Genomic DNA, 52168 nt, shown 5'->3' with positions numbered 1-52168 from the left:
TATAATTTAATATTTCTTTTACTTCTGTTCTGATTTGCATTTTCTGATAGATTTATAAATACAGAAAATAAAAATAATAGTTTTTTACAAAAGTTCCTTACACTCTTGGTTCAAAAACTTTGACAAAGGTCCTTAGCTCAAAAAATTCGCAAAGTATTTTACCTCTTGAGAATCTCTGTGTAATTCTTTGTGTGTTTTGTGAATTTTGTGTGTGTTGTGAAATCCCAAATTTAATCTAACTCATCGAGAAGCTTCTCAACATCGTCATAGTTTTCATAATCCTGCGAAATGGTTTCCAGGATTTCTCTACATTCTTTGTACTTCTTTTGTTTCAATTTAGACAAGGCAAGACTCCATGTTGCTTTTTCTTTATAAACAGATGTTCCTGATCTTAACTCATTAAAAACAGCTTCGGCTTTTGGATATTTACTTTCTTCTAATAAAGAAATCCCATAAAAATATTGAATTTCGGGTGTTTTATTTTCTTTTAAAATTGCTTCAAAATGCGGAATTGCTGTTGCGTATTTCCCATCATTAAATGCTGCCTGAGCTTCTTTTAAGTTTTCATTTGTATCGCCTCTTTCTACAAATTCGGCCGTTTCAGGATTATCATAATCAGCAAAAGTTGGGTTGTTATAATCAAAAAAGAACAATCCAAATAAAATAATTACAGATGCCGCCGCTGCATAATACCAAGGACGCATTAAAACAACTTTTGGTTTACTATTATTAAAATGTTTTTCTGAAATTGTTGTTAGATTCGTTTTAAACGCTTCTCTTTCTTCGTCGTGTTCAAATTTAGTTGTAAGTCGGAGCTGCACTTCTTTAAACGTTTCAAATTCTGAGGACAATTCATGATCTTCAGACAATTGTTTTTCAAAATTATTTTTTTCCTCCTCAGTCATTTCTCCCTGAAGATATTGATCGAATAATATATAGCGTTCTTCGTTCATGGCTAATTATTTTTTAGCGATTTAATTTTTTTGGCTTCGTGAATCCATTGCGTTAATTGCCCCACACATAACAGTTCTTTTTTTCGGGCACTATCATAAGTACCACTAGCCTTTTTAACCACTTCTTCAGTCTTTTTAGTGGTAAAATTCAGCCTCAATAACTCCTGACACTTATCTCCTAATTTCTGGAACATAGTGTCAAAAAGCTGCTGATTTTCATCAAATTCTTCTGTGTTTGTAATCAGTTGAAGTGCAGATTCATTCATAGATAAAATATCTTCATTGATTGCGACTTCTTTGTTCGATGTTTTTTTGAGCTCGTTCAACCATTTTCTTTTACACAATAAAAAAAAGTAGGCATCAAACGGGCAAGTCAGTTGCAGTGCATTTGCTTTGGCCTGATTAAAAAGTAAAATCATGATTTCCTGAACCACCTCCTGCGCATGTTCTTTATCTCCTGAATTATTCATAATGAACATTACCACTTTTGGAACGTACTTTTTGTAAATTGTCTGAATGATTGCTGAGTCATTTGCAGCAAGTCCTTCAATGTACATTTGATCAGGATGAATCTTATTTTGGCCCATAAAAAAACTTTTTGTAGCTAATTTAGAAAACAATTGTAAATAAACTTCACATTCATAGGTAACAATTAACATATCAAGCCAATATAATGCAACAGAAGTCTTTTAGCATTCAAAAATATGATTTAGGTTATCATAAAAAATAGCCACAGATGAAACGAATTAAAACAGATCGTTACCAATTTTGTCATTCATAGAATTTGCAATTCGTTCTCATTTATATATTATAATTCAACTTTTCTCTAATAAAAATCGACGAATTATATCTTTTACAGGAATTAGTTTATTGACTGTAATTGGTTTATTTTTGGTTTTCAATCACTATCGAAAATGGAAAATCTTCACGAAATTCTCAAGAAAGAGAAATACAGGAAAATAAAATTCAAAGTTACCAAAACACAACATCTTCTGATAAAAGCCAAAATCAACGGCGTTTCTGGTAATTTTATTTTAGATACAGGAGCATCTAATTCCTGTGTAGGATTTGAAAGCATCGAACGTTTTGAATTAAACGCAAAAAAATCAAAAACCAAAGCTTCCGGAGCCGGAGGAACTGGTATGAAAACACAAATTTCGACACACAATAATCTACAACTTGGCAGTTGGAAAAACATTGATTTTGGTTTGGTTATTTTTGATCTTTCACATGTAAATGAAGCTTTACAAGCTTACAAGGCAAAACCTGTTCACGGTATTATTGGGGCAGATGTTTTACTTGAAGGGAAAGCAATTATAGATTATTACAATCATTATTTGTACCTGAAATAATACTTATAAATTCCAACTTTTAAAATTCCAAATTCCAAATCTTAAAGTGGTTTCTGGTTCAATAAAAAATCCCAAATTTCAATTAAGAAATTTGGGATTTTTATTTTTACCAATTCCAACATTGGAATTTGGAATTTTAATATTAAGATTTAAAATTTTAGTGCGTATGTTTAGGATTAAAACCATCTTCACTAACTTCTGTTGGCGTATAATCAGCAAACATTTCAGCTTCGTAATCGATTTTTTCTCCTTTAGATAATCTGGCAATTATTTTTTCCATAATAAGATAAATAACGGGAACCACAACTAAGGTTAGGAATAAAGATGAAATCAATCCACCTATAATTACCCAAGCCAAACCATTTTTCCATTCAGCTCCTGCACCAGATGCTAAAGCAATTGGGAACATACCAAATACCATCGCAATTGTAGTCATCAAAATTGGACGTAAACGAGCGTGATTCGCCTGGATTAGTGCATTTCTAATGCTCTCCCCCGCTGCTCTTCGCTGATTGGTATAATCGACAAGCATGATCGCGTTCTTACACACCAGACCAATCAACATAATAATACCCAAAATGGTAAAGATGTTCAGTGTGTTATTAGTTAAAGCCAGGGCTAATAAAGCTCCAATAAATGAAAGCGGAATAGCAAATAATACTACAAACGGGTGAACGAAACTGTCATAAAGACCTACCATTACCAGGTAAACTAATATAATAGCAGCTAATAAAGCGATTCCTAAAGTACCAAAACCTTCACTTTGGTTTTCCTGATCTCCACCCCAGATATAGTTTACTCCTACTGGTTTTTTAAGTTTATCTAATCTCGCTTGCCATTGTGTTACAATTGTTCCTGAAGGAACCCCAACGTTTTGTCCTTGAACAGTTACAGAAGCAGATTTATCTCTACGCTCTAATTGGCTAGGACCAGAACCTTCAGTAATTGAAGCAAATTGAGACAATTTAATTTGTTGCCCCGCATTATTAATAAATATTAAATTACTAACATCAGTAATGTTTTTTCTATCAAAAGCATTATACTTGATATTGATATCGTATTCGTATTCGCCAGCTCTGAACTTTCCATCCGTATTTCCACTAAAAGCAGTTTGCATGGTCATACCCACTGTTTGAAGTGTTAATCCTAATGCAGCCATTTTATCACGGTCTACTTGTACGTTAACTTCAGGATTTCCATCTTCAACAGTCAATTTAATCTCTGTTGTTCCAGGTATTTTGCGTAATTCAGCTTCTGCTAATTTGGCAAATTTCATAGCGCTTTCTACAGATGGACCAGTTACAACTAATCCCAAAGTAGCATTTTCGGCTGTTCCTAAAATACCAACCGGAACCGTTTTTACTTTGGCTCCAACCAATACTTTTTCTAATTTACGTTTTATTTTCGCAGCATAAACCGAAGCATCATCTGTTCGTTCTGATTGATCAATCATTTTTACGTTAATCTCTGCCTTATAAGCTGTCGCTTGTGCCGCACCCATTCCTTCTGAAGTTTGTCCTACAGTTGTAATTTGGCTAAACACATATTTTTCACCTTTCAAATACGCTTCTGCTTTTTGTGTCATAAAGTTGGTTTGTTCCAACGAGGCGTCTTTCGGCATCTCTATTTGAACTAAAAACTCCCCACTATCTGATTTGGCAAAAAATTCTCCTCCAATAAATCCTCCTCCAAACAACGGAATTATAGTACCGAAAAACAATAGTAAAACAATTATAATAGTTTTGAAGTAATGATCTAAACACCAGTTTAACAATGTAGTAACCCAATCAGTAAAACGAGTTAATAATTTTTCGAAACCAAGAATTACTCTCCCAAATGCATTCTTTCCTTCAATGTGTTCTAATTTTCCAAAACGAGAAGACAACCAGGGAATAATTGTAAACGATGCTAAAAGTGAGAATAAAGTAGAAATAATTACCGTTACACAAAACTGTGTGATAATGTTCGAAACCAAACCAGAACTCATTGCAATAGGCAAGAACACTACGACAATTACCAAAGTAATCGAAGTTACTGTTCCACCAATTTCGGCTGTACCGTCATAAGAGGCACGAATTCGGCTTTTACCCATTTCCATGTGTCTGTAAATATTCTCCAATACTACAATGGCATCATCGACCAGAATACCAACCACAAGAGATAATCCTAATAAACTCATTAAGTTTAAGGTATATCCTAAAAGATAAATCCCAATAAATGTAGCAATTAACGAAGCAGGAATCGAAACCATTACAATCAATGAGTTACGAATACTATGAAGGAAAAACAACATTACAAAAGCAACTAAAACTACCGCAATCAATAAATCGTGAATTACAGAATCTGCAGCTTCTAAGGTATAAACGGTACTATCCTTGGCTATTTCTAACTTTAAATCATTAGTTTTATAATCTTTTTCCAGATTTTTAATACTTTGAATCAACTGCTCACTTACAGCAACCGCATTAGCGTCAGATTGTTTAATTACTTGTAAAATAATCGCGCTTTTTTGATTTACTCTCGAAATTTTTTCAGCAATTTTTTGATCATCTTGTACATCTGCAATATCTCGTAAACGGATTTGAATTCCGCCTTTAGATGAAACTACTAAGTTTCTTAATTCTTCAACATTTTTATATTTACCCGCTAAACGAATTAATATTTTCTGATCACGAGTCTGAATATTTCCCGTTGGGAAATCTAAGTTCGAAGTCAAAATATTTTGTTGTACTTCTGGAATAGAAAGCCCGTAACCCTGCATTTTTAATGCATCCAGGTTTACTTGAATTTCACGTTCCTGACCACCAATAATATCTACTTGTGCCACACCGGGAACACGAGATAAAACGGGAGCAATCTTTTTATCAATTAAGTCATAAAAAGCAGCCTCATCCATTTTTCCATTGGCTCCAATAGTCATAATTGGCAAATCACTCAAAGAAAATTTACTTAGCGATGGCGTTTTGGCATCGTCCGGTAAATCACTAATAATGGCATTAATTTTTCGCTGAGCATCATTCATCGAGACATCAACATTAGCTGTTGAAGTCAAAGAGATAGATACAACAGACAAACTTTCATAGGATTTGGAATCAATTTTCTTAATGTTTTCCAATGATGCAATCGCATCTTCCATTTTTTTGGTAATTGTATTTTCTACCTCACTTGGAGAAGCTCCGGGATAAACAGTAGAAATCGTAATAACGTTTTGTTCAAATTTCGGGATCAGCTCATAGCCTAACTGGCTGTAGCTAAACAATCCACCAAGTGTTAGAATTGTAAACAATACAATTACTAACGACGGACGTTTTATGGATATTTCGGCTAATTTCATATTTTTTGCTTTAGGCTGTAGGCTTTAGGCAATAAGCTTAATGCTTATGGCGTATAGCTTAATGCTTTAAATTATTTAATAATTTCTACTGTATTACCGTCTTGTAAATTAATTTGACCAGTAGTAACTACAGTTTCTCCGTCAGATAATCCATTGATAACTTCAACTCTATCTCCTAAAATTCTTCCGGCAGTTACTTTTCTTAATTTTGCAATACCTTTTTCAACTACAAAAATTTCGTTGCTGCTCACACTTCCTACAAAAGCATTACGTGGTACAACCATCATCTGCTGTTTTTGTTGTTTAGAACCAAAGTTTGCCGTTCCGTACATACCCGCTTTAAGGTCGTTATTGATGTTATTTGTAATTTCAATTTCAACCGGGAAGTTTAAAGATTCATCCGCTTTTGCAGCAATAAAAGTAATTTTTCCAGAGAAAGTTTTATCAGGATAAACACTTGCAGTTACATTAACATGGTCTCCTACTTTTAAACTTGCTACCTGATTTTCGTTTACTGTAACTACTAATTTTAATTTAGAAACATTTACGATATCAAACAATGCAGTTGCAGGCGTTGCTGCTAAAATAGATCCCGGCTCAATGTATTTTTTATTGATAAATCCGTTTATTGGCGCTTTTACTTTAGTATCGCCAACATTAATATTTGCTTGTTTTAGGTTAGACTCAGCATTTGTTAATGCTAATTTTGCCTGATCTAATTGTTGCTTAGTCACACCACCGGTTTTAAAAGCATTTTCGTAACGGCTGTAATCTGATTTTGCATTTTGATATACTGCTTGTGCTTGTTGTGCACTTACATTAATCACATCACCTCTCACTGTTAATAAAGTCTGACCTACTCTTACATAATCACCTTCTTTTGCCAAAACACTAATTACTTTTCCTGATTTTTCAGCAGAGAAAGTCAATTGTTGAATTGGTTCAAAATTTCCGTTTGCAACGAAATCCAGCGAAACTTCTTCTGTTTTTACAGAAGCTACTTTTACTGATACTGCAGCATTTTTCTCTGCTACGATATCTGTTTTTTCTTTATTCTCTTTCTTATTCTTATTTAAGACATATCCAATCACACCCAGCGCTGCAATTATGATTACGATTGTTATAATAGTTTTCTTCATTTTTTTTAGTTATTTAATAAGAGTTTTAAGTTCGCCTTTTGATTTGATTAATGCTACTTCGGCAATTTTGTAATTTAAGACTGCTCTGGTAAAGTTATTTTGAGCTTCAAGTGATGCATTTTCAGCATCCAGTAAATCTGTTAATGATGCTAATCCCTGAAGATAATTGTTTTTTGTGTCGCTTAGGATTTCTGTAGCTAAGCGCATGTTTTCTTTTTGATTATTAATAGTGATAAGATTATTATCTATATCAGCCATTGCATTTCTATAATCTAAATCAAGAGAAAGTTTAGTGTCTTTCATGTCTTCCTGAAGGGATCTGATTTCTACATCAGCTTGTCTTACTTTTGCACGAGTTCCGAATCCTGTAAAAATTGGTACGTGTAGATTTAATCCAATTGCTGAGTAATCTGACCAATATACTCCATCTGAAGGCTTTGCAAACCAAGGCATTTGTGGACCCTGACCAATATAATTGTAACCAGCAGTCAATGAAAGTGTTGGATAATATCCTGCTTCAACTGCTTTTTTATTGTATACTAAAAGCTCTTCCTGTTTTTTCAATAACAAATATTCTGTTCTGTTTTCTGTATTAGGAACTTCTGTCAAGGCAGCAGGCACAACTTCAAATTCTTCTTTAGGAATCTCAATTACAGTTTCAATAGGCATTCCCATATAAAACTTCAAAGCATTTTCCTGTAATGTAATTTGATTTTTAATTTGCTGACGTTCTGTATCAATGTTTGACATTTTTACAACAATACGGTCTAAATCAATTTTTTTAGCCAGACCATTATCAAATTGTCCCTTTACGATGTCACGAACTTTAGTAGTATTTACATAATTACTATCTAATAAAACTAATCTTTCGCGCTGCACATAAACTGAATAATAGTTATTTGCAACTCTCTCAATTACTTGCTCTTCTGTCAACTGATCGTTTATTTGATAAAATTCACGAGTAGATCTCGCTGCTCTTAATCCTGTAAACACAGATTGATCAAATATAGTCTGCGTTAATGAAACTCCTGCGTTTGAAGTCCATTTTTGACCAAATGCCGCCTGAATCGTAGTTCCCGGCTGACCAAATCCTGCTCCATCAATAACTGTTGTCTGAATGATTGGGTTGTGAGTTAAGTTTCCGTTTGCAGAAATTTGTGGTAATGCTCTGGAACGTACTTCCTGAATTTTGTACTCACTATTTTCAACCTGTAATCTTGCCTTTTTTGCATCGGCTTTGTTTTCAAGCGCGTATATAAGAGCATCTTTCAGGGTTAGTCTTTTGACTTGTGCGTTGGCAGACAAGCCAATTGAACACAAAAATATAAGAATTATTCGTTTCATAGATTAATGATTAAATGGTAATTTTTTAAGTTGTTTTTCTAATTCCAGTATTCCTTTTTCAGTTGCCATAGCTCTGGTGTGGTATTCCAACGCTTCTAATTCTATTTTTTGCGCTTCTCTTTCTGAGACTGTAGTTGCATTTATATGAAAAATCAATGTATAATAGAATTTCACATATAAATCTATATTCAAATCCGGTCTGTACAAACCTTCGGTGATCCCTTTTAGGATATTATCTTTAAAATAATGGTTACACTGATCTATTTCATGTGTCATTAAATTTTGATAAATTTCAGGATAATGCTTTTTGAGCTGATAAAGAGGTGAAGTATCTGCTGCATTTTTAAACATATCGCGAAACATTTCTCTAATTTCAAAATTCTCATGAATTGCATTATAGTTTTTAGCAACCACAGAATCAATAACTTCATGTACTTGCTTATGAACTGTCGAGGTACTTTCTTCGATCAAAACTTCTTTATTACAGAAGTATTTATAAATCGTTTTTTTAGAAATACACATTTCGCCTGCGATATCATCCATCGTAACACTCTTAAAACCAAGTTTTAAAAATAATTCACTTGCTTTTGATATAATTTTCTCTTTCATTTTAACTTTCAAATTATATTGCAAATATACTCAGGAAACTAAAATCAGAAAAATAGTTTCCATGATATTTGTAATAATTTTACATTAATTTACTCATTATAATTAGATTATATACTGAATTCTAAATTGGCAATCAGCTTAATATCTTTTCCTAATGCCAAACCTCCGTTATGATTGAACGAATTATAATCTAATCCAAAATCCTGACGTTTAATATCGCCTTTGATCTCAAAAGCAACTTTTCTCTCGCCATTGTAGTTATTAACGCCAATAAATTCAGCATCAAGTTCTACTACCCGAGTCACATCTTTTATCGTTAAATCTCCTTTGAAGAAATTGATATTGTTATTTACTTTTTGAAAAGAAGTCGATTTAAAACTAATAATCGGATGTTCATTTACATCAAAAAAGTCCTGAAGCTGTAAATATGTGTCGATTTGTTGAAAACTATCTTTTTTATTATTGATGTCTAATGAGAACTCAACCGAAGCATCTTCAATTTCATTGTTTTCAATATTCACATAACCATCAAATTTATTGGTAGTTCCTCCCATATAGGCAATTATCGAATGTCTCATTTTAATTAAAACATCTGATTGGCTAGAATCTAAGGTCCATGTTGTTTTCATAAATATTTGATTTTACTGAGTTAATAAATTACCCAAAACCTATTACGGAAACTCTCACAGTGTTTCAAGTTTCCAATTAAAGGTGCAAATATAGAAAGGAAACTCTAAACACCAAGAAAGTTTCCAAGTTTTTTTTAAATAATTTTAAGAACCTGATAATTAATAGATTTTAAGCGGATTTTAAGGAGAAACCCGCATTTAAAATTTTAAGAAAGAAATAATTCATAATGAATCGTATCTTTGAGCCTCGCAATTCAGATTATATTTTATGCACGATATCAGCCAATACCAGGATTTTTTTATTAATTATTTAGAAACCCAAAGCATCAGCAAAGAGCCTAAAAACCTCTACGACCCTATTAAATACATTTTAAGTCTTGGCGGAAAACGCATGCGTCCGGTACTTACTTTAATGGCTTCAGAAGTTTTTGATACTGATTATAAAGTAGCACTTCCTGCCGCAATGGCTGTGGAAGTTTTTCATAATTTCTCATTGGTTCACGATGATATTATGGATGATGCGCCTTTGCGAAGAGGACAGGAAACTGTGCATGAAAAATGGGATCTCAATACTGGGATTCTTTCCGGAGATGCGATGCTGATTCTGGCTTATCAGTATTTTGAACAATACGAACCAACCGTTTTTAGGGATTTAGCAAAATTGTTCAGCAAAACCGCACTTGAAGTTTGCGAAGGACAACAATGGGATGTTGATTTCGAAAAAAGAAACGACGTTACGATTCCTGAATATCTTAAAATGATCGAATATAAAACAGCCGTATTAGTTGCCGCAGCCATGAAAATGGGTGCAATTGTAGCGAAAACTACTGAAAAAGAAGCTGATTTTATTTATGATTTCGGATTAAACTTAGGATTGGCTTTCCAGCTTCAGGATGATTATCTGGATGCTTTTGGAGATCCGGAAACCTTCGGAAAACAAGTTGGCGGTGATATTATGGTCAATAAAAAAACTTATTTATACCTAAAAGCACGCGAATTTTCATCAGCTGAAAAAGCTTTAGAATTAGAAAAATTATTCAGTTTACAATTAGAAGACAATACCGCTAAAATAGAAACGGCAAAAGCAATTTTTAATGAATCAGGAGCTTCAAAAGCTACTCAGGATGCTATAGAAATGTATACTTTTAAAGCTTTTGAAACCTTAGAAAAAATGGATATTAATTCAGAAAAGAAAGATATTTTAAGGACTTTTGGTGAGAACTTGATGGGAAGAAAGGTTTAGTTTTCAAAAGGGTTTCGACTCCGCTCAGCCAGACATCACCAGTGTCATCCTGAGCGAAGTCGAAGGCTTATAAAAAAATAAACCCGACAGGTTTTTAAAACCTGTTAGGTTTGACACAGAACTTAAATACAACTAAAATTTAAGCCACAGATTAAAAGATTTTCACAGATTAAATCCTTGAAATCCTTTAATCTGTGGCTGTTTTTTTGCGCATAGTAAACCTATTAGGTTTGGCACAGAACTTAAATACAAATAAAATCTAAACCACAGATTAAAAGATTTCCACTGATTTAATCCTTGAAATCCTTTAATCTGTGGCTGTTTTTTTTGCGCATAGTAAACCTAACAGGTTTTAAAAACCTGTTAGGTTTGTCATTTTCGACACTCAAAAAAGGGCTTCGACTCCGCTCAGCCAGACATCACTAGTGTCATCCTGAACGGAGTCGAAGGCTAATTAAAACAAATCATCAGGATCAACTAAATCTGATAATTTTTGTTTTAGATTATCTTCTATAATCGTTAATCCGTATTGATAAGAAGCGTTCATCCAGCCAAAACCTTCTTCGGTGATATAATCAAACTCAGTTCCTACGTTTCCGTATTCTGCCAGAATTTTGTGTGAACTTATCGATAGATCAAACTTCTCCGGAATGGTTCCGTTATAATCAACCGCATTTCTGGTAATCAGCCAAAGCCAGCGATAGACCATTTCCTGTGCTTCTTCATTAAAATTATAATTGAGTAAACCTTCCCATAAAAGCATTTGATGCGGTGCCCAGCCAAACGGATAATCCCATTGTCTGATTGGTGCATTTTCGTCAACATCAGCAATTGATTCTTTGGTACAGCCTGCAATTCCTCCTTTCATTTTAAATCTTGGCAGTGTTTTTTTGACCAGAATTTCTGCTTGTTCCTGCGTACTTATTTTTGCCCAAAGCGGATAAAATGTTGGAGCTGCCTCAAATAAATGCTGTTTTTCGTTTACAAAATCGTAGTCGAGATAACAGCCGGATTCCTCATTCCAACACAGTTTGTTGATTTTTTCTTTTCTCGAAGCCGCTTTCGAAAGCCAATATTCACTGGAGAAAGATTTATCCTCAAAATATTGAAATTCATTTTTAAAGTATTTTTCAATCAGAAACGCAATATCAGTTTCATATTTATAAAGCAAACTATTGATGGCAACAGTATTTAAATTGGCACAAATACCTACTAATCGATTCGTAGTGTCGTGACCACTTTCGCGCATGCTGCGATCGTGTATAAAGTACTTATCAAGCTCCTCATCAACCACTTCTCTTTCGAGATATTTCTTTTCAAATTCGCGAGTAGACAAATTATACTTTGGTGCATATTGCTCCAGAATATCATCAAAATGCCCTTCTTCAACCTCAAACGGAAGTCCAATTCCTTCAGCTTTATAACGATTTAATCCATTTGCTGTAAGACGTTTCCCTTCTTCCATCCAAACGGTGTGGTATTCTTTTATAGCCGTTTTTAAATGTCTTTCGATCCAGAAAATATCAGGATTCGACTTTTCTAAAACATCTCTAATTAGTGATGTATAAAGCGGTGGTTGTGTACGGGTCAAATAATAACTACGGTTCGCATTTAGTATTTTTCCGTAATGATCAATCTGGTATTTAAAATTTTCAGCAATACCTAAAGCAAGTTCTGTTTTATCATCTATCAAAAGTCCTTTGGCAATAAAATAACTGTCCCAACCGTACATTTCGTTGAATCTTCCGCCTGGAACTACAAACGGAACGCCTGAAATTTCATTGTTTTTAATTTGAAGTGCCAATGCCAAAATCCCCGGTTTTTTATTGAGAGATAAAACATATTCCGGCGAAATATTTTTAGGCATCTGCACCACTTTCAACTTTGGAGTTACGGCTTCTAATTTCTTGAAATAATCGAAAACTATTTCATCTCCAAAAGGCACGTATAAATAAGCCAATTCATTTTCGATCTTATTATCTTCCAGAATTTTCTTCACCCCATCGGCATCAATAGTTCGGGTCAAACCTTTCCAATACAGATTTTTTATTTTTCCTGAGATTCTTTTTACCGGATCTTCTGTAATTTGATCCAGTGCAATTTCAGCAAATTCTGTCTTGTTTTTTTTAGCCAAAGCCAATTCCTGCAATAAATTAGAAAGCTGATAAGTACCTTCAATCAGCGCCGAATTTCCGTTTTCATCATTCAGTAAAAACTTTTTTGGACCATTGTCATCAATGGTTATTTTTTTATCGCCATCAGTATCTTCCTGAGCTAATAATTTTTCGATCGTTTGGGTTATATGTAATTTAAATTTCATCTTTTGCAGTTATTTTTTTGAGAATAAAAAAGGATATTAATAATAAAGACATTGGAATTAAAGTAAAGTAAAAGGCTTTTTCCGGCCCTTCATTTTTAAACAGCCAGCCTGTTATCCTGGAGCCTAATGTGCCACCAAGCGCAGAGAAAATTACAATTAATCCGGTCATTGAACTTTGTAGATTCTTTGGTAAAGCACTTAGTACAATCGAATTCAATAAAGGATAAATGGGCGCAATAAACAATCCGATTAATGGGAATGCAAAACCAATTAATGGGATATCTGAAAGTGTATTGATAGTCTTAACTTCTAACCCGACTGTTTTTGGAAGTACAAAAACGACAATCAGCATGGCAGAAAAGATACAGAAACTTAATACCCAGATCCAATTTATTTTTTTTGTCACAATTCCTGCAATCATTCTTCCGATAGCCAATGAAATAGCCAAAATACTGGCCATCATAATACTGATATTCTCCGGTAAATGAAGCACTTTTGTATTGAATGTTGGCAGCCAGGAAAGGATTCCCTGTTCGATCATGACAAACAAGAAGACACTAATAACAAAAATAACGGTAAGCAATTTTGCCATTAATCTGAACATTTGCATGAAATCATCTTTGAGATTTGCTCCTGCTGAAACCTCGGGTTCTTTGAATTTTACAAAAAATAAAAACAGAAATGACAGGAATGATAATGCTGCCAAGAACCAATATACGTTCAACCATGAATTAGGATCGTTTTCGTTATTAAAAGCCGGAAATAAAAAATAAGCCAATGCAATCCCCACCATAAAAAAACCTTCGATACTGCTCATTAAAGCATTGTGATCTTTCTTGGTTTCGGTCACGGTTCCTATCAGTGAATAAACAGAAACTTTGATTAAGGCAAATGAAACTCCAACGGTTGCAAAAAGAACCTTGGCATTGTCAAAAGAGTTTCCAAAATACATAGAAATACAAGCCAAAGTAACCAATGCCAAACCTATAAGCATCGATTTTCTATAGCCTATTCTTGGTAAAAAAGAGGCTATAAAAAAAGATACAATAGCAATAGGCATGTCTTTAAAAGCTTCCAGAATACTGGCCTGAACTTCATCTACCCCGTAATTTTTCTGCGATTTTAAAATCACAATGCCTACACTATTCAATAAAATAGCAAAGACAAAATAATTGAGATAAAGAGAGATTTTGATTCCTAGGTTTTTCATTTTTCCGGATTTGTTTTTAATGCATATTATGCACGCTGCTGTAAATGGATATTATGCAATGACTAAAATTTATTTAACACATAGAAACATAGATTATATAGTTTAAAAAAGAATGCAAAAAGAAATACATTTCTTTCACATAGTTCTGAAACCGCAGGATGAATTTTAAATAAATGAAATGCCTTTTTTGAGTTTGTAAAATCTATGTTTCTATGTGTTTAAAAAATAATTACTTTGTGGTTACGGTGCGGAGACGCACTGCTGTGCGCCTCTACAATAACTGTATATATATTATTTTAACCTGTTGGCGTAATGGATAAAAATTTAATTAAACACATAGAAACATAGATTTTATGTATTTTAAAAAAAGTAAACCAAAAAGAAACTCGTTTCTCACACATAGTCCCGATAGCTATCGGGATGTATTAATGCAAGTGAAACGCCTTTTTCAGTTCAATAATTCTATATTTCTAAGTATTTAAAAATAATTCCTGCATGTCTTTACGGTGCGGAGACGCACTGCTGTGCGCCTCTACGTTACCGTATATATAAATTTAGAAATTAATCGCTACCGAAAATCTAAAAGCACGTCCTAAAATAGGTCTCGCCATAAACACATCACTTGCTGCAGATGTGGTTTGTCTTGGATCTCCTTCTGTCAAACCAATTTCGTTGAATAAGTTCGAAGCATCTACTGCAAAACGAAGATTATTATAGGTATAATTTAAACCTGCTCCTACTTCTTTGTAAGCTGGCAAAACTTGTTTGTTATCCTGATTCGTAAATTTTTTATCATAATAAGAGAACTGAACATATGCCGTAAGATCTTTTGTAATATCTACTTCCGGTCTTAGGTTACAGAAAAACTTAGGGATTCTACGAGCTGTGTTTCCGTTGAAATTAAAAGCAGAACCATCGGCATTTGTACCTGTAAAATTATCGTATTCCGGTTTTTGAACGGTAAATGTAAAGTTCAGTTTTACAATACTATATCTCACATTAGTTTCTACTTCAAGTCCAATATTATTTACATCAGCAAATTTATTTTCAGAACTTCCGTCAGATAGAATATCAGTAAAAGCTACGTTTTTCAATCCCATGTGAAATAAATTCGCGTTTACAGAGAAAAATGAACTGGCATATTTATATCCTAATTCGATTTGATTTACTTCAGTATTTTGAAGTTTGCTCAAATCAGCTGCATTATCATAAAAAGACTCTTCGATTGGTGATCTAAAACCGTGGCTGTAACGGGCATATGAAGCCATTTTGTCATTAAATTTATAATTCGCCGCCGCAGTATACGACCATTCGCTCACATCATATCTCCAATATGTATACGGATTTCCTTTTACTGTTGTCACCGCATCATCAGCCGTATTGTTGTCTAAAATTCCTAAATTTTCAGCAAAAAATCTTGCGTTGTCTCTATAACCAGAATATTTGTCTTTGTTGTATCTTAAACCTGCGTTGAAAATCAAATTATCTGTCGCTTTAATTTCTGCATCAGCATAAATATCATTCAAAAGACCTTTGGTTTCCGCATCTCTTTCTAACCAAGTAATTCTTTCCACACCGTTCCAGGTATGATCTACTCCGGTCGTATTGTCTTTTACGTTTAATAATCTTGGATTGTCTGAAACTCCAACTAAATAAGAATTCCAATTCCAGTATTGGCTTGATTTCCAATTAGAATAATAATAACCGGCAGTTAATTTTACAGGATCTAAATCAAAATTGAAAGAGAAATTATTCGCAAAATTGTTCATCTTTTTCTCGATATGCCAAAGATCAGCTCTCATGATCAAAGCGTTTGGATCCAGCTTTTGTCCGTTATCTACATAAGAATAAGTCAGATTACTTACCGTTGTATTTTGAACGCTTGTTGCATAAGCATCTTGTGTCCACGGACCTCCATTTGGAAAAATAGCATTATAATCCAAATCGATATTGGTGTTTTTGAAAGAATTTTTGAAAGTTACTTTCTCTGATATTTTCTTTTTGAATTCCGCTCCAATTGAATTAATAACGGGATGAGAACCATTTTCTAAATCAGCACTAAAAGTTCCGCCACCATATTGAGGCACATTCAAACGACTTAAATTTACTGAAGTCAATGTTCCATAATTGGGATTAAATCCAGGGATTCCTTCAATTTTCCCGTTATTACTTTTTAGCGGAATTGGTAAATAAAAGGCATTTCTGTCGTCCAGATGTTTAAAGTTAATTCTTAAATAATCGTCATCATCAAATTTATAGGTAATATTTCCTTTTATCTGACCTCCTTTATTTGCTGTAAAACCAGTATTTCTTACCCCATTATCAGCTCTGTAAAAACCTCCAACATTAAAGAATAATTTATCCTGAATCAAAGCTCCTGACAAATTAAGATCAGTTCTGAACATTCCGTAATCTGAAGTAGTGAATTTTGCTCTTCCCTTAAATTCATTCTGACCTGTTTTAGAAATAAAATTGATGATTCCTCCAGGCGCGTTATTAGCAAAAATAGATGCAGAACCTCCACGAACGGCTTCCATTTTACTTACCGTTTCATCTAGTCTGTAAAAAGTATCGGCGTTTGCAAATTGCAAAGCCCCATCTTCAAAAACCGGCAATCCGTCTTCCTGAATTTGTACATATTCATAAGCTCCCGCAGACGGAATTCCTCTTGCAAAAAGGTTATTTCCTATTTCTCCTCCAGATGCTTCAACAACAAATCCCGGAATTGACTGCAATAAAGCTGCCGTGCTAGATGGCGCTCTGTCTTCGATTGCTTTTGCTCCCATTGTTGTAATTGCAACACTGGATTCCAGTTTAGATCTTGGCGTTGATGATCCTGTCACAACAACTTCTTTTAAGCTTTGTGATTCTCCTTCAAGAAGTAAATTTACCTCCAGAGATTCTCCTTCTTTTATTGCAATTTTTTTCTCGAAGGTTTTATATCCCACATTCGTCGCAATAATGGTATAAGTTCCGGCTGTAACATTCGAGAAAGAATATTCTCCGTTTTCATTTGTAACAGTGCTTTTTCCCGTTTCCTTAATCGATACATTTGCTCCGGGAACAGTTACTCCGCTATCGTCGAGCACTTTTCCTGAAACTGTATTGGTATTTTGGGCAAACAGGTTATTTGGTAAAAAAAATAGGCAAAACATTAAAAGTAATGTACCTAAATACTGGTGTAGCTTTTTCATTTTTTTGTTTGGTTAGTTAGTAATTATGGTTATAACTGTCAAACTTAATAACTAATTATAAGGAATATAGAAAATTAAAATCGAAAACGTTTTCGAAAAGACCTAAAACGTTTTCGGAACTTAAAAACTTATCAATGCAGTTTATTTTTAGTACTTTTATTTCATGAATGACACAAAATTAATAGATATAGCCTCGGCATTAGGAATTTCGGTTACTACGGTTTCAAAAGCCTTAAAAGGATATACGGATATTAGTAAAGCTACGCGCGCCAGAGTTATCGAAATGGCAGAAACCATGAACTACATGCCAAATTCTGTTGCGGTAAATCTTCGAACTAATGAAACCAAAACAATTGGTGTTATTATTCCGGCCACCGTTCATCATTTTTTTTCAAGTGTATTAAATGGAATTCTTGAAGAAGCCGAAAAAAGAGGATATCTGGTCATTATATTACAATCGAATGAAAAATACGAACTAGAGAAAAAACAGCTTGCCTTATTAATTCAAAAACGAGTTGACGGCGTTTTAATGTCACTCTCGAATGAGACTGACGATTTCACTCATATTAATGAAGCAATACGAAAAAAAACGCCCGTTGTTTTATTTGATAAAATTGCCAAAAGGGTAGATTGTTCGAAAGTCGTTATTAATGATGCAAAAGCGGCGTATGATGCCGTTACCTACCTTATTAATAAAGGATATAAAAGGATTGCACATTTTAGAGGTTCGTACGTTCCGCAGAATTCTATCGATCGCTTTTTAGGATATAAAAGAGCGCTCGAAGCGCACGGAATTGAGTACGATTCGAAACTGGTTTACGTTTGCGACAATAATACTGATTTTGAAGACGGATACGAAAATGCCCAAAAAATAATGACCGAAAATCCGGATATCGATGCCATTTTTGCAATAACTGATTTAGTTGCCATCGGGATTATTAAATACTTTAATGAAGCCGGAATAAAAACGCCTGAACAAGTAGCTGTTTTTGGGTTTAGCAATTGGTTTATGAGTACCGTTATTTCTCCTAAATTAACTACGATAGATCAGCCCGGATTCGAAATGGGACATCAGGCGGTTTCGCTTTTAATTGATGAAATTGTTGACATAAAAGAACATCGTCCCGTAACACATCAAATTATTGAACTTCCTACAAGAATCATTGAACGAGAATCAACAGTTAAATGATTTTTTAGTTTTAACTTTGCCTCAATCTTAAAAAGCATCAATGTTTCCGATTCCTGAAAATACCGATTTTTTATTGGCTGATGCCGAAAAAGAAAATTTATATCTGAGCCTGATTGAACAAATTAATAAAGACTTTAATTTAGCCAATGAAGGAATTGATTTCCCACTAAGTGTTTCTCCTGAAGAATTAAAAATTCAGCTGCACGAAAAAATATACAGAATGATTCAGTACAAATTTGCTGAATACCTGAATCTCCTTTATATCATTGATGTATCTGAAGAAGAAATCAAAAAACTGGATGGTTCTGATTTAGTCATTCTTGCCGAACAGGTTTCTTTTTTGATTTTAAAAAGAGAGTGGCAAAAAGTTTGGTTTCGAAATCATTATAAGTAAGGTTCTAAGATGCTGAGATACTAAATCGCTAAGTTTTATTTAATCCTGTGTTGGTATTTCATAAAGCTTAATAAAGAGCTCCAAAGATTTATTTAGGTTTAAAACTCTATCTAAAATTGGCTGCAAAGATTCGGGTGCATCTTCAATAAAATAGTCGATATGAAATTTTAATGTTTCCCCTATCTGGAAACGATCATGTATTTTTGGCGGAAGTGCAAACGATCTTAATTGAAGTAGTTCGCCACTTCTTGCCTGATCACGAAAAAACCAGGAAAGAAATTCTAACGAGATTAAACTCTCAGTAGATTTATCTAATGTGAATTCGAATTGCAACATTACTTCATCTTTCAGTCCGCCATCTGTTCTTAACAAAGTAGCAACAGGCAGGTGAGAAAAGGATACGTCACCCAAATCAGAACCTTTTATTCCTTCTAGATTATCAATCCCACTGCAAACATTTTCTATTCCTTTTAAACTTCCTATTGTTTTTTGAAATAAATCTATCTCTTTTGGATACTCTCCCATTCGTTAAATTTTATTTTCTGGTGCTAGTATTTTTGCTTTACAATGAAAGAAATGGTATTAAATTTTCTAAATTTTACTATTTGGTCTTACAATATTTTTTAATCTGTCTAATTCAGTCCATAGTCCGAAACCGCTGGTATCTAATTTACTTCCTATAATTTGGTAACGACCGCATTTAAAACAAATTTTTCCTATTCCTACTATTTTTTCTCTCTTCTTAAAAATAAAGATATCCCGATATTCTGCAACACAAGCATACCCTTCGGTCATTAAAGAATCTTTCGAACTAAAAACATTTTGAATATCTTTTTCTTGCTTTATGGATAAGTTAGATTTTTTATAATTGTGTTTAAATAGTATTTTCTCAAAATTTTCTTTTGGAATACTATCCGGATAATGCCCCATAAATAAATTAGAGAATTCTTTTTCTTTTGTAGTAATAGGATTTTTACTAGTAAATTTTGCAAAATCCTCCTCCGAAAAGTTCAAATAATAATGATCGATTTTATCTGAATCGAAAAAAGGTGGTAATTCTTTCTTGACAATTTTCGTATTTACTATTTCTTCTTTCTTCGTATTGTTACAACTCGAAATAACAATTGCCATAATTATTAATATATATATTTTCACTTTCAGGATTTAAAAACTTAGCAACTTAGCATCTCAGAACCTTAGCAACTTAAAATCAGAAATATACCCTCACAAAAGGCATAAATCCAGATCCGTAAAGACTTTTATTGGGATTGTACAAAACATCATATTTTGCACCAATGGTAACGTTTCCGGTTCTGTAACCTGCACCAAGATATAAGGAGGTATTCCAATAATTATCGGAATATGAAGGCCTGTATGGCGTAGAGTTATAATCCGTATTTACTCTCACCTGCTCTAACTCTGCCGATAATTGTATTTCCGGAATCGGATTTATAAGTCCCACCAGACTCCCTCCATAAACAAAAGAGTTATAATAACTTTTAGAGGACAGGTAACCAAACTGCAGCCCGACACCAACCGCTACAATCTCGTTTACGTTATAAATCGCACTTGGCATTACAGAAATATCTGTGTATCCGGAGCCAATTCCTACACCAAGCCCACCTCCAAATTGAACTCTTTCCCAAAAATGATTACTGTTGTCAATAATGTACTTTTGCTGCGAAATTGCAGAACTTGAAAACAAGACTACCAAAATCACAAAAAATGGTTTGAAAACGATTGAAATTTGATTATAATTCATAGTTGAGTCTACTTTTAACAAATTTTTACGTAAAAGTACGTAAAAAAAAGATTTAAATAAATGCGATTGTTGTACTTTTGCCATTCTATTTAACAAAAAGTATATTCACTCATATTATGGATAGGTTTTCATTTTTAAATGCAGCGCATACAGAGTTTTTCGCACAATTATATGATCAGTATTTAGTAAATCCAGATAGCGTTGAGCCAAGCTGGAGAAGTTTTTTTCAAGGTTTCGACTTTGGACAAACGACTTATAATGACGAAAATCCAGTTCAACGAATTGTTGAATATGTGACTAACGACAATCAAGATTGTAGTCTTGTTTCTGACAAGCTACAAAAAGAATTCAATGTACTAAAGTTAATTGATGCTTACCGTACTCGCGGGCATTTGTTTACCAAAACAAATCCGGTTCGTGATCGCAGAACATCTTCTCCAACATTAGACATCGAAAATTTCGGATTAACAACTGCTGATCTTGCTACAGTTTTTGATGCCGGGCAGGCTATCGGAGTTGGACCATCTACTTTGCAAGACATTGTAACGCGTCTTAAATCTATTTACTGCCAGCATATTGGTATTGAATATATGTATATCAGAAATCCTGGTGTTGTACAATGGATTCAGGATAAATTGGCGGTAAATGTTAATCAGCCTAATTTCTCTTCTGAAGAAAAGAAAACAATCTTAAACAAATTAAACCAGGCGGTTTCTTTCGAGAACTTTTTACATACGAAATATGTAGGTCAAAAAAGATTTTCATTAGAAGGTGGAGAATCGATTATTCCGGCTTTAGATGCCTTGATCGAACTAGCTGCTGAAAAAGGTGTTGAACAATTCGTAATGGGAATGGCTCACCGTGGTCGTTTGAACGTTTTGGCTAACATCTTCGGAAAATCTACTCAGGATATCTTTGGCGAGTTTGACGGTAAAGATTACGATCAGGAATATTTTGATGGTGACGTAAAATACCACTTAGGTCTTACTGCTGACAAAAAAACAAGAACAGGAAAAAATATCAATATCAATTTAGCACCAAACCCTTCTCACTTAGAAACGGTTGGAGCTGTAATTGAAGGAATCACAAGAGCAAAACAAGAGAAATATTATCCAAATGATTTTTCTAAAGTATTGCCAATTGCCGTTCACGGAGATGCTGCAATAGCAGGTCAGGGTATTTTGTATGAAATTGTTCAAATGTCATTACTTGACGGATACAAAACTGGCGGAACAATTCATATCGTGATCAACAATCAGGTTGGTTTTACAACAAACTATTTAGATGCACGTTCATCTACTTATTGTACAGATGTTGCCAAAGTTACACTTTCACCGGTATTACACGTAAATGCTGATGATGCTGAAGCTGTTGTACATGCAGTATCTTTTGCATTAGACTACAGAATGCAATTTGGTCGTGACGTATTTATTGACTTATTAGGATACAGAAAATACGGTCATAACGAAGGTGATGAGCCTCGTTTTACTCAACCTGTATTATATAAAATCATCGCAAAACATAAAAATCCAAGAGATATTTATGCTGAGAAATTATTGTCAGACGGCGTAATCGATGCATCTTATGTAAACGCTTTAGAAAAAGAATACAAATCTACAATGGAGGAGAATTTACAAGCTTCCCGTAAAAAAGATTTGACCATCATAACTCCATTCATGAAAAACGAATGGGACGGATTTGTTCAGGTAACAGATACGCAAATGCTTGAAAACGTAGACACTTCATTCTCAAGAGAAGGCCTTACTGCTGTTGCAAATGCAATTTCTAATTTACCTGCAGACAAACAATTCATCAGTAAAATTCAGAAATTAATCAACGACAGAAAAACAATGTTCTTCGAAACCAATTTATTAGATTGGGGAATGGCAGAACACCTGGCTTACGGATCATTACTACAAGAAGGTTATGACATTCGTATTTCTGGACAAGATGTTGAGCGTGGTACTTTTTCTCACCGTCATGCCGTTGTAAAAGTGGAGGATTCTGAAGAAGAAGTAATCCTTATTAATAACCTTGAAGGTAAAAAAGGAAACTTTAATATCTACAACTCATTATTATCAGAATACGGAGTTTTAGGTTTTGATTACGGATATGCATTAGCATCTCCAAATGCATTGACAATTTGGGAAGCACAGTTTGGAGATTTCTCTAACGGAGCTCAAATCATGTTAGACCAATATATTTCTTGTGGAGAAGACAAATGGAACAACCAAAATGGTATTGTTTTATTATTGCCACACGGATACGAAGGACAAGGTGCTGAACACTCTTCTGCAAGAATGGAACGTTACTTACAACTTTGCGCAAGACAAAATATGTATGTTGCAGATTGTACAACTCCTGCTAACTTCTTTCACTTGTTGAGAAGACAAATGAAAACTAAATTCCGTAAACCACTTATTGTGTTTACACCAAAAAGTTTATTACGTGATCCTAGATGTGTATCTACAATTGAAGAATTGGAGAACGGAAGTTTCCAGGAAACAATTGATGATAATACAGTAGATAAAAAAGGAGTAAAAACATTGGTTTTTGTTACTGGTAAATTCTACTATGACATCGTTGCTGAAAGAGAAAATAACGGAAGAAATGACGTTGCTGTTGTTCGTATTGAGCAATTATTCCCTTTCCCGGTTGCACAACTTAAAGAAATCATCGCACAATATCCAAATGCTGACGATTATGTTTGGGCTCAGGAAGAACCTAAAAACATGGGAGCTTACAGCTTTATGTTAATGAACTTTGACCTTGTAAAATGGAGATTAGCTTCATTAAAAGCTTACGCTGCTCCGGCATCAGGAAGTTATACACGTGCAAAACGTCGTCATGCAGATGCGATTAGAATGGTATTCGATAAAGATTTATTCAGATAAAAAATTAGTTTAACGTTTAAAGCTTAAAGTAGGACCAAACACTTTAAGCTTTAAGCAATACAAACCTTAAACAAAAACAAAGATGATTTTAGAAATGAAAGTCCCATCACCAGGGGAATCAATAAAAGAAGTTGAAATTGCAACTTGGTTAGTAAAAGACGGAGATTATGTAGAAAAAGATCAAGCTATTGCTGAAGTTGATTCAGACAAAGCAACTCTTGAGTTACCTGCAGAAGCAAGCGGAATCATTACGCTAAAGGCAGAAGAAGGTGATGCAGTAGCTGTAGGAGCTGTAGTTTGTTTAATCGATACAAGTGCAGCAAAACCGGCAGGAGATGCTCCGGCAGCTGAAGCACCAAAAGCTGAAGTGAAAGCTGAAGCACCTAAGGCAGAAGCAAAAGCTGAAGCTCCAAAAGCAGCACCTGCTCCAGCAACAACTTATGCTACAGGAACTCCATCTCCGGCAGCAAGAAAAATATTAGACGAAAAAAATATAGCACCGGCAACTGTTTCAGGAACTGGTAAAGGCGGAAGAATCACTAAAGATGATGCTGTAAATGCAGTACCTTCTATGGGAACTCCAACTGGAGGAAACCGCGGATCTGAGCGTACAAAATTATCAATGTTACGTCGTAAAGTAGCAGAGAGATTAGTAGCAGCTAAAAATGAAACAGCAATGTTAACGACTTTCAACGAAGTTAACATGACACCAATCAACTTGATTCGTAATGAATACAAAGATGCTTTCAAAGCAAAACATGGCGGTCTTGGTTTAGGATACATGTCTTTCTTTACAAAAGCTGTTACAAGAGCTTTGCAATTATATCCGGACGTAAACTCTATGATGGATGGTGATTATAAAGTAGCTTACGATTTTGCTGATATCTCTATCGCGGTTTCAGGACCAAAAGGTTTAATGGTTCCTGTAGTTCGTAATGCTGAAAACTTAAGTTTCCGCGGAATTGAAGCTGAAATTAAAAGATTAGCATTGAGAGCCCGTGATGGTCAAATTACTGTTGACGATATGACTGGCGGAACTTTTACTATTACTAATGGTGGTGTTTTTGGAAGTATGTTAAGTACTCCGATCATCAACCCTCCTCAATCAGGAATTTTAGGAATGCACAATATTATTGAGCGTCCAATTGCTGTAAACGGTAAAGTTGAAATTCACCCAATGATGTACGTAGCACTTTCTTACGATCACAGAATTATTGACGGACGTGAGTCTGTTGGTTTCTTAGTGGCTGTAAAAGAAGCTTTAGAAAATCCTTTGGAATTATTATTAAATGGCGACGCTAAACGTTCTTTAGAGTTGTAATTTTAAGTAATTTCGGTAATTATATAAAACCTGTTCATTTATTTGAACAGGTTTTTTTATATAAATCTTACTTAAGATTTGCTTAAGATGTTAATTTTTTAAACAAACGTAAATTTTACCCTTTAAAAATTATTTTATTTAGAATAAATAAGAATAGCTTGTGTAGTTGATAATCAACAACTAAATTTGCGCTATTAAAATCAATTCTAAATAAAGATGAAGAATAAATTCATAATTTCTTTTTTGAGCTTTTGTTTTTTTCTACTAGCGACTGTAAATATTTCAGCACAAGAAAAAGCAAGCCTTAAAGGTAAAATATCATTAAGCGATAACGAATCTCCTGAAGGTATTTCTGTTGCACTAAAAGGAACAAGATTTGGGGCAACTACAGATCAGGATGGTAACTACAGAATAAAAAACATCAAACCCGGAACGTATACTCTAAAAGTTTCCGGAGTTGGATATACTTCTACTGAAAAAAAGATTACCATTAACGAAGGCGAAGAAGCAATCCAGAACGTGAATCTTATTTCAAATTCAGAAGAACTTACAGAAGTTGTGGTAAAGGGAGGCAAAAATCATTTTGCACGCAAAGAAAATCAACAAGTATCAAGATTGCCACTTAAAAATCTTGAAAATCCACAAGTTTATACCACTATCACAGGCGAAGTATTAAAAGAACAAGTTGTAACTAATTTTGATGATGCTTTAAAAAACGCATCTGGTATTACCCAACTTTGGGCAGCAACAGGCCGTGGCGGAGATGGTGCAGGATATTATTCCCTAAGAGGTTTTGCTGTTCAGCCAACCATGGTTAATGGTTTACCAGGTTTAACAAACGGAAGTTTAGACCCTGCAAATGTTGACCGAATTGAAATCATAAAAGGACCATCAGGAACTTTATTTGGAAGCAGTTTAATTTCTTACGGAGGATTAATAAATACTACCACAAAAAGACCTTATAAAGGATTTGGCGGAGAAGTAAATTACACTGGCGGAAGTTATGGCTTAAATCGTGTTACTGTAGATTTAAACACGCCATTAAATGACAAAAAAACAATAAACTTCAGAGTAAACTCAGCATACAACAAACAAGAAAGTTTTCAGGATGCCGGTTTTAGAGAATCTTTTTTTATTGCTCCATCATTATCTTATGAAGTAAACGACAGATTATCATTTTTGGTAAACACTGAGTTTATGAGCAACGAAACAACAAATCCTACCATGTTGTTTTTAGACAGAAGCAATCCTTTAAGAGTTCACAATATCTCTGAACTAAAATACGACAACAAACGTTCTTACACCAGTAACGAACTTACCTTAAAAACGCCTTCGTATAATATACAGGCGCAAATGAATTACAAATTTTCTGATCAATGGAGATCGCAAACCGTTTTCTCTTCAAGTTCAGCAAAGTCTACAGGAAACTATGCTTATTTATATGAGGAAACAAGCGACCCTAAATATAAGGACCTAAATAGCGGAATTGTTTTAGGGAGATCTTTCAACTATCAGGACAGTAAAAACCTCACGACTGACATCCAGCAAAATTTTATTGGTGATTTCAAAATCGGAGACTTAAGAAACAGACTTGTAGTTGGTTTTGATTATTTCAACAGAACAGCAACAGATCATGGTTCCGGATATTTTACTAACGGAATTGTATACATTGGAGACGATTTACAAAATTTCAACTCTCATTTTGGTCCGTCAAATGGTGGTGACACAGGGATTCTGACAAAGGCAGCATCTGATATCATTGTAGGCAATGGCCCAAGAAACAACAGTAAAACGAAACAAGAAGTTTACAGCGCTTATTTTTCAGATGTATTCAACTTTACACCAGCCTTATCAGCAATGGTAAGTTTACGTGCTGATCGTTTCATTAATAGTGGTGATGTTTCAACAAATACAGACAACTATAATCAGACAGCATTTTCTCCAAAATTTGGTTTAGTATACCAACCTATTTTAGACAAAGTTTCACTTTTTGCCAACTACATGAATGGTTTTGCAAACGTTGCTCCGGGCGAAGATGTTAATGGTACTACAAGAACGCCAAGAAATTTTAACCCTGAACACGCAAATCAATTTGAGGCAGGTACGAAATTGAATCTTCTAAAAGATAAAGTTTATGCTACTTTCAGTTATTACGATATCAAAGTAACAGATCAGGTATATAGCATACGAACTTCAGCAACTCAAGTAACAAATTACCAAAATGGTGGTCAGCACAATAAAGGTTTTGAAGCCGAAATCGTAGCCAATCCTGTTCCTGGCTTAAATATTATGTTAGGTTATAGCTACAATGACGCAAAATTAACTGCCGGCGATCCTGATTTCGTAGGTTTCAGACCTGAAAGTTCAGGACCTCAAAATCTAGCCAACCTTTGGGCAAGCTACAAATTTACCCAAGGCTCATTAAGAGGATTTGGTTTAGGATTTGGAGGGAATTATGTTGGTGATAACAAGATCATGAACAGAGCAACAGCAGGAACATTCACAATTCCGGAATACGTAGCATTGAATTCGTCTTTATTTTATAATGCAGAAAAATTCGCCATCAATCTTAAAGTAAACAATATTACAAACGAAGAAATTTACGATGGTTGGTCAACAATTCATCCTAAAGATCCCAGAACTTTTGCAGCAAGTTTCACTTACAAATTCTAATAAAATCAAAAACACCTTTCTCTTATAGCAGAAAGGTGTTTTTTAAATTCAATAAAATTATGATAACAATAGCAAGCCTTATCGTTTTTTTAGCTTTTTACACACTTTACTACACCTCAAAAAGAGCTACTTTATCTTATGATCTTGGTTTTGAGAAGTGGATGAAAAGCAATCCTAAACTAACCAAATACGTGGGTTTAGGACTTCTTTTATTAGCCTACTCACTTTGGCTTGTTACTCAATCTTTATGTTGCGGAACTTTAATGTTTTTTATCCAGCTTATGACCGTTGGAAGCTTAATTATCATTTTAGCACCGTTAAAAAAAATTAGTCCATTTGCTATTATTGCCCTTTTTGCAATTGTTGCTATAATAGAATTTTATTACAACTAACTTATTTCTAACCAAAATATGCCAGCAAATCCTAAATACCTAACCCAATCTATATGGCAACGCTTTGCCAAAATCACAGCGGCTATAATTGGCGGCTATTTTGTTTCAGTCAGTTTTCATTTAGCATTAGCATCCTGGTTCAATCGTGCTAATATTTTGATGACAATGGCTTTTAGCGGATTCATACTCTGGGTAGCGCTTATGGTAATTGCTTTTTTAGCAAAAAGCGGATTGAAAATCTGGGGGATATATATACTCCTTACTTTAGTTTTTTCTCTATTTATTTATCTGGGCCAAACCTGCAATCCGATAGCAAAATAACTTATGAATAACCGTAATTATAATATCTATTTTCATACACATACCGTTAGCGGAATTGTTATCAGCGTAGTACTTTTTGTCATTTTTTTCGCCGGATCCTTTTCTTTTTTCAGAGATGAAATCAACAACTGGGAAAGAAATGAATCTACCGCCCTTACTAATGAAATTCAATTAGAATATAACAAAGCTTTAAACAAGTTAGACAAGGAATATATTCTGCACGGAAGAAATATTACCATTTCTAAACCAAGCAACGAAAGAAGAGTTGCCGTTTATCTCGAAGGCACCAAAGATACTTTGGCTCCGGCCAAGCAAAAAGAAGGATCGTTTTTTTACCTTGATACGAAAACCTTTAAAACATTCACCTATGAACAATCTTATTCGTTAGGCGAATTTCTATACCGATTACATTTCTTAGCTCAAATTCCTTATCCTGTTGGTTATTACCTTTCAGGCTTTGTTGCTTTGTTTTTCTTATTCGCAATCGTAACCGGTGTTTTATTACACTGGAAAAAGATTGTTTCTAACTTCTATATTTTCCGTCCAAAGGAAAAATTAAAAACATTGTGGACAGATGCTCATACGGCACTTGGAATGATTGGTCTGCCATTTCAGTTTGTATATGCCGTAACGGGAGCCTTTTTTATGATTAAACTTTTGATTGTTGCACCTGCTGTGATGACTTTATACAAAGGCGATCAGAGTAAATTATACAAAGAATTAGAATATACTGATCCGGATTACAAGTTTGACAATAAAAAACTGGCAACTCCTTTTAATATTGATCAATTGGTTGCAAAAGCAAAAAGCAATTGGAAAGATTTTGAAATTACACGCGTTTTTATTCAGAATTACGGCGATGCGAATATGCACGTTTTGGTTGAAGGTGAAATGCTCAGCAATAAAAAATTCACCGGAATAGGAAAAGTTGTTTACCGAATTAGCGACGGAAAAGAAATCGCAAAGAAAAACCCTATCACACAAAACAACTATCTAGATGTTGTCAAAAATGTTTTATATAGAATTCATTTTGGTGATTACGGAGGATACGCATTACGAATCGTAAGTTTCGTTTTAGGAATCATCACATGTTTTGTTATCATTTCAGGTGTAATGATTTGGTTAGTTGCCAGACAAAAAAATAATCTGCCTGAGAAAAAAAGACGCTTCAATGCAGCAGTTGTCCGTATTTATTTGGCAATTTGTTTGAGTATGTACCCTATTACAGCCTTAGCATTTATTGGTGCAAAAATATTTTATCCTTTAAGCCAATCTAACTTATTCAGTCTTTATTTTGGAGAATGGTTATTGCTAACGTTATTTTTTATTCTTAAAAAGAATGACGCATTTACCAATAAATTCTGTTTACTTTCAGGAAGTATTTTAGGGTTTTTAATTCCAATTACAAACGGAATCGTTTCCGGAAATTGGTTTTGGAATTCGTTTATGCAAAATCATATTCAGGTTTTCTTTGTAGATGTTTTCTGGATTGTTTTGGCATCCATAACACTTTATATTTCATTTACATTAAAGTCAAAAAAAGCAGTTTCCTAAAAATTAGCTTAAATAATTTGCCCTCTATTGATTAAGCATATACTTTTACGCTTTATTCAAAACATGGGTTTAAAAAAACAAGTACGTTTTCTACATAAATGGCTCGGATTAATTTCCGGGCTTATTGTTTTTATTATAAGTGTGACCGGTTGCATTTTTTGTTTTCATGACGAAATAAAAGATATTACCCGAAAAGAATGGCGATTGGCAGAACCTCAGAACAAACCTTTTGTATTGCCATCTGTTTTACAGGAAAAGGCAAAAGAAATTCTACCAAGTTATAAATCAAGCATGGTTTCCTATTACGGAAGAGATCGTGCAGCAATCGTATATACATATTCTGATATAGGAAGTTTATATCTCTACTTTAATCCCTACACAGGAAAATATTTAAAAACCGAAAATCCCGAAACAGATTTTTTCATCATTGTAGAACATATTCACCTTTATTTGCTTTTACCGGATTATATAGGCAAACACATTATTGGCGGTGCAACCATCATTTTTATTTTATTATTGATCTCAGGAATTATTCAATGGTGGCCAAAGAAAAAGAAAGACCTAAAAAGAAGTCTTTCTGTAAAATGGTCTGCAAAATGGCGCCGTGTAAATTATGACTGGCACAATACATCCGGATTTTACATTTCGATTATCGCGGTTATTATCGCCATTACAGGTCTAACTTTTACATATGAATGGGTTGGAGACGGGATTTATAAAACCTTCAATTTTGGCGGTGACAAAAACTTAGAAACAAAAATTCCGGTAATTGACACTACTAAATTTAGCAATAATAAAAATACTGCCGTCGATCTTGCTTTTATTAAAACCGTAAAACTACAGCCAAAAGCCGAAATGATTTTTGTAACGTATCCGCAACAAAAAGGAGACATCATTAATACAGGAGCTTATCCGCATACGCTACGATACGATCATCAGAGCAATTATTATTTTCATCCAAATGACGGCAAGCTACTTCAAAGCCAGACTTTTGATGAAAAAAGTTTAGGCTTACAAGTTGTCGAAATGAATTATGGGATTCACACAGGTCAAATCTTAGATCTGCCGGGAAAAATTATTGCTTTTATTGTCAGCCTGATTGCTGCATGCCTGCCTGTAACCGGTTTTATAATCTGGTATGGAAGAAGAAATAAATCCTGCAAAAAAATAAAGGCATAAAAATTTTAATCGCACGCAAGGATTTAATTTTACTTTACGCATAGAAAACAAAAAGTTCGCAAAGCTATATTAATATAAAGCTCTCCGAACTTTCTGTTTTTATAAAACCTTGCTGATAAATATCTTTGTGTTCTTTGCAGTTAAAATAATTAGCTAATACAAAATATTGTATATTTTTCGACAACACAATATGTCATGATACAAAAAAAACCGCTGAATGAGCGGTTATTTTTATGTTTTAGAAATCATATTAATTTCTGTTTGCTAAAGCATTTTTCTGCAAATTTTTAACTGAAGTAATTTTGCTGTTTTCATACGCAACCTCACAAAGGTTTTTTTCATTGAAGAAAACCCATTTTCCAGTTTTCAATCCGTCTGTGTATTCGCCTACCGCAACTTTATTCCCTCTTTCATCGTACGATACCCAAACACCATCTAATTTACCATCTTTAAAAAAGCCTTGTTGCTGCACATTACCATTTTCATAATAGTAAGTAGCTTTTACTTTGTTTCCAACAGCTTCTAATTCCGGGTTTACTTCTTGTGCAACTAGAATTCCAGAGAACAATATTGCAACTAAAATTACACACTTTTTCATATCTTTAGGTATTAATGTTATCAAATCTTATATCAAATATAATTATTTGTTTACATTAAAAAAACTTTTACTTAACAATTTGGTAACATTGAGTAAAAGCTTAACATTGGAAATCAGCCGGATATGAAAAAACCAAAGCTTGCGCCTTGGTTTTACTGGTATTCTTTAAAAATGAAACAGAACTATATCGTTTTCAATTTTATCAATAAATTACTTCAATAATTTATCTAATTGCTTCTGAAGATCTGGAGACGAAGGTCTGTCAGCATCAGAACTGAAAACATTCCCGTTAGGATCAACAATAATAAATCTTGGAATTCCCGTAACACCGTAATTCGTTACAAACTCAGATTCCCAATCTTTATCAGCAAACAATTGTACACCGCCCAGATTTTTGTCCGTTACAAATTTTTTCCATTTTTCATTGTCCTTCACTTTATCAATAGAAATACTTACGAACTCAATATTTTTTCCGTGATACTTTTCCTCAATTTTTTGCAAGTAAGGAATCTCAGCCCTACACGGTGCGCACCAGGTTGCCCAAAGATCAATATAAACATATTTACCTTTCAGGTCAGAAAGTTTTGTTTTTCCTCCTTTGTGATTTTCATAATCAAAACCCGGAGAAGGTTTTCCTTTAAGTTTATTTGCCTTAGAAGCTCTCTCATATTCCTGAACAGCATATTGGTTAAAACTTTCAAAACTTTGTTTTAATGCAGTTTTAAACTCAGGATCAAAATTCCCTTTCTCAACATTTTCAATATCCGTCTTTCTCTTTGTTTCTAATAATGATGCAAACTCAGCAGGTTCTTTTACGAAAGCCTCCTCTCGAAATTTTTCGTCTTTTAAAGCTTGCTGTGCCAGAAAATTGCTTTCATCAACACCTTTCCCTTTATAAACAATCGTTTCATCAAATTCTTTGGCATTCATTGTTAAGCTAATATCTGAATCCGATTTTAGATATAAATTAGAAGATTCTGTACCATCAGAAAACATATAAAATCCTTTTGGAGCTTCAAAATTAGCCACAAAAAGCTCTTTTTTATTAATTGGGATAACTTGCTTAAAATTATCTCTTCCTTTAATCACCAAAGTATCACTATTTCTGTTCGCTATTTTAGCCGTAAATTTCACTTGATTTTTAGCTTGACCAATGACATTCAAAGCGCTAAAAATCAACAGGCCGGTTACAAAAAGTTTGTTCATATAAATTAAAGTTTGTTTTTAGTGATTCAAATCTAAAGAAATTAGAGCTGCTAAATTAAGAATTAACAAAATATTTGAAATTAATGAACATCAAGTTACGACTTTACTATATTAATTTGAATTTTGTGTTTACTTTTGCAGTCTAAAATTTAGATCATGTATAGAAGTCATAATTGTGGCGAATTAAACGCCTCAAGTATTAATACGGAAGTTACACTAGCGGGTTGGGTTCAAAAATCTCGCGATAAAGGATTTATGAATTGGGTCGACTTACGTGACCGTTACGGAATTACACAACTTATTTTCGACGAAAGCCGTACAGACAAAACTGTTTTTGAACTGGCAAAAACTCTTGGTAGAGAGTTCGTAATTCAGGTAAAAGGAACTGTAATTGAACGTGAGGACAAGAACAAAAATAAAAACATGATTACCGGTGACATAGAAATTTTAGTTACCGAATTAACTATACTTAACGCTGCCTTGACTCCTCCGTTTACTATTGAGGACGAAACTGATGGTGGTGAAGATATCAGAATGAAATATCGCTACCTTGATATTAGAAGAAATCCTGTAAAAAACAGTTTATTATTCCGTCATAAAGTAGCAATGGAAGTTCGTAAATATTTATCTGATTTAGATTTTTGCGAAGTAGAAACTCCTTACTTAATCAAATCGACTCCGGAAGGCGCAAGAGATTTCGTTGTACCAAGCCGTATGAACGAAGGACAATTTTATGCATTACCACAATCACCACAAACTTTCAAGCAATTATTGATGGTAGGCGGAATGGATAAATATTTCCAGATCGTAAAATGTTTCCGTGACGAAGATTTACGTGCAGACCGTCAGCCAGAGTTTACACAAATCGATTGCGAAATGGCATTTGTAGAACAAGAAGACATTTTGAATGTTTTTGAAGGTCTGACAAGACATTTACTAAAAGAAATTAAAGGTATTGAAGTAGATAAATTCCCTAGAATTACCTACGATTATGCCATGAAAACATATGGAAACGACAAACCGGACATTCGTTTTGGGATGGAGTTTGGTGAGTTAAACGAATTTGCACAACACAAAGAATTCCCAGTATTTAATGCTGCTGAATTAGTTGTGGGAATTGCAGTTCCGGGAGCAGGAAATTATACCCGTAAAGAAATTGACGGATTAATTGACTGGGTAAAACGTCCGCAAGTTGGAGCATCAGGAATGGTATATGCAAAATGTAATGACGACGGAACTTTTAAATCATCTGTAGACAAATTCTACGATCAGGAAGATTTAGAACAATGGGCAAAAATTACCGGAGCAAAACCCGGAGATATGATTTTTGTACTTTCAGGTCCTGCAAACAAAACACGTGCACAACTTTCAGCACTTCGTATGGAATTAGCAACTCGTTTAGGATTGCGTAACCCTGAAGTATTCGCTCCTCTTTGGGTAATTGATTTCCCATTATTAGAACTGGATGAAGAAAGCGGTCGTTATCATGCAATGCACCACCCGTTTACATCTCCAAAACCTGAAGATATGGCGTTATTGGAAACTGAGCCGGGAAAAGTTCGTGCAAATGCGTATGACATGGTATTGAACGGAAATGAAATTGGTGGAGGATCGATTCGTATTCACGATAAAGCGACACAACAATTAATGTTCAAATATTTAGGATTTACAGAAGACGAAGCAAAAGCACAATTTGGCTTTTTGATGGACGCTTTTCAATTTGGCGCACCACCACACGGAGGTTTAGCATTTGGTCTTGACAGATTAGTAGCGATCTTAGGAGGTCAGGAAACGATCAGAGATTTTATTGCATTCCCTAAAAACAATTCAGGACGCGATGTTATGATCGATGCTCCTGCTGCAATTGATGATGCTCAGTTAAAAGAACTTTCGATTAAACTGGATATTAAATAGCTCTAAAACGATTATGAAAAAACTGATTTTGCTGCTTTTCGCAATAAACTTATATGCCCAGAGTCCAAAACAAGTTTTATATTCATTTTACGACTGGAAATATCCAAAAATAAAAATAGAAAGTAATACAATTGGTGTGATCATCGAAGATCCATCAAACAATAGCGCAATAGACAATCAAGTCTCTGCATACGCAATCAAAAATCTTAACTTAAGAAACCTGCAAATAGTCGCTCCCGAAAAGAGCGACTATTTATTGTATATACGCCCCATAAGTACCGAGCTTAATACAACCGTAGTAAAAATCAATAACATTAATGATATTAGTTATATTGGAAAAATTATATTTTCTTCAAAATTAAACTTTACCATTAAGCGAAAAAACGAAATTGTTTATAGCAAAGATTTTAACTATTCACAATCCGTTTCAGAGGTAAGTACTTATAACAATTTCAGTATTAAAACAGAGGAAATTGCCAACAGCCAGCTACAGCAACTTCTAAAAAAAAATAGCGTAACAATTGACCAAAATTGTCGTGACATTTATGCCAATACTGTTTTATATAATTTTTTTAAAGAAATTAAAGAAACTATTGACTTTAGCCGAATAGAAGAAACACTGCCCTTATACAAATTCAAAGACGATGATCTTGAACAAATAAATAAATCTGTCGATGCCTTTGAAATCACAAGAAAACTAGAAGACAACGAAGAAAATTATATTAAAATTAAAAATCTGCTTTTAGAAAAAATACAATTTTGGGAAACTGAAGTTTCTAAATACGATTATAATGATAAAAAAACCAAAAAGATTTACTGGGCTTTAATGGCTAATATCTCTACAAGTTATTATGCCTTGGGAAATAACACAAAAGCAATCGAATTCAAAGACAAAGCTTTACTTGTTGATTACAATAAAAACTACAGGTATTTAGCAGAAATGCCTGAGAAAAAAATCAAGGATTTGTCCTTTTTATTAAATTCCGAAGGCAAACCTTTTATTGACTTCGAAAATAATGATTTTTCGAAAAAACAAAATTTTGATACTGTCTATTTTAGCAATCAAAAAGGAAAACTTCTTATAAACAGTAATGTTTCAGAGCAAGAAATCGCAATCAGAAAAAACCGTGTTGAAGTAATTTATCAGGTTTTAGCATGTTCTAAATTTTATGATTTCCTGTTGAGCGTAGTCAATGATTTTAATGAAAAAGAAGAGGATAAAAGTCTGTTTTTTAAAAATACAGATGACTACTTTTTCAACCTTACAAAACATTATAATGATCTAAGTAAAGAATTACTGGTTGCTGATCTGAAAAATTTTAACATGGAAGAAAAAAAGACCATTTTAACCGCTTCCAATAAAATACATGATTTAACAGATGTATTATACAAACGACTAGAACAATCTCAAGAAAAAAACAAAGAAGGCCGTTACTCAGATCTTTTTAAAACAATTGTTAAAATGCAGGATTTTTTAGCCCATTATCCCGGCACAAGCAAAAAAGAAGACCTAAAAGCATTGACCAATATGGTTTTTATTACTCAGGACCAGGCTCTTTTAGACCTTCCCTATTTGGGCTTTTTAGCAGACGAACTCACAACAGAAGGGCATAGTGACTATAAAAACCATCCAAAAATTTATCAAACCCTTTTTAAACAATACAAAAAAACATTCAACAACTTAATGGGAAGTGCCGTTTTTAAAAATCTCCACGATAAAGAAGTTATAAAATTCGATGAAATTATGTATTCGTTTTACATGCCATTATCCAGAGAAAAAATCGAAAACGTAAATATTAAATTCAAAAATCAATACAATAGCGATTCAATTTTGAGACTTTTAATGCTTTATTCTAAATAGCTATGAAAAAATTGCTTTTAATCTCTGTAATTTTCATTTTAAACAGCTGTGCATTTGTACCCAGTACTACTGTAAAAGACGACTCTTTTAAGAGACAGAATGCCGATGACCAGGAAAGAGATTTTAACTTACAAGTTAAGACAATATGCTTTTCAGAAAAAAACAACAATAAAGAAGTTGAGATTGAATATGAGTTAAAGAATAATTCAAAATTGAATGTTTTCGACAAGAAACTCAAGACTTACAAATTGTTTTTTATTCTCAAAATGAAAGACGGTCGGGAAATAGCAAAAGAGAAGACAATATGGTCGATTATTCCTCCTAATACCGCAATAATTGAAAAAGAGAAAGTTTACATCTCAGATTACACCGTTGCAACCTGTACAACACGACTTTACATAAATTACAAATAATAAAAAGACAACAAGTCTGAAGATTATTCCCACAATACATGATGATTCTCAAATAAAGCGTATCCAGATCAAAATTGATGCAAAATAAATAGCGAAAACCCTGTGAATCAATAATTTTTACAAAAAATTAACAGCTTATTGTCTTTTGTATGAATTTATATCTTACATTTGCTTCATTATAAATTATTATTACAATTACAATGCGTACAGGTACAGTAAAATTTTTCAATGAATCTAAAGGTTATGGATTCATTACAGACGAAGAAACAGGAAAAGATATCTTCGTTCACGCTTCAGGAATTAACGCGGAAGAATTACGCGAAGGTGACCGTGTAAGCTACGAAGAAGAAGAAGGAAGAAAAGGGAAAGTTGCTGCTAAAGTAGCAGTAATCTAAGAAAAATATAGCAATTTATTTTTTTTGCCTCTGAATGGTTTAAAAACGTTTCGATTTATTTCGAAACGTTTTTTTTTGCTCAAATCTTAAAAAAAACATAAAATAGCTTACTGTTATTTATAATCAATAAAAATTACCCGCAAACACCCTTGAACAGCACACTTAAATCATTTTTTAGTTTGTGATTTACAGAGTTGAAAGTTATCTTTGTGACTTATTCTTTAAGTAAAAAACCTAAGATTATGCAATCTGATCAATACAATTACATTCCTATTTTAATGCAGGCTATTTTAGCAGTTGGTTTTGTGGTAGGAACTATTATTATTTCTGGAAAATTAGGACCAAAAAGAACCTCTGAGGTTAAAGATAAAAACTTCGAATGCGGTATCGAATCTGTTGGTAATGCCCGTGTTCCTTTTTCAGTAAAATATTTCTTAGTTGCTATTTTATTTGTATTGTTTGATGTAGAGGTAATATTCCTTTATCCTTGGGCTGTAAACTTCAAAGATCTTGGCATAGAAGGAATGCTAAAGATGGTCGTATTTATGTCACTTCTTTTAGTTGGCTTTTTCTACATCATCAAGAAAAAAGCATTAGAGTGGGAATAAAATGATTTTAGATTTTAGATTGGTGATTTTAGAATTACAATTTAAGATTTAATCTTCCCGAATTAATATACTGATTTAAAAAATTGATTTTAACTTTTAAGATTATACAAATCTAAAATCTAAAATCAGAAATCTAAAATAAAAATGAGCGATTCAAAAGTAAATATGGTAGCCCCTCCTGAAGGTGTTGTTGGCGAAGGTTTTTTCGCTACAAAACTAAATGATGTTGTGGGTATGGCACGTGCGAATTCTCTTTGGCCATTGCCTTTTGCAACTTCTTGTTGCGGAATTGAGTTTATGGCAACAATGGCTTCACACTACGATTTAGCACGTTTTGGATCTGAGCGTGTGAGTTTTTCTCCTCGTCAGGCAGATATGTTATTAGTAATGGGAACTATTTCTAAAAAAATGGCCCCTATTTTAAGACAAGTTTACGAACAAATGGCAGAACCTCGCTGGGTAATTGCCGTTGGAGCTTGTGCTTCATCAGGTGGAATTTTTGACACCTATTCAGTTTTACAAGGAATTGACAAAGTAATCCCTGTTGACGTTTACGTACCAGGATGCCCGCCAAGACCAGAACAAATTGTTGATGGAGTTATGAAACTTCAAGAATTGGTAAGAAGCGAATCTGTTAGACGCAGAAGCTCACCAGAATACCAAGAATTATTAGCTTCATATAATATTTCATAAGATGGCTTTAGAAAATACCCTGATACAAAATAAACTTACAGAAACATTTGACGCAAGTGTTTTTAACTTTCACGAAGAGAGAGATGTTTTTTCACTGGAAACTTCTGCTGACAAGATCACAGCTTTAATTCTTTTTTTGAAAAACGATTCTGATCTGCGTTTTCACTTTTTAACCGATTTATGCGGTGTTCACTATCCAGACAACGAAACAGATCGTCAGTATGCCATAGTTTACCATATGCACAATTGGTACGAAAACAAACGTATTAGAATAAAAGTGTTCCTTAACGGAGAAAAACCGGAAATAAAAACCATTTCAAATATTTTCTTAAGTTCAAACTGGATGGAAAGAGAAACATACGATTTCTTTGGGATTGACTTTATTGGACATCCGCAATTAAAACGTATCCTGAATATGGATGAGATGATATCGTTCCCAATGCGTAAAGAATTCCCAATGGAAGACAGCGGAAGAACTGATAAGGATGACAGATTCTTTGGAAGAACAACAACAAATTGCTAAAAAATAAATAATTCAACATTATAAAATGTCAGAACTATTATTACCACCAGAGCATCGCTATGCTAAAATAGTTAAGGATAAACTAAACGAAGATGGAAGCGAGCTTTCAGTATTGAATTTAGGTCCAACACACCCGGCCACTCACGGTATTTTTCAAAACATCCTGTTAATGGATGGTGAGAGAATTCTTGAAGCTGAACCAACCATTGGTTACATACACAGAGCTTTCGAGAAAATTGCCGAAAATCGTCCTTTTTACCAGATCACACCTCTTACAGACCGTATGAACTATTGCTCCTCTCCTATTAACAATATGGGATGGTGGATGACTTTAGAGAAACTATTAAATATCGAAGTTCCTAAAAGAGCTCAGTATTTAAGAGTTATCGTAATGGAGTTGGCACGTATTACAGATCACTTGATTTGTAATTCTATTCTTGGTGTTGATACAGGTGCTTACACTGGTTTCTTGTATGTATTTCAATTTAGAGAAAAAGTTTACGAAATCTACGAAGAAATTTGTGGTGCTCGTCTAACAACAAATATGGGAAGAATTGGTGGTTTCGAAAGAGATTGGTCACCAGAAGCATTCCGCAAACTAGATGTGTTTTTAAGAGATTTTCCTGTCGCTTGGCAAGAATTTGAAAACTTATTCGAAAGAAACAGAATTTTCCTTGACAGAACCGTAGACGTAGGTGCAATCTCAGCAGAGCAAGCAATGGCTTACGGATTTACAGGTCCAAATTTACGTGCTGCAGGAGTTGATTACGACGTACGTGTAGCGCATCCTTATTCATCATACGAAGATTTCGACTTTATTGTTCCTGTTGGAAAATCAGGTGATACTTACGATCGTTTTTGTGTTCGTAATGCAGAAGTTCGCGAAAGTTTAAGCATTATTCGTCAGGCTTTAGACAAAATGCCTGCCGGAAATGAATATCATGCAGAAGTTCCGGATTATTACCTTCCTCCAAAAGAAGATGTTTACACTTCTATGGAATCATTAATTTATCACTTTAAAATTGTTATGGGAGAAGTTCCTGTACCAGTTGCAGAAATTTATCATGCTGTTGAAGGCGGAAACGGAGAATTAGGATTCTATTTAGTTACTGACGGAAGCAGAACTCCATATAGATTACATTTCAGAAGACCTTGTTTTATTTATTACCAGGCATATCCGGAAATGATCAAAGGCTCTTTATTATCTGATGCAATTGTTATTCTATCAAGTTTAAATGTTATTGCAGGAGAATTAGACGCATAAAAAAATGCAGATTTTAGAATGTCGATTGAAGATTGAAAAATTTAAAATCAGAAATCTAAAATAAAAAAAGGATTGCAGAATGTAGGTTATAGATGGCAGATTGAAAAATCTAAAATCAGAAATCTAAAATCTAAAATTAAGAATGGAAAGAAAACATTACAAACAAGAAATAAACATGACAGAAGCATTGATGAACCGCATCAATGAATTGATCAGTCATTATCCTGAAGACAAAAGAAAATCAGCCCTATTGCCTGTTTTGCACGAAGTACAAGATGCGCATGATAACTGGTTAAGTATCGAGTTGCAGGATAAAGTTGCCGAAATTTTGCATATAAAACCAATTGAGGTTTATGAAGTGGTTACTTTTTATACCATGTACAACCAAAAACCAATTGGAAAATACATGTTTGAATTTTGCCAGACTTCTTGTTGTTGTTTAAATGGTGCTGAAAATTTAATGGATTATACTTCTGAAAAATTAGGCATTAAAATGGGAGAAACAACTCCGGACGGAATGTTTACTATTGCCGGTGTAGAATGTTTAGGGGCATGCGGATACGCTCCGATGTTGCAATTAGGCGATTTCTACAAAGAAAAATTGACAGAAGAAAAAATCGATCAGTTAATCGCTGATTGTAGAGATGATAAAATAATATTACACGATAAATAAGATGTCAAAGAAAATATTATTAGACAAAATCAATGTTCCAGGAATCAAAACCTACGAAGTATACCGCCAAAATGGAGGTTATGCATCTGTAGAAAAAGCTTTGAAAACGCTTACTCCGGACGAAGTTGTTGAAGAAGTAAAAAAATCAGGTCTTCGTGGTCGTGGTGGCGCAGGTTTCCCGGCAGGAATGAAATGGAGTTTTATTGATAAAAAATCAGGAAAACCAAGACATTTAGTTTGCAACGCAGACGAATCTGAACCAGGAACTTTCAAAGATCGTTATTTGATGGAATATATTCCTCACTTATTGATCGAAGGAATGATTACTTCAAGTTTTGCCTTAGGCGCTAACCTATCATACATCTACATTCGTGGAGAATATATGTGGGTTTTCAAAATATTAGAAAGAGCAATCGCCGAAGCAAAAGCTGCCGGTTGGTTAGGAAAAAATATATTAGGTACAGGTTACGATTTAGAATTGTATGTTCACTGTGGAGCTGGTGCTTATATCTGCGGAGAAGAAACTGCACTTATAGAATCATTAGAAGGTAAAAGAGGAAACCCTCGTATCAAACCGCCATTCCCGGCTGTTTCAGGACTTTGGGCAAACCCAACCGTAGTAAACAATGTTGAAACTATTGCCACTGTGCCATGGATTATCAATAACTCTGGTGATGATTATGCGAAAATAGGTATTGGCCGTTCAACTGGAACTAAATTAATCTCTGCTTCAGGACACATAAAAAATCCGGGCGTTTACGAAATTGAATTAGGATTAAGTGTTGACGAATTCATGAATTCTGATGAGTATTTAGGAGGAATGTCTTCGAGCAGACCTTTGAAAGCATTTGTCCCGGGAGGATCTTCAGTACCAATTTTACCGGCTGAATTAATTTTCAAGACAGCAAATGGCGAAGACAGATTAATGTCTTACGAATCTTTAAGTGATGGTGGTTTTGCTACCGGATCTATGTTAGGTTCAGGAGGATTTATTGTTTACAACGATACAGCATGTGTCGTGAGAAACACCTGGAATTTCTCTCGTTTCTATCACCATGAATCTTGCGGACAATGTACACCTTGTCGTGAAGGAACCGGTTGGTTAGAAAAAATATTATGGAGAATCGAAAACGGTCAGGGCCGTGAGGAAGATATCGAATTGTTGTGGAGCATTCAAAGTAAAATTGAAGGAAATACAATTTGCCCGCTTGGCGATGCAGCAGCATGGCCAGTAGCAGCAGCGATACGCCATTTTAGAGATGAGTTTGAATACCACGTTCGTTTCCCTGAAAAAATAAAAAACAGAGAGCACTTTGTTGCCGAGCCTTTTTCGCAAGTAAAACATTTGGTAGGCGGTAAAGTAATCGCATAAATACAGTTTTCAAAGTATAGAAAACTAAAAACATTAAGATTAAAGTATTCAAATAACTTGAAACTTTAAACCTGAAACAAAATTTGATTATGAAAGTAACCATAGACGGTCAAAGTATAGACGTAGAGCCAGGAACAACGATCCTGCAGGCCGCACGTATGATTGGAGGAGATTTGGTTCCGCCAGCCATGTGCTATTACTCAAAATTAAAAGGCAGTGGCGGTAAATGTCGTTGTTGTTTAGTTGAAGTTGCAAAAGGAAGTGAAGCTGACCCTAGACCAATGCCAAAATTGATGGCATCATGTGTAACAGGATGTATGGACGGAATGGAAGTGAACAGCAAATCATCTGCTCGTGTAACCGAAGCCCGTAAATCTGTAACTGAATTTTTATTGATCAACCACCCGTTAGATTGCCCTATTTGTGATCAGGCAGGTGAATGTGATTTACAAAACTTAAGTTTCGAACACGGAAATCCTAAGTCACGTTTTATTGAAGAAAAAAGAACATTCGAACCAGAAGATATTGGTCCGCATATTCAACTACATATGAACCGTTGTATTTTATGCCAAAGATGTGTACAAGTTGCAGATCAATTGACAGACAACAGAGTTCACGGAGTATTAGATCGTGGTGATCACGCTAATATTTCAACCGGAATTTCAAAAGCTATTGACAATGAGTTTTCCGGAAATATGATCGACGTTTGTCCTGTTGGAGCATTGACAGACAAAACTTTTCGATTTAAATCGAGAGTTTGGTTCAACAAACCTTTCAATGCACACAGAGAATGTACAACTCCGGGATGTTGTGGAAAAACAACTGTATGGATGTTTGGAGGAGAAATCCAACGTGTAACAGGTCGTAAAGACGAGTATCATGAAGTGGAAGAATTCATTTGCAACAGCTGTCGTTTTGACCACAAAAATGTAAATGACTGGGTTATTGAAGGTCCAAGAGAATTTGAAAAAGATTCTGTTATCAACCAAAATAACTACACTCAGAAACTGGAAAAAGTAGAAATCGATACAGAGAAAAATATCCTTTTAGGAAGAGATATCGACCGTAAAAAAATTAGTATGGCTGAAATTCCATTAACCCCTAACAACCAAAATTCTTAGCCATGGTAGATGGAACATTTATTATAGAAAAAAGTGTTGTGATTATTGTGGTTTTTGCCATAACAATGATAATGGCGATGTATTCTACCTGGGCTGAACGTAAAGTTGCTGCCTATCTTCAGGATCGTGTAGGGCCTAACCGTGCCGGATGGGGTGGTTTATTGCAACCTCTTGCTGATGGTATGAAATTATTCTCGAAAGAAGAGTTTTTCCCAAATACACCTAACAAATTTTTATTTGTTGTAGGACCGGCAATTGCCATGAGTACAGCTTTAATGACGAGCGCAGTAATTCCTTGGGGAGACAAATTACATATTTTTGGCCGTGATGTTTATTTGCAGGCAACCGATATTAATATTGGAATATTATACATTTTTGGAGTACTTTCAGTAGGAGTTTATGGTATCATGATTGGTGGATGGGCTTCGAACAATAAATTCTCCCTGATGGGAGCAATTCGTGCTGCCTCACAAATGGTTTCATACGAAGTTGCCATGGGATTATCAATCATTGCTTTATTGATGATGACCGGAACTTTAAGCTTAAAAGTTATTTCTGAACAACAATCAGAATGGCACTGGAATGTTTTATACCAGCCACTATCTTTTCTGATTTTCTTAATTTGTTCGTTTGCTGAAACAAACAGAACTCCTTTTGACCTTGCAGAATGTGAAAACGAATTAATTGGTGGTTACCATACAGAATATTCATCAATGAAAATGGGATTCTATTTATTTGCTGAATACGCGAGTATGTTTATCTCTGCTACAATTATCTCTGTATTATTCTTTGGAGGATACAATTATCCGGGAATGAGCTGGATGGTAGAAAACGCAGGAGTAAACCCGGCAAACCTTTTAGGAATTGCAGTATTGTTTGTTAAAATATGTTTCTTCATATTTTTCTATATGTGGGTACGTTGGACAATTCCAAGATTTAGATATGACCAATTAATGAATTTAGGCTGGAAAATTTTGATTCCGCTTTCTATCATTAATATCATGATTACAGGAATTGTTATATTAAGACATGATATCGCAGTTTATTTAGGATTTTAATAAACGAGAGCCCAACCCTGTTGCGATAGTTATCGGGAAGCTTCAAATTAAAAATAAAATAGATTTTCGATTTGATTACCATCAAATTACGAATCATAAATCATACATTAAAAAATGTCAATAGAAACTATATCATTATCGGGTAGAAAAAAGATGGTCTCAAACAAAGAGATGACTTTTTTAGAGCGAATGTATCTTGTGGCGATTGTGAAAGGATTGTTAATTACGTTTAAACATTTATTCAGAAAAAAAGTGACAATTCACTATCCTGAACAAGTGCGTGAGATGAGCCCTGTTTATCGTGGTCAGCACCAATTGAAACGTGATGAGCAAGGTCGTGAAAATTGTACCGCTTGCGGATTATGTGCTTTATCATGTCCAGCTGAAGCGATCACAATGAAAGCCGCTGAACGTAAAGCAGATGAAAAGCATTTGTACAGAGAAGAAAAATACGCTTCGATCTACGAAATCAATATGTTACGTTGCATTTTTTGTGGTTTATGTGAGGAAGCATGTCCAAAAGATGCCATCTATCTAACAACTTCAAAAGTGTTGGTTCCTTCTAGCTACGAAAGAGAAGATTTCATTTTTGGAAAAGACAGATTAGTGATGCCTCTTGATGTGGCAATCAAAAATGCTCAACTTAATAATGCTAATTAAATGATACATATTCCTGATTTTGCACACGCAACAACTGTACAAGTAATATTTTGTTTCTTAGCTTTTATTACAGTAATTACCGCTTTCCTGACCATTTTTAGCAGAAACCCAATTCATAGTGCTATTTATTTAGTAATTTGTTTTTTCTCAATTGCCGGTCATTATTTATTATTAAATGCTCAATTCTTAGCTATTGTACACATTATAGTCTATTCCGGAGCAATTATGATTTTGTTCCTGTTTACGATCATGTTAATGAACCTGAACGAACAACGTGAAGTACACCGACCTAGAATTACGCGTTTAGGAGCAATTGTTTCTTTCTGTTTGATTTGTGTTGTATTGATTGCAATTTTCATCAACTCTAAACCAATTGTTGGCGAATACGATTCAACAGGCGAAGATTTTCAGTCAATTCAAGTACTTGGTAAAATATTATTAAACGAATATATGGTTCCGTTCGAATTCGCATCCATCTTACTATTGGTAGCGATGATTGGAAGTGTACTATTGTCTAAAAAAGAAAAATTAAATAAATAAATAATGGGTAATATATTAAATCAAATAGGTATTGAAAACTACATCTTTTTGAGTGTTGTACTTTTCTGTATTGGTATTTTTGGTGTATTGTACAGACGAAATGCTATTATCGTTTTCATGTCTATCGAAATCATGTTGAATGCTGTTAACCTTTTATTTGTTGCTTTTTCGACTTATCATCAAGATGCACAAGGGCAAGTTTTTGTATTCTTTTCGATGGCGGTTGCTGCGGCCGAAGTTGCAGTTGGATTGGCTATTTTAGTTTCGATCTTTAGAAATTTAGGTTCGATTAGTATCGATAATTTAAAAAATTTAAAAGGATAAATAAAAATGGATACCAATTTAGCTTTACTTTTAGTTTTATCTCCTTTTTTAGGATTTTTAATCAATGTTTTCTTTGGCAAAAGCTTAGGAAAAACCGCTTCAGGAATTATTGGAACTGCTGCTGTAGTCGTTTCTTTTGCTGTTACGCTTTTCTTTTTCAATCAAATCAGCCAAACAAAACAAGCTCTTCAGGTTACTTTATTTGACTGGATTCAAATCAGTAACATAAAAATTAATCTTGGATTTTTATTAGATCAATTATCATTGCTTTGGTTACTTTTCGTAACCGGTATTGGATCATTGATTCACTTATACTCTATCAGTTACATGCATGACGATGAGAATATGCACAAGTTTTTTGCATATTTGAATCTGTTCGTATTTTTTATGATTACGCTTGTAATTGGAAGTAACTTATTAGTTTTATTTATTGGTTGGGAAGGTGTTGGACTTTGCTCCTACTTATTAATTGGATTCTGGCATAAAAACCAGGATTACAATGATGCAGCGAAAAAAGCTTTTATTATGAACAGAATTGGAGATTTAGGTCTTTTGATCGGAATGTTCATTATTGGCTCTATGTTCTCTACTTTAGATTATGCAACTTTAAAAACTGCTATCGCAGGAGCAACAAACTTAAATGTACCGTTGCTTTCATTAGCTGCATTATGTTTATTTATTGGTGCTTGTGGTAAATCAGCACAGATTCCATTATATACCTGGTTACCTGATGCGATGGCTGGACCAACTCCGGTTTCTGCATTGATTCACGCTGCGACAATGGTTACTGCTGGTATCTTTATGGTAACAAGATTGAATTTCGTATTTGATTTAGCTCCGGAAGTACAAACTATAATTGCTGTTATTGGAGCGATCACTTCGTTAGTAGCTGCAACAATTGGTTTAGTACAGACAGATATCAAAAAAGTATTGGCCTACTCTACTGTTTCTCAATTAGGATTAATGTTTTTAGCATTAGGACTTGGTGCATATGAAGTTGCCGTTTTTCACGTAATTACTCACGCTTTCTTCAAAGCTTGTTTGTTCTTAGGTTCAGGATCTGTAATTCACGGTTTGCACGGAGAACAAGATATGCGTAAAATGGGTGGTTTGCGTAAAGCAATGCCAATCACTTTCTGGACAATGATGATTTCATCATTAGCCATTTCAGGAATTCCGTTTTTCTCAGGATTTTTCTCTAAAGACGAAATCTTATTAACGGCTTTCGAACACAGTAAAACACTTTATGTTATTGGTTCTGTTGCCTCAATCATGACAGCTTTTTATATGTTTAGATTAATGTTTCTTACTTTCTTTAAAGATTTTAGAGGAACAGACGAACAAAAACATCATTTACATGAAAGCAACGGATTAATTACTTTCCCTCTTATCGTTTTGGCAATCCTTGCTACTTTTGGCGGACTAATCAGCTTACCTGGAAACAGCTGGTTAAATGAGTATTTAGCTCCACTTTTCACAAAAGTCGCTGGCGAAGAACATCATTTAGGTACAACAGAATATACTCTAATGGGAGTTGCTGTTTTGGGTGGATTACTAGGTATCTTAATAGCTTACGTTAAATATTTCAAACAAGACAATGTTCCTGAAGCAGATGAAAATATTACTGGCTTAACTAAAGTTTTATACAACAAATATTATGTAGACGAAATTTACGATGCCGTATTTGTTCGCTCTATTAACGGGCTATCAAGATTTTTCAGGGATTATATTGAGACCAGTTTATCTGCTCTTGTTTTTGGATTAGGAAAAGTAACCAATGAACTCGCTTTTCAAGGTAAAAAATTACAAAACGGAAGTATTGGATTATACCTTTTTGCTTTTGTTTTGGGGCTTTGCGCCATTGTTTCCTATATATTTTTAGCTAAATAATTTTACAACTATGAACGTTTCTCTTATATTAATTATTCTTTTAATTGGTGCATTTGCCACTTATTTTGCTGGTGACAAACTAGCATCAAAAGTAGCTTTGTTCTTTAGTTTGGCGGCTTTAGGTTGTTCAATTGTATTGCTAAATCATTTTTATGCAAACGAAAACATCAGTTTAATAAAAGCCTGGATTACGAAACCTAATATTTCATTTGCTTTAAATGCTGATGGATTAGGAATGGCAATGGTTCTATTAACTGCAGCTTTGACTCCCATCATTATATTTTCTTCTTTCGGGAACGATTATAAAAATGCAAAAGGTTTTTATGCTCTGATTTTATTTATGGCTTTTGCTATGACAGGAACTTTCCTTGCGGCAGATGGTCTTTTATATTATATTTTCTGGGAATTAGCACTTATTCCTATTTACTTTATTGCTCTTATTTGGGGGAATGGCGATGCAGAAGAACGCAGAAAAGCGGTGGTTAAATTCTTTATTTACACACTTGCAGGTTCGTTATTCATGTTAGTAGCTTTTATCTACTTATACCAAAAAGCAGGTACTTTCTTAATCGAAGATTTATACAAACTAAATTTATCTGCTAGTGAACAACTTTGGATATTCTTAGCTTTCTTTTTAGCGTATGCTATTAAAATCCCAATTATTCCTTTCCACACATGGCAGGCAAATGTGTACCAAAAAGCACCAACTGTTGGAACTATGCTTTTATCTGGTATCATGCTAAAAATGGGATTGTACAGTGTTATTCGTTGGCAGTTGCCAATTGCACCATTAGCAGCAAAAGAGTACATGGATATCTTCATTGCTTTAGGAGTTGCCGGTGTAATTTACGGATCGATTGTAGCTTTAAGACAAAAGGATTTAAAGAAATTATTGGCTTATTCTTCATTAGCTCACGTTGGATTAATTGCTGCAGGAACTTACACACTTACTATTGATGGTTTGCGCGGAGCTGTTTTGCAAATGATCGCTCACGGTTTTGTTGTAGTAGGATTGTTTTTTGCTGCCGAAGTTATTTTTAGAAGATTCGAAACAAGAGAAATTGGTGAATTGGGCGGTATCCGTACACAATCTCCAAAATTTACTTCTATGTTTTTAATTTTGGTATTGGCTTCAGTAGCTTTACCGGGAACTTTTAACTTTGTTGGAGAATTTACAGTTTTGTATAGTCTTTCTCAAATCAATATTTGGTTTGCTGTCTTAGGCGGAACAACTATTATTTTAGGAGCTTATTATATGCTTAAAATGTTTCAAAATGTAATGTTAGGAGAAACAAATTCTAAAACTTTTGCAGATGTTTCTGTAAATGAAGGAATTTCATTCGTAGCAATTATTGCGGTTTTAATATTCTTCGGATTTTATCCAAAACCAATTACAGATTTGATTACACCAAGTTTAGAAACTATTCTAAACGTTATCAATAAAAATTAACGATTTCAGAAAGAAGATTAACGATTTTTGATTCAGATTTTGTCTGACACTTAAAAAGTTAAATTTATTACTGAAAGGAAAATTAAATATATTTTAAATAAAAATAAATTAGGGCATCATTAGTTTGAGATTTCCTAAATCAAAAAAACAAAAATGAATACATTAATAGCTATAACAGGATTGGGTGTTTTTTGCCTATTGTTTGAAATTCTTAATTTAAGAAAGGCCATAGTTCCTATTACCATTATTGGTTTATTAGGTGTCTTGGCAATCAACTATTACGAATTTGGATCAACAGCAAGTTACCATGATAATATGATCACAGTGAGCAAGTTCTCTACTGCGTTTTCATCATTGTTTATTGTTCTTACTATATTCTTAGTAGCGTTAAGCCATAATTTTTACGAAAATCATCCAACCAAAATCTCAGATTTTGTCGCTATAAAAGTTTTTTTACTAGCTGGAGCCGTAGCCATGGTTACTTTTGGAAACTTAGCAATGTTTTTCTTAGGAATAGAAATTTTATCAATCGCACTTTACATCTTGGCAGCAAGTGATCGTTTGAATCTAAAAAGTAACGAAGCCGGTATGAAATACTTTTTGATGGGATCTTTCGCATCAGGAATTATTTTATTTGGAATTTGTTTGATTTACGGAGCAATGGGAACTTTTGATGTTGCAGAAATTCACGAAAGTTCTTTATCTGCCGAATTGCCAATCTGGTTTCCTATTGGAATGATTTTAATGATTATTGGTATGTTATTTAAAGTAGCTGCAGTTCCGTTTCATTTCTGGGCACCGGATGTTTACGAAGGATCTCCTGCTTTGACAACTGCATTAATGAGTACTTTGGCTAAAGTTGTAGCAATTGCAACACTTTACAAATTAATTGCTGCATTAAATTTTATTCCTTCTCTGGACAATCAGGACTTATTAGGAACTTTTGAAAACATCGTAGTAATTATTTCGATTGCTTCTATGACTGTTGGAAACATAATGGCACTACGTCAGGTAAATGTAAAACGTATGTTGGCATTCTCAGGAATTTCGCATGCCGGTTTTATGTTGATGACTTTGTTAACTGTTTCAACTTCAGCAGGTGTATTATTATATTATACTACTGCTTACGCATTAGCAGGAATTGCTGCTTTTAGTGTTGTATTATACGTTTGCAAAAATCAGGATAACGAAGACATTACTAATTTTCATGGTTTAGGAAAAACAAATCCCTTATTAGCCGCAATCCTTACAGGTTCATTGTTATCTATGGCCGGTATTCCGATTTTCTCCGGATTTTTTGCTAAATTATTCTTATTCAATCAAACTATACAGGCAGGATATATTGCTTTGGTAATTGTTGCTGTGATCAACTCTATTATTAGTGTTGGATATTATTTCAAATTGATCTTAGCTATGTATTCTAAAGAGCCAAATCAGGAACGCACCGGAAAACCTTTCCTTATTTATGCAGTAGCTGTAATCTCAATTACATTAAATATTATTTTAGGTCTATTCCCATCTTTAGTTTTGGATTTATTAAACTAAAATAATTTTATATTTCATATAGAAGCCATCAATTGTTATTGATGGCTTTTTTATTGGAATCAATTGTTAAAAATTCTATAGTATTAAGGGCACATCGAAAAATATCAATTATATTTGAATTTTTAAAACCAATCATATTATGAATTCTAAAAATCCATTTTTAAGCAACAAACGTTTTTCATCAAATGCTGTTTCAAAAGCTGAAGGAGCACATCAGGGTCAAATTATTGATTACAATCAAGAAATGACTTTATCTGGTACTATGAATAAAACAGCTATTTTGTTTTTAATCTTATGCGGATCTGCAATGATTACATGGTGGATGGCATTTAACGGGATGAATGCAATGTTACCTACAATTGGAGGTGCTATTGTTGGATTTATCTTAGTTATAATTGCTGCATTCAAACCACATCTTTCTCCATACCTTGCTCCGGGCTATGCCTTATTCGAAGGGTTATTTATTGGTGGAATTTCTGCAATATTTGAAGCTATGTATCCTGGAATTGTAGTTAATGCTGTTAGCGCAACATTAGTAACATTTCTAGTATGTCTGGGTTTATATAAATTCAAAATTGTAAAAGTTACAGAACAATTTAAATCAGTAGTAATTGCTGCAACATTAGCAATAGCAACTTATTACTTAATTTCCTGGATAGCTTCTTTGATATTTAACTTTACTCCTGTTCATTACGGAAATGGAATGATGAGTATTGGAATCAGTGTTTTTGTAATTATCATTGCTGCCTTAAATCTATTTTTAGACTTCGATTTGATCGAAAAAGGTGTACAGGAAAAAATGCCAAAATTCATGGAATGGTATGGTGCCATGGGACTTATGATTACACTAGTTTGGTTATACGTTGAATTTTTACGTTTACTTTCTAAATTAAATAGTAAAAACTAATTACTTCTTAAATAATTACAAAGCCCTTTTGAAAAATCGAGGGCACTGAAAAAGTCCTTTTCAGGAATAATTGTTAATTAAAGGAGTAGAAGCTAAAAGTTTTCTACTCTTTTTTTTGTATCTTTTGGGTGTAATCATAAGGCTTTT

45 protein-coding genes are annotated in these 52168 nt (G+C 34.0%); 30 read left to right on the top strand and 15 right to left on the bottom strand.

The window, feature by feature from the left end:
- Window positions 1–230 precede the first annotated feature (230 nt).
- Both NJT12_RS19145 and NJT12_RS19140 read right to left on the bottom strand, forming a co-directional pair.
- Window positions 231–953, bottom strand: a complete 723-nt coding sequence (locus tag NJT12_RS19145; RefSeq protein ID WP_271337531.1) for a tetratricopeptide repeat protein — start codon at window positions 951–953, stop codon at window positions 231–233.
- Window positions 954–955: 2 nt separating this feature from the next.
- A complete protein-coding gene (locus NJT12_RS19140) occupies window positions 956–1540 on the bottom strand; it encodes an RNA polymerase sigma factor (protein ID WP_271337530.1) in 585 nt (194 codons plus the stop codon).
- Between the two features lie 327 nt (window positions 1541–1867).
- Between NJT12_RS19140 and NJT12_RS19135 the strand changes: the two genes are divergently transcribed.
- Entirely contained in the window at window positions 1868–2305 is a 438-nt protein-coding gene (locus NJT12_RS19135; RefSeq protein ID WP_271337529.1) for a retropepsin-like aspartic protease, read from the top strand.
- A 157-nt stretch (window positions 2306–2462) separates the two neighbouring features.
- On the opposite strand, the gene NJT12_RS19130 is transcribed toward NJT12_RS19135, so the two are convergent.
- From NJT12_RS19130 to NJT12_RS19110, 5 genes are all read right to left on the bottom strand, one after another.
- Window positions 2463–5639, bottom strand: a complete 3177-nt coding sequence (locus tag NJT12_RS19130) for an efflux RND transporter permease subunit (RefSeq protein WP_271337528.1) — start codon at window positions 5637–5639, stop codon at window positions 2463–2465.
- Window positions 5640–5710: 71 nt separating this feature from the next.
- The gene (locus tag NJT12_RS19125) at window positions 5711–6778 is read right to left on the bottom strand and encodes an efflux RND transporter periplasmic adaptor subunit (protein ID WP_271337527.1); all 1068 of its coding nucleotides are present in this window, start codon (window positions 6776–6778) and stop codon (window positions 5711–5713) included.
- A gap of 9 nt (window positions 6779–6787) precedes the next feature.
- Entirely contained in the window at window positions 6788–8122 is a 1335-nt protein-coding gene (locus tag NJT12_RS19120; protein WP_271337526.1) for a TolC family protein, read from the bottom strand.
- A 3-nt stretch (window positions 8123–8125) separates the two neighbouring features.
- Window positions 8126–8731: a TetR/AcrR family transcriptional regulator gene (locus tag NJT12_RS19115; protein ID WP_271337525.1), complete on the bottom strand. Its 606-nt coding sequence runs from the start codon at window positions 8729–8731 to the stop codon at window positions 8126–8128.
- A 107-nt stretch (window positions 8732–8838) separates the two neighbouring features.
- Window positions 8839–9360 carry a YceI family protein gene (locus NJT12_RS19110; protein WP_271337524.1) on the bottom strand — a complete coding sequence of 174 codons (522 nt, stop codon included), beginning with the start codon at window positions 9358–9360 and terminating at the stop codon, window positions 8839–8841.
- A gap of 268 nt (window positions 9361–9628) precedes the next feature.
- Here NJT12_RS19110 and NJT12_RS19105 point away from each other — a divergent pair, with 268 nt between their 5' ends.
- Window positions 9629–10603, top strand: coding sequence for a polyprenyl synthetase family protein (locus tag NJT12_RS19105; RefSeq protein WP_271337523.1), 975 nt, complete (start codon window positions 9629–9631; stop codon window positions 10601–10603).
- Window positions 10604–11057: 454 nt separating this feature from the next.
- Here NJT12_RS19105 and NJT12_RS19100 read toward each other — a convergent pair whose 3' ends face one another.
- From NJT12_RS19100 to NJT12_RS19090, 3 genes are all read right to left on the bottom strand, one after another.
- The gene (locus tag NJT12_RS19100) at window positions 11058–12923 is read right to left on the bottom strand and encodes an alpha,alpha-trehalase (protein ID WP_271337522.1); all 1866 of its coding nucleotides are present in this window, start codon (window positions 12921–12923) and stop codon (window positions 11058–11060) included.
- Complete coding sequence (locus NJT12_RS19095) at window positions 12913–14133, bottom strand: MFS transporter (protein ID WP_271337521.1); 1221 nt, start codon at window positions 14131–14133, stop codon at window positions 12913–12915. The genes NJT12_RS19100 and NJT12_RS19095 overlap by 11 nt, the downstream gene beginning before the upstream one ends.
- A 554-nt stretch (window positions 14134–14687) precedes the next feature.
- Window positions 14688–17327, bottom strand: coding sequence for a TonB-dependent receptor (locus NJT12_RS19090; protein ID WP_271337520.1), 2640 nt, complete (start codon window positions 17325–17327; stop codon window positions 14688–14690).
- Window positions 17328–17490: 163 nt separating this feature from the next.
- Between NJT12_RS19090 and NJT12_RS19085 the strand changes: the two genes are divergently transcribed.
- Window positions 17491–18516 carry a LacI family DNA-binding transcriptional regulator gene (locus NJT12_RS19085; RefSeq protein WP_271337519.1) on the top strand — a complete coding sequence of 342 codons (1026 nt, stop codon included), beginning with the start codon at window positions 17491–17493 and terminating at the stop codon, window positions 18514–18516.
- Window positions 18517–18556: 40 nt separating this feature from the next.
- Window positions 18557–18910: a hypothetical protein gene (locus NJT12_RS19080; protein ID WP_271337518.1), complete on the top strand. Its 354-nt coding sequence runs from the start codon at window positions 18557–18559 to the stop codon at window positions 18908–18910.
- A gap of 39 nt (window positions 18911–18949) precedes the next feature.
- Here the strand turns inward: NJT12_RS19080 and NJT12_RS19075 are convergent, their stop codons facing one another.
- The 3 genes from NJT12_RS19075 to NJT12_RS19065 form a co-directional block, all read right to left on the bottom strand.
- Entirely contained in the window at window positions 18950–19435 is a 486-nt protein-coding gene (locus NJT12_RS19075) for a hypothetical protein (protein WP_271337517.1), read from the bottom strand.
- A gap of 66 nt (window positions 19436–19501) precedes the next feature.
- Window positions 19502–20065, bottom strand: a complete 564-nt coding sequence (locus NJT12_RS19070; RefSeq protein ID WP_271337516.1) for a hypothetical protein — start codon at window positions 20063–20065, stop codon at window positions 19502–19504.
- Between the two features lie 55 nt (window positions 20066–20120).
- Window positions 20121–20672 (bottom strand): hypothetical protein, encoded by a 552-nt coding sequence (locus NJT12_RS19065; RefSeq protein WP_271337515.1) that lies wholly within the window; start codon window positions 20670–20672, stop codon window positions 20121–20123.
- A 116-nt stretch (window positions 20673–20788) separates the two neighbouring features.
- Here NJT12_RS19065 and NJT12_RS19060 point away from each other — a divergent pair, with 116 nt between their 5' ends.
- From NJT12_RS19060 to NJT12_RS19030, 7 genes are all read left to right on the top strand, one after another.
- The gene (locus NJT12_RS19060; protein ID WP_271337514.1) at window positions 20789–23566 is read left to right on the top strand and encodes a 2-oxoglutarate dehydrogenase E1 component; all 2778 of its coding nucleotides are present in this window, start codon (window positions 20789–20791) and stop codon (window positions 23564–23566) included.
- An 82-nt stretch (window positions 23567–23648) separates the two neighbouring features.
- Window positions 23649–24887, top strand: coding sequence for a 2-oxoglutarate dehydrogenase complex dihydrolipoyllysine-residue succinyltransferase (gene odhB, locus NJT12_RS19055; RefSeq protein ID WP_271337513.1), 1239 nt, complete (start codon window positions 23649–23651; stop codon window positions 24885–24887).
- A 216-nt stretch (window positions 24888–25103) separates the two neighbouring features.
- Window positions 25104–27560, top strand: coding sequence for a TonB-dependent receptor (locus NJT12_RS19050; RefSeq protein WP_271337512.1), 2457 nt, complete (start codon window positions 25104–25106; stop codon window positions 27558–27560).
- Between the two features lie 59 nt (window positions 27561–27619).
- Window positions 27620–27952, top strand: coding sequence for a hypothetical protein (locus tag NJT12_RS19045; protein ID WP_271337511.1), 333 nt, complete (start codon window positions 27620–27622; stop codon window positions 27950–27952).
- 18 nt (window positions 27953–27970) lie between these two features.
- Window positions 27971–28273 (top strand): hypothetical protein, encoded by a 303-nt coding sequence (locus NJT12_RS19040; RefSeq protein ID WP_271337510.1) that lies wholly within the window; start codon window positions 27971–27973, stop codon window positions 28271–28273.
- A 3-nt stretch (window positions 28274–28276) separates the two neighbouring features.
- Window positions 28277–29827 carry a PepSY-associated TM helix domain-containing protein gene (locus tag NJT12_RS19035; RefSeq protein WP_271337508.1) on the top strand — a complete coding sequence of 517 codons (1551 nt, stop codon included), beginning with the start codon at window positions 28277–28279 and terminating at the stop codon, window positions 29825–29827.
- Between the two features lie 63 nt (window positions 29828–29890).
- Window positions 29891–31006, top strand: coding sequence for a PepSY-associated TM helix domain-containing protein (locus NJT12_RS19030; protein ID WP_271337507.1), 1116 nt, complete (start codon window positions 29891–29893; stop codon window positions 31004–31006).
- Between the two features lie 250 nt (window positions 31007–31256).
- Here the strand turns inward: NJT12_RS19030 and NJT12_RS19025 are convergent, their stop codons facing one another.
- Window positions 31257–31604, bottom strand: coding sequence for a toxin-antitoxin system YwqK family antitoxin (locus NJT12_RS19025; protein ID WP_271337506.1), 348 nt, complete (start codon window positions 31602–31604; stop codon window positions 31257–31259).
- A gap of 210 nt (window positions 31605–31814) precedes the next feature.
- Complete coding sequence (locus tag NJT12_RS19020) at window positions 31815–32810, bottom strand: TlpA family protein disulfide reductase (RefSeq protein WP_271337505.1); 996 nt, start codon at window positions 32808–32810, stop codon at window positions 31815–31817.
- 156 nt (window positions 32811–32966) lie between these two features.
- On the opposite strand from NJT12_RS19020, the gene aspS reads away from it, so the two are divergent.
- From aspS to NJT12_RS18925, 19 genes are all read left to right on the top strand, one after another.
- Complete coding sequence (aspS, locus tag NJT12_RS19015) at window positions 32967–34724, top strand: aspartate--tRNA ligase (protein ID WP_271337504.1); 1758 nt, start codon at window positions 32967–32969, stop codon at window positions 34722–34724.
- A 13-nt stretch (window positions 34725–34737) separates the two neighbouring features.
- Window positions 34738–36585, top strand: a complete 1848-nt coding sequence (locus tag NJT12_RS19010; protein WP_271337503.1) for a hypothetical protein — start codon at window positions 34738–34740, stop codon at window positions 36583–36585.
- Window positions 36586–36587: 2 nt separating this feature from the next.
- Window positions 36588–36998 (top strand): hypothetical protein, encoded by a 411-nt coding sequence (locus NJT12_RS19005; protein ID WP_271337502.1) that lies wholly within the window; start codon window positions 36588–36590, stop codon window positions 36996–36998.
- Between the two features lie 200 nt (window positions 36999–37198).
- Window positions 37199–37393, top strand: a complete 195-nt coding sequence (locus tag NJT12_RS19000) for a cold-shock protein (protein ID WP_007137066.1) — start codon at window positions 37199–37201, stop codon at window positions 37391–37393.
- 242 nt (window positions 37394–37635) lie between these two features.
- Window positions 37636–38001: an NADH-quinone oxidoreductase subunit A gene (locus NJT12_RS18995; RefSeq protein ID WP_271337500.1), complete on the top strand. Its 366-nt coding sequence runs from the start codon at window positions 37636–37638 to the stop codon at window positions 37999–38001.
- 144 nt (window positions 38002–38145) lie between these two features.
- A complete protein-coding gene (locus NJT12_RS18990) occupies window positions 38146–38694 on the top strand; it encodes an NADH-quinone oxidoreductase subunit B (RefSeq protein ID WP_072955467.1) in 549 nt (182 codons plus the stop codon).
- 1 nt (window position 38695) lies between these two features.
- The gene (locus NJT12_RS18985; protein ID WP_271337499.1) at window positions 38696–39217 is read left to right on the top strand and encodes an NADH-quinone oxidoreductase subunit C; all 522 of its coding nucleotides are present in this window, start codon (window positions 38696–38698) and stop codon (window positions 39215–39217) included.
- Window positions 39218–39242: 25 nt separating this feature from the next.
- Window positions 39243–40481, top strand: coding sequence for an NADH-quinone oxidoreductase subunit D (locus tag NJT12_RS18980; protein WP_072955473.1), 1239 nt, complete (start codon window positions 39243–39245; stop codon window positions 40479–40481).
- 142 nt (window positions 40482–40623) lie between these two features.
- Window positions 40624–41154, top strand: coding sequence for a complex I 24 kDa subunit family protein (locus tag NJT12_RS18975; RefSeq protein ID WP_072955476.1), 531 nt, complete (start codon window positions 40624–40626; stop codon window positions 41152–41154).
- Window position 41155: 1 nt separating this feature from the next.
- Window positions 41156–42526 carry an NADH-quinone oxidoreductase subunit NuoF gene (gene nuoF, locus NJT12_RS18970; RefSeq protein ID WP_271337498.1) on the top strand — a complete coding sequence of 457 codons (1371 nt, stop codon included), beginning with the start codon at window positions 41156–41158 and terminating at the stop codon, window positions 42524–42526.
- A gap of 89 nt (window positions 42527–42615) precedes the next feature.
- The gene (locus NJT12_RS18965) at window positions 42616–43647 is read left to right on the top strand and encodes an NADH-quinone oxidoreductase subunit G (protein WP_271337497.1); all 1032 of its coding nucleotides are present in this window, start codon (window positions 42616–42618) and stop codon (window positions 43645–43647) included.
- Window positions 43648–43649: 2 nt separating this feature from the next.
- Window positions 43650–44705, top strand: a complete 1056-nt coding sequence (nuoH, locus tag NJT12_RS18960) for an NADH-quinone oxidoreductase subunit NuoH (RefSeq protein WP_271337496.1) — start codon at window positions 43650–43652, stop codon at window positions 44703–44705.
- A 114-nt stretch (window positions 44706–44819) separates the two neighbouring features.
- The gene (locus NJT12_RS18955) at window positions 44820–45365 is read left to right on the top strand and encodes a NuoI/complex I 23 kDa subunit family protein (protein WP_271337495.1); all 546 of its coding nucleotides are present in this window, start codon (window positions 44820–44822) and stop codon (window positions 45363–45365) included.
- Complete coding sequence (locus tag NJT12_RS18950) at window positions 45366–45905, top strand: NADH-quinone oxidoreductase subunit J family protein (protein ID WP_072955492.1); 540 nt, start codon at window positions 45366–45368, stop codon at window positions 45903–45905.
- A gap of 3 nt (window positions 45906–45908) precedes the next feature.
- On the top strand, window positions 45909–46229 hold the full coding sequence (gene nuoK / locus NJT12_RS18945) for an NADH-quinone oxidoreductase subunit NuoK (protein WP_017494599.1): 321 nt from the start codon (window positions 45909–45911) through the stop codon (window positions 46227–46229).
- A gap of 6 nt (window positions 46230–46235) precedes the next feature.
- A complete protein-coding gene (nuoL, locus tag NJT12_RS18940; protein WP_271337492.1) occupies window positions 46236–48119 on the top strand; it encodes an NADH-quinone oxidoreductase subunit L in 1884 nt (627 codons plus the stop codon).
- Between the two features lie 10 nt (window positions 48120–48129).
- Window positions 48130–49569 (top strand): complex I subunit 4 family protein, encoded by a 1440-nt coding sequence (locus tag NJT12_RS18935; protein ID WP_271337491.1) that lies wholly within the window; start codon window positions 48130–48132, stop codon window positions 49567–49569.
- A gap of 153 nt (window positions 49570–49722) precedes the next feature.
- On the top strand, window positions 49723–51114 hold the full coding sequence (locus NJT12_RS18930) for an NADH-quinone oxidoreductase subunit N (protein WP_271337490.1): 1392 nt from the start codon (window positions 49723–49725) through the stop codon (window positions 51112–51114).
- Between the two features lie 139 nt (window positions 51115–51253).
- Entirely contained in the window at window positions 51254–52021 is a 768-nt protein-coding gene (locus tag NJT12_RS18925; protein WP_271337489.1) for a Bax inhibitor-1/YccA family protein, read from the top strand.
- Window positions 52022–52168 lie beyond the last annotated feature (147 nt).

The sequence above is a fragment of the Flavobacterium azizsancarii genome (genome assembly GCF_027980145.1).
Taxonomy (GTDB): Bacteria; Bacteroidota; Bacteroidia; order Flavobacteriales; family Flavobacteriaceae; genus Flavobacterium; species Flavobacterium azizsancarii.
The sequence above is the reverse complement of the archived record's forward strand: the minus strand, read 5'-3'. Positions and strand labels throughout refer to the sequence as shown.

What these genes read in the sequence shown, in the direction of transcription:
- NJT12_RS18990 (WP_072955467.1), top strand. Translation starts at nt 38,146, where the DNA reads ATGAGCGATTCAAAAGTAAATATGGTAGCCCCTCCTGAAGGTGTTGTT.
- NJT12_RS19085 (WP_271337519.1), top strand. Translation starts at nt 17,491, where the DNA reads ATGAATGACACAAAATTAATAGATATAGCCTCGGCATTAGGAATTTCG.
- NJT12_RS19125 (WP_271337527.1), bottom strand. Translation starts at nt 6,778, where the DNA reads ATGAAGAAAACTATTATAACAATCGTAATCATAATTGCAGCGCTGGGT.
- NJT12_RS18965 (WP_271337497.1), top strand. Translation starts at nt 42,616, where the DNA reads ATGAAAGTAACCATAGACGGTCAAAGTATAGACGTAGAGCCAGGAACA.
- NJT12_RS18930 (WP_271337490.1), top strand. Translation starts at nt 49,723, where the DNA reads ATGAATACATTAATAGCTATAACAGGATTGGGTGTTTTTTGCCTATTG.
- NJT12_RS18955 (WP_271337495.1), top strand. Translation starts at nt 44,820, where the DNA reads ATGTCAATAGAAACTATATCATTATCGGGTAGAAAAAAGATGGTCTCA.
- NJT12_RS19050 (WP_271337512.1), top strand. Translation starts at nt 25,104, where the DNA reads ATGAAGAATAAATTCATAATTTCTTTTTTGAGCTTTTGTTTTTTTCTA.
- NJT12_RS19040 (WP_271337510.1), top strand. Translation starts at nt 27,971, where the DNA reads ATGCCAGCAAATCCTAAATACCTAACCCAATCTATATGGCAACGCTTT.
- NJT12_RS18975 (WP_072955476.1), top strand. Translation starts at nt 40,624, where the DNA reads ATGGAAAGAAAACATTACAAACAAGAAATAAACATGACAGAAGCATTG.
- NJT12_RS18980 (WP_072955473.1), top strand. Translation starts at nt 39,243, where the DNA reads ATGTCAGAACTATTATTACCACCAGAGCATCGCTATGCTAAAATAGTT.
- NJT12_RS19080 (WP_271337518.1), top strand. Translation starts at nt 18,557, where the DNA reads ATGTTTCCGATTCCTGAAAATACCGATTTTTTATTGGCTGATGCCGAA.
- NJT12_RS19035 (WP_271337508.1), top strand. Translation starts at nt 28,277, where the DNA reads ATGAATAACCGTAATTATAATATCTATTTTCATACACATACCGTTAGC.
- NJT12_RS19115 (WP_271337525.1), bottom strand. Translation starts at nt 8,731, where the DNA reads ATGAAAGAGAAAATTATATCAAAAGCAAGTGAATTATTTTTAAAACTT.
- NJT12_RS19060 (WP_271337514.1), top strand. Translation starts at nt 20,789, where the DNA reads ATGGATAGGTTTTCATTTTTAAATGCAGCGCATACAGAGTTTTTCGCA.
- odhB (WP_271337513.1), top strand. Translation starts at nt 23,649, where the DNA reads ATGATTTTAGAAATGAAAGTCCCATCACCAGGGGAATCAATAAAAGAA.
- nuoH (WP_271337496.1), top strand. Translation starts at nt 43,650, where the DNA reads ATGGTAGATGGAACATTTATTATAGAAAAAAGTGTTGTGATTATTGTG.
- NJT12_RS18950 (WP_072955492.1), top strand. Translation starts at nt 45,366, where the DNA reads ATGATACATATTCCTGATTTTGCACACGCAACAACTGTACAAGTAATA.
- NJT12_RS19090 (WP_271337520.1), bottom strand. Translation starts at nt 17,327, where the DNA reads ATGAAAAAGCTACACCAGTATTTAGGTACATTACTTTTAATGTTTTGC.
- NJT12_RS19140 (WP_271337530.1), bottom strand. Translation starts at nt 1,540, where the DNA reads ATGGGCCAAAATAAGATTCATCCTGATCAAATGTACATTGAAGGACTT.
- aspS (WP_271337504.1), top strand. Translation starts at nt 32,967, where the DNA reads ATGTATAGAAGTCATAATTGTGGCGAATTAAACGCCTCAAGTATTAAT.
- NJT12_RS18935 (WP_271337491.1), top strand. Translation starts at nt 48,130, where the DNA reads ATGAACGTTTCTCTTATATTAATTATTCTTTTAATTGGTGCATTTGCC.
- NJT12_RS18985 (WP_271337499.1), top strand. Translation starts at nt 38,696, where the DNA reads ATGGCTTTAGAAAATACCCTGATACAAAATAAACTTACAGAAACATTT.
- NJT12_RS19075 (WP_271337517.1), bottom strand. Translation starts at nt 19,435, where the DNA reads ATGGGAGAGTATCCAAAAGAGATAGATTTATTTCAAAAAACAATAGGA.
- NJT12_RS19120 (WP_271337526.1), bottom strand. Translation starts at nt 8,122, where the DNA reads ATGAAACGAATAATTCTTATATTTTTGTGTTCAATTGGCTTGTCTGCC.
- NJT12_RS19000 (WP_007137066.1), top strand. Translation starts at nt 37,199, where the DNA reads ATGCGTACAGGTACAGTAAAATTTTTCAATGAATCTAAAGGTTATGGA.
- NJT12_RS19095 (WP_271337521.1), bottom strand. Translation starts at nt 14,133, where the DNA reads ATGAAAAACCTAGGAATCAAAATCTCTCTTTATCTCAATTATTTTGTC.
- NJT12_RS19030 (WP_271337507.1), top strand. Translation starts at nt 29,891, where the DNA reads ATGGGTTTAAAAAAACAAGTACGTTTTCTACATAAATGGCTCGGATTA.
- nuoL (WP_271337492.1), top strand. Translation starts at nt 46,236, where the DNA reads ATGGATACCAATTTAGCTTTACTTTTAGTTTTATCTCCTTTTTTAGGA.
- NJT12_RS19110 (WP_271337524.1), bottom strand. Translation starts at nt 9,360, where the DNA reads ATGAAAACAACATGGACCTTAGATTCTAGCCAATCAGATGTTTTAATT.
- nuoF (WP_271337498.1), top strand. Translation starts at nt 41,156, where the DNA reads ATGTCAAAGAAAATATTATTAGACAAAATCAATGTTCCAGGAATCAAA.
- NJT12_RS19065 (WP_271337515.1), bottom strand. Translation starts at nt 20,672, where the DNA reads ATGAATTATAATCAAATTTCAATCGTTTTCAAACCATTTTTTGTGATT.
- NJT12_RS19100 (WP_271337522.1), bottom strand. Translation starts at nt 12,923, where the DNA reads ATGAAATTTAAATTACATATAACCCAAACGATCGAAAAATTATTAGCT.
- NJT12_RS19145 (WP_271337531.1), bottom strand. Translation starts at nt 953, where the DNA reads ATGAACGAAGAACGCTATATATTATTCGATCAATATCTTCAGGGAGAA.
- NJT12_RS18995 (WP_271337500.1), top strand. Translation starts at nt 37,636, where the DNA reads ATGCAATCTGATCAATACAATTACATTCCTATTTTAATGCAGGCTATT.
- NJT12_RS19135 (WP_271337529.1), top strand. Translation starts at nt 1,868, where the DNA reads ATGGAAAATCTTCACGAAATTCTCAAGAAAGAGAAATACAGGAAAATA.
- NJT12_RS19130 (WP_271337528.1), bottom strand. Translation starts at nt 5,639, where the DNA reads ATGAAATTAGCCGAAATATCCATAAAACGTCCGTCGTTAGTAATTGTA.
- NJT12_RS18925 (WP_271337489.1), top strand. Translation starts at nt 51,254, where the DNA reads ATGAATTCTAAAAATCCATTTTTAAGCAACAAACGTTTTTCATCAAAT.
- nuoK (WP_017494599.1), top strand. Translation starts at nt 45,909, where the DNA reads ATGGGTAATATATTAAATCAAATAGGTATTGAAAACTACATCTTTTTG.
- NJT12_RS19105 (WP_271337523.1), top strand. Translation starts at nt 9,629, where the DNA reads ATGCACGATATCAGCCAATACCAGGATTTTTTTATTAATTATTTAGAA.
- NJT12_RS19010 (WP_271337503.1), top strand. Translation starts at nt 34,738, where the DNA reads ATGAAAAAACTGATTTTGCTGCTTTTCGCAATAAACTTATATGCCCAG.
- NJT12_RS19045 (WP_271337511.1), top strand. Translation starts at nt 27,620, where the DNA reads ATGATAACAATAGCAAGCCTTATCGTTTTTTTAGCTTTTTACACACTT.
- NJT12_RS19020 (WP_271337505.1), bottom strand. Translation starts at nt 32,810, where the DNA reads ATGAACAAACTTTTTGTAACCGGCCTGTTGATTTTTAGCGCTTTGAAT.
- NJT12_RS19005 (WP_271337502.1), top strand. Translation starts at nt 36,588, where the DNA reads ATGAAAAAATTGCTTTTAATCTCTGTAATTTTCATTTTAAACAGCTGT.
- NJT12_RS19025 (WP_271337506.1), bottom strand. Translation starts at nt 31,604, where the DNA reads ATGAAAAAGTGTGTAATTTTAGTTGCAATATTGTTCTCTGGAATTCTA.